55 protein-coding genes (2 of these 55 only partly in view) are annotated in these 56,161 nt (G+C 73.3%); 33 read left to right on the top strand and 22 right to left on the bottom strand.

What is annotated here, in order from left to right; all coding sequences use genetic code 11:
• Positions 1-689 carry the beginning of an LPXTG cell wall anchor domain-containing protein gene (locus tag V6U81_RS09175; protein WP_334486661.1) on the bottom strand. It extends 868 nt beyond the left edge of the window, so only the first 689 of its 1,557 coding nucleotides appear in the window; the start codon lies at positions 687-689; its stop codon lies off the left edge, out of view.
• A 238-nt stretch (positions 690-927) separates the two neighbouring features.
• On the opposite strand from V6U81_RS09175, the gene V6U81_RS09170 reads away from it, so the two are divergent.
• On the top strand, positions 928-1,413 hold the full coding sequence (locus V6U81_RS09170; RefSeq protein ID WP_334486659.1) for a SigE family RNA polymerase sigma factor: 486 nt from the start codon (positions 928-930) through the stop codon (positions 1,411-1,413).
• A complete protein-coding gene (locus V6U81_RS09165) occupies positions 1,410-2,468 on the top strand; it encodes an LCP family protein (protein WP_334486657.1) in 1,059 nt (352 codons plus the stop codon). The genes V6U81_RS09170 and V6U81_RS09165 overlap by 4 nt, the downstream gene beginning before the upstream one ends.
• A 33-nt stretch (positions 2,469-2,501) precedes the next feature.
• Here V6U81_RS09165 and V6U81_RS09160 read toward each other — a convergent pair whose 3' ends face one another.
• Positions 2,502-2,714 (bottom strand): hypothetical protein, encoded by a 213-nt coding sequence (locus V6U81_RS09160; RefSeq protein ID WP_334486654.1) that lies wholly within the window; start codon positions 2,712-2,714, stop codon positions 2,502-2,504.
• Positions 2,715-2,847: 133 nt separating this feature from the next.
• On the opposite strand from V6U81_RS09160, the gene V6U81_RS09155 reads away from it, so the two are divergent.
• Together V6U81_RS09155 and fbaA are read left to right on the top strand one after the other, a co-directional pair.
• Positions 2,848-3,231 (top strand): phage holin family protein, encoded by a 384-nt coding sequence (locus V6U81_RS09155; RefSeq protein WP_334486651.1) that lies wholly within the window; start codon positions 2,848-2,850, stop codon positions 3,229-3,231.
• Between the two features lie 125 nt (positions 3,232-3,356).
• Positions 3,357-4,379, top strand: coding sequence for a class II fructose-bisphosphate aldolase (gene fbaA, locus V6U81_RS09150; protein ID WP_334486648.1), 1,023 nt, complete (start codon positions 3,357-3,359; stop codon positions 4,377-4,379).
• 53 nt (positions 4,380-4,432) lie between these two features.
• On the opposite strand, the gene V6U81_RS09145 is transcribed toward fbaA, so the two are convergent.
• Positions 4,433-5,638, bottom strand: a complete 1,206-nt coding sequence (locus V6U81_RS09145; protein WP_334486645.1) for an SLOG cluster 4 domain-containing protein — start codon at positions 5,636-5,638, stop codon at positions 4,433-4,435.
• 267 nt (positions 5,639-5,905) lie between these two features.
• On the opposite strand from V6U81_RS09145, the gene V6U81_RS09140 reads away from it, so the two are divergent.
• Positions 5,906-6,334, top strand: coding sequence for a DUF3151 domain-containing protein (locus V6U81_RS09140; RefSeq protein WP_334486643.1), 429 nt, complete (start codon positions 5,906-5,908; stop codon positions 6,332-6,334).
• Between the two features lie 52 nt (positions 6,335-6,386).
• Here V6U81_RS09140 and V6U81_RS09135 read toward each other — a convergent pair whose 3' ends face one another.
• Together V6U81_RS09135 and V6U81_RS09130 are read right to left on the bottom strand one after the other, a co-directional pair.
• Complete coding sequence (locus V6U81_RS09135) at positions 6,387-8,363, bottom strand: MinD/ParA family ATP-binding protein (protein ID WP_334486641.1); 1,977 nt, start codon at positions 8,361-8,363, stop codon at positions 6,387-6,389.
• A 74-nt stretch (positions 8,364-8,437) separates the two neighbouring features.
• Complete coding sequence (locus V6U81_RS09130) at positions 8,438-9,436, bottom strand: diacylglycerol kinase family protein (RefSeq protein ID WP_334486639.1); 999 nt, start codon at positions 9,434-9,436, stop codon at positions 8,438-8,440.
• 123 nt (positions 9,437-9,559) lie between these two features.
• On the opposite strand from V6U81_RS09130, the gene V6U81_RS09125 reads away from it, so the two are divergent.
• The 3 genes from V6U81_RS09125 to purD all read left to right on the top strand — a co-directional run bounded on the left by V6U81_RS09125 (position 9,560) and on the right by purD (position 13,293).
• Positions 9,560-10,849, top strand: coding sequence for an adenylosuccinate synthase (locus tag V6U81_RS09125; RefSeq protein WP_334486636.1), 1,290 nt, complete (start codon positions 9,560-9,562; stop codon positions 10,847-10,849).
• Between the two features lie 181 nt (positions 10,850-11,030).
• Complete coding sequence (locus V6U81_RS09120; RefSeq protein ID WP_334486634.1) at positions 11,031-11,954, top strand: hypothetical protein; 924 nt, start codon at positions 11,031-11,033, stop codon at positions 11,952-11,954.
• Positions 11,955-12,045: 91 nt separating this feature from the next.
• Positions 12,046-13,293 (top strand): phosphoribosylamine--glycine ligase, encoded by a 1,248-nt coding sequence (purD, locus tag V6U81_RS09115; RefSeq protein WP_334486631.1) that lies wholly within the window; start codon positions 12,046-12,048, stop codon positions 13,291-13,293.
• 230 nt (positions 13,294-13,523) lie between these two features.
• Here purD and V6U81_RS09110 read toward each other — a convergent pair whose 3' ends face one another.
• From V6U81_RS09110 to V6U81_RS09095, 4 genes are all read right to left on the bottom strand, one after another.
• A complete protein-coding gene (locus tag V6U81_RS09110; RefSeq protein ID WP_334486628.1) occupies positions 13,524-13,931 on the bottom strand; it encodes a YacL family protein in 408 nt (135 codons plus the stop codon).
• Positions 13,932-13,933: 2 nt separating this feature from the next.
• A complete protein-coding gene (locus V6U81_RS09105) occupies positions 13,934-15,499 on the bottom strand; it encodes an AMP-binding protein (RefSeq protein ID WP_334486626.1) in 1,566 nt (521 codons plus the stop codon).
• Positions 15,500-15,668: 169 nt separating this feature from the next.
• Positions 15,669-16,883: an acyl-CoA dehydrogenase family protein gene (locus tag V6U81_RS09100; RefSeq protein ID WP_334486624.1), complete on the bottom strand. Its 1,215-nt coding sequence runs from the start codon at positions 16,881-16,883 to the stop codon at positions 15,669-15,671.
• A gap of 1 nt (position 16,884) precedes the next feature.
• Positions 16,885-17,337 (bottom strand): SCP2 sterol-binding domain-containing protein, encoded by a 453-nt coding sequence (locus V6U81_RS09095; RefSeq protein ID WP_334486621.1) that lies wholly within the window; start codon positions 17,335-17,337, stop codon positions 16,885-16,887.
• A 78-nt stretch (positions 17,338-17,415) separates the two neighbouring features.
• Between V6U81_RS09095 and V6U81_RS09090 the strand changes: the two genes are divergently transcribed.
• Positions 17,416-18,060, top strand: a complete 645-nt coding sequence (locus V6U81_RS09090; RefSeq protein ID WP_334486618.1) for a TetR/AcrR family transcriptional regulator — start codon at positions 17,416-17,418, stop codon at positions 18,058-18,060.
• A gap of 6 nt (positions 18,061-18,066) precedes the next feature.
• On the opposite strand, the gene V6U81_RS09085 is transcribed toward V6U81_RS09090, so the two are convergent.
• From V6U81_RS09085 to V6U81_RS09075, 3 genes are all read right to left on the bottom strand, one after another.
• Complete coding sequence (locus V6U81_RS09085; protein WP_334486615.1) at positions 18,067-18,684, bottom strand: DedA family protein; 618 nt, start codon at positions 18,682-18,684, stop codon at positions 18,067-18,069.
• An 85-nt stretch (positions 18,685-18,769) separates the two neighbouring features.
• Positions 18,770-19,597, bottom strand: coding sequence for a MaoC/PaaZ C-terminal domain-containing protein (locus V6U81_RS09080; RefSeq protein WP_334486795.1), 828 nt, complete (start codon positions 19,595-19,597; stop codon positions 18,770-18,772).
• Positions 19,598-19,824: 227 nt separating this feature from the next.
• Entirely contained in the window at positions 19,825-21,210 is a 1,386-nt protein-coding gene (locus V6U81_RS09075; protein ID WP_334486613.1) for a 3-oxoacyl-ACP reductase, read from the bottom strand.
• A gap of 56 nt (positions 21,211-21,266) precedes the next feature.
• On the opposite strand from V6U81_RS09075, the gene V6U81_RS09070 reads away from it, so the two are divergent.
• The 6 genes from V6U81_RS09070 (at position 21,267) to purB (ending at position 30,378) form a co-directional block, all read left to right on the top strand.
• Positions 21,267-22,559, top strand: coding sequence for an acetyl-CoA C-acetyltransferase (locus V6U81_RS09070; RefSeq protein WP_334486610.1), 1,293 nt, complete (start codon positions 21,267-21,269; stop codon positions 22,557-22,559).
• Positions 22,560-22,718: 159 nt separating this feature from the next.
• Positions 22,719-23,744 (top strand): glycosyltransferase family 2 protein, encoded by a 1,026-nt coding sequence (locus V6U81_RS09065; protein ID WP_334486608.1) that lies wholly within the window; start codon positions 22,719-22,721, stop codon positions 23,742-23,744.
• Between the two features lie 5 nt (positions 23,745-23,749).
• Positions 23,750-26,137, top strand: coding sequence for a hypothetical protein (locus V6U81_RS09060; RefSeq protein WP_334486605.1), 2,388 nt, complete (start codon positions 23,750-23,752; stop codon positions 26,135-26,137).
• Positions 26,134-28,545, top strand: a complete 2,412-nt coding sequence (locus V6U81_RS09055; protein ID WP_334486601.1) for a hypothetical protein — start codon at positions 26,134-26,136, stop codon at positions 28,543-28,545. Before V6U81_RS09060 ends, V6U81_RS09055 begins: the two co-directional genes overlap by 4 nt.
• Positions 28,546-28,649: 104 nt before the next feature.
• Positions 28,650-28,901 (top strand): hypothetical protein, encoded by a 252-nt coding sequence (locus tag V6U81_RS09050; RefSeq protein WP_334486598.1) that lies wholly within the window; start codon positions 28,650-28,652, stop codon positions 28,899-28,901.
• Between the two features lie 52 nt (positions 28,902-28,953).
• Positions 28,954-30,378: an adenylosuccinate lyase gene (gene purB / locus V6U81_RS09045; RefSeq protein WP_334486596.1), complete on the top strand. Its 1,425-nt coding sequence runs from the start codon at positions 28,954-28,956 to the stop codon at positions 30,376-30,378.
• 92 nt (positions 30,379-30,470) lie between these two features.
• On the opposite strand, the gene V6U81_RS09040 is transcribed toward purB, so the two are convergent.
• Positions 30,471-31,025 carry a YbjQ family protein gene (locus V6U81_RS09040; RefSeq protein ID WP_334486593.1) on the bottom strand — a complete coding sequence of 185 codons (555 nt, stop codon included), beginning with the start codon at positions 31,023-31,025 and terminating at the stop codon, positions 30,471-30,473.
• A 328-nt stretch (positions 31,026-31,353) separates the two neighbouring features.
• On the opposite strand from V6U81_RS09040, the gene purS reads away from it, so the two are divergent.
• From purS to V6U81_RS09020, 4 genes are all read left to right on the top strand, one after another.
• Positions 31,354-31,617: a phosphoribosylformylglycinamidine synthase subunit PurS gene (gene purS / locus V6U81_RS09035; protein WP_334486590.1), complete on the top strand. Its 264-nt coding sequence runs from the start codon at positions 31,354-31,356 to the stop codon at positions 31,615-31,617.
• Positions 31,614-32,297 carry a phosphoribosylformylglycinamidine synthase subunit PurQ gene (gene purQ, locus V6U81_RS09030; RefSeq protein WP_334486587.1) on the top strand — a complete coding sequence of 228 codons (684 nt, stop codon included), beginning with the start codon at positions 31,614-31,616 and terminating at the stop codon, positions 32,295-32,297. Before purS ends, purQ begins: the two co-directional genes overlap by 4 nt.
• 70 nt (positions 32,298-32,367) lie before the next feature.
• A complete protein-coding gene (gene purL / locus V6U81_RS09025) occupies positions 32,368-35,187 on the top strand; it encodes a phosphoribosylformylglycinamidine synthase subunit PurL (protein WP_334486585.1) in 2,820 nt (939 codons plus the stop codon).
• 4 nt (positions 35,188-35,191) lie between these two features.
• Positions 35,192-35,947: a 2-phosphosulfolactate phosphatase gene (locus tag V6U81_RS09020; RefSeq protein ID WP_334486583.1), complete on the top strand. Its 756-nt coding sequence runs from the start codon at positions 35,192-35,194 to the stop codon at positions 35,945-35,947.
• 152 nt (positions 35,948-36,099) lie between these two features.
• On the opposite strand, the gene V6U81_RS09015 is transcribed toward V6U81_RS09020, so the two are convergent.
• Positions 36,100-38,031: a carboxypeptidase-like regulatory domain-containing protein gene (locus tag V6U81_RS09015; protein WP_334486580.1), complete on the bottom strand. Its 1,932-nt coding sequence runs from the start codon at positions 38,029-38,031 to the stop codon at positions 36,100-36,102.
• Positions 38,032-38,180: 149 nt separating this feature from the next.
• On the opposite strand from V6U81_RS09015, the gene V6U81_RS09010 reads away from it, so the two are divergent.
• The 5 genes from V6U81_RS09010 to amcA all read left to right on the top strand — a co-directional run bounded on the left by V6U81_RS09010 (position 38,181) and on the right by amcA (position 42,882).
• A complete protein-coding gene (locus tag V6U81_RS09010) occupies positions 38,181-38,561 on the top strand; it encodes a sterol carrier family protein (RefSeq protein WP_334486577.1) in 381 nt (126 codons plus the stop codon).
• Between the two features lie 143 nt (positions 38,562-38,704).
• Positions 38,705-40,231, top strand: a complete 1,527-nt coding sequence (gene purF / locus V6U81_RS09005; RefSeq protein WP_334486574.1) for an amidophosphoribosyltransferase — start codon at positions 38,705-38,707, stop codon at positions 40,229-40,231.
• Positions 40,232-40,291: 60 nt separating this feature from the next.
• Positions 40,292-41,443, top strand: coding sequence for a phosphoribosylformylglycinamidine cyclo-ligase (gene purM / locus V6U81_RS09000; protein WP_334486571.1), 1,152 nt, complete (start codon positions 40,292-40,294; stop codon positions 41,441-41,443).
• A 130-nt stretch (positions 41,444-41,573) separates the two neighbouring features.
• Positions 41,574-42,677: a cyclophane-forming radical SAM peptide maturase AmcB gene (amcB, locus tag V6U81_RS08995; protein ID WP_334486792.1), complete on the top strand. Its 1,104-nt coding sequence runs from the start codon at positions 41,574-41,576 to the stop codon at positions 42,675-42,677.
• Positions 42,646-42,882, top strand: a complete 237-nt coding sequence (gene amcA / locus V6U81_RS08990; RefSeq protein ID WP_334486569.1) for a multiple cyclophane-containing RiPP AmcA — start codon at positions 42,646-42,648, stop codon at positions 42,880-42,882. Before amcB ends, amcA begins: the two co-directional genes overlap by 32 nt.
• A gap of 142 nt (positions 42,883-43,024) precedes the next feature.
• Here the strand turns inward: amcA and V6U81_RS08985 are convergent, their stop codons facing one another.
• On the bottom strand, positions 43,025-43,237 hold the full coding sequence (locus V6U81_RS08985) for a DUF3073 domain-containing protein (RefSeq protein ID WP_334486566.1): 213 nt from the start codon (positions 43,235-43,237) through the stop codon (positions 43,025-43,027).
• A 272-nt stretch (positions 43,238-43,509) separates the two neighbouring features.
• The gene (locus tag V6U81_RS08980) at positions 43,510-44,592 is read right to left on the bottom strand and encodes a Glu/Leu/Phe/Val family dehydrogenase (protein ID WP_334486563.1); all 1,083 of its coding nucleotides are present in this window, start codon (positions 44,590-44,592) and stop codon (positions 43,510-43,512) included.
• A 173-nt stretch (positions 44,593-44,765) separates the two neighbouring features.
• Here V6U81_RS08980 and V6U81_RS08975 point away from each other — a divergent pair, with 173 nt between their 5' ends.
• A complete protein-coding gene (locus tag V6U81_RS08975; RefSeq protein ID WP_334486560.1) occupies positions 44,766-45,605 on the top strand; it encodes a DUF8083 family protein in 840 nt (279 codons plus the stop codon).
• A gap of 251 nt (positions 45,606-45,856) precedes the next feature.
• Entirely contained in the window at positions 45,857-46,066 is a 210-nt protein-coding gene (locus V6U81_RS08970) for a BldC family transcriptional regulator (RefSeq protein WP_007073996.1), read from the top strand.
• Between the two features lie 97 nt (positions 46,067-46,163).
• Here the strand turns inward: V6U81_RS08970 and V6U81_RS08965 are convergent, their stop codons facing one another.
• On the bottom strand, positions 46,164-46,544 hold the full coding sequence (locus tag V6U81_RS08965; RefSeq protein ID WP_334486558.1) for a PPOX class F420-dependent oxidoreductase: 381 nt from the start codon (positions 46,542-46,544) through the stop codon (positions 46,164-46,166).
• 53 nt (positions 46,545-46,597) lie between these two features.
• Here V6U81_RS08965 and V6U81_RS08960 point away from each other — a divergent pair, with 53 nt between their 5' ends.
• On the top strand, positions 46,598-47,377 hold the full coding sequence (locus tag V6U81_RS08960) for a class I SAM-dependent methyltransferase (RefSeq protein WP_334486556.1): 780 nt from the start codon (positions 46,598-46,600) through the stop codon (positions 47,375-47,377).
• A 43-nt stretch (positions 47,378-47,420) separates the two neighbouring features.
• On the opposite strand, the gene V6U81_RS08955 is transcribed toward V6U81_RS08960, so the two are convergent.
• Complete coding sequence (locus V6U81_RS08955; RefSeq protein WP_334486554.1) at positions 47,421-47,720, bottom strand: hypothetical protein; 300 nt, start codon at positions 47,718-47,720, stop codon at positions 47,421-47,423.
• Positions 47,721-47,890: 170 nt separating this feature from the next.
• On the opposite strand from V6U81_RS08955, the gene V6U81_RS08950 reads away from it, so the two are divergent.
• Both V6U81_RS08950 and V6U81_RS08945 read left to right on the top strand, forming a co-directional pair.
• Positions 47,891-48,748, top strand: coding sequence for a 3-hydroxyacyl-CoA dehydrogenase family protein (locus V6U81_RS08950; RefSeq protein ID WP_334486552.1), 858 nt, complete (start codon positions 47,891-47,893; stop codon positions 48,746-48,748).
• Positions 48,745-49,488 (top strand): enoyl-CoA hydratase/isomerase family protein, encoded by a 744-nt coding sequence (locus V6U81_RS08945; RefSeq protein ID WP_334486550.1) that lies wholly within the window; start codon positions 48,745-48,747, stop codon positions 49,486-49,488. The genes V6U81_RS08950 and V6U81_RS08945 overlap by 4 nt, the downstream gene beginning before the upstream one ends.
• 60 nt (positions 49,489-49,548) lie before the next feature.
• Here V6U81_RS08945 and V6U81_RS08940 read toward each other — a convergent pair whose 3' ends face one another.
• Positions 49,549-50,901, bottom strand: a complete 1,353-nt coding sequence (locus V6U81_RS08940) for an ABC transporter substrate-binding protein (protein ID WP_334486548.1) — start codon at positions 50,899-50,901, stop codon at positions 49,549-49,551.
• A 165-nt stretch (positions 50,902-51,066) separates the two neighbouring features.
• On the opposite strand from V6U81_RS08940, the gene V6U81_RS08935 reads away from it, so the two are divergent.
• The gene (locus tag V6U81_RS08935) at positions 51,067-51,456 is read left to right on the top strand and encodes a hypothetical protein (protein WP_334486545.1); all 390 of its coding nucleotides are present in this window, start codon (positions 51,067-51,069) and stop codon (positions 51,454-51,456) included.
• 48 nt (positions 51,457-51,504) lie between these two features.
• Here V6U81_RS08935 and V6U81_RS08930 read toward each other — a convergent pair whose 3' ends face one another.
• Positions 51,505-51,942 carry a hypothetical protein gene (locus V6U81_RS08930; RefSeq protein WP_334486542.1) on the bottom strand — a complete coding sequence of 146 codons (438 nt, stop codon included), beginning with the start codon at positions 51,940-51,942 and terminating at the stop codon, positions 51,505-51,507.
• Between the two features lie 127 nt (positions 51,943-52,069).
• On the opposite strand from V6U81_RS08930, the gene V6U81_RS08925 reads away from it, so the two are divergent.
• A complete protein-coding gene (locus V6U81_RS08925; protein WP_334486540.1) occupies positions 52,070-52,777 on the top strand; it encodes a DUF2786 domain-containing protein in 708 nt (235 codons plus the stop codon).
• Positions 52,778-52,781: 4 nt separating this feature from the next.
• On the opposite strand, the gene V6U81_RS08920 is transcribed toward V6U81_RS08925, so the two are convergent.
• On the bottom strand, positions 52,782-53,294 hold the full coding sequence (locus V6U81_RS08920; RefSeq protein WP_334486538.1) for an SRPBCC family protein: 513 nt from the start codon (positions 53,292-53,294) through the stop codon (positions 52,782-52,784).
• Between the two features lie 185 nt (positions 53,295-53,479).
• Between V6U81_RS08920 and V6U81_RS08915 the strand changes: the two genes are divergently transcribed.
• On the top strand, positions 53,480-54,634 hold the full coding sequence (locus V6U81_RS08915) for a hypothetical protein (RefSeq protein ID WP_334486535.1): 1,155 nt from the start codon (positions 53,480-53,482) through the stop codon (positions 54,632-54,634).
• Between the two features lie 67 nt (positions 54,635-54,701).
• Here V6U81_RS08915 and V6U81_RS08910 read toward each other — a convergent pair whose 3' ends face one another.
• Positions 54,702-55,487 (bottom strand): hypothetical protein, encoded by a 786-nt coding sequence (locus V6U81_RS08910; protein ID WP_334486532.1) that lies wholly within the window; start codon positions 55,485-55,487, stop codon positions 54,702-54,704.
• 234 nt (positions 55,488-55,721) lie between these two features.
• Here V6U81_RS08910 and V6U81_RS08905 point away from each other — a divergent pair, with 234 nt between their 5' ends.
• Positions 55,722-56,161, top strand: partial view of a class I SAM-dependent methyltransferase gene (locus tag V6U81_RS08905; protein WP_334486530.1) — the 5' portion only. The gene runs 196 nt beyond the window's last position; the window shows 440 of its 636 coding nt (coding positions 1-440); the start codon lies at positions 55,722-55,724; its stop codon lies off the right edge, out of view.

Below are 56,161 nucleotides of genomic sequence, written 5' to 3'. Positions count from 1 at the left end.
CCGGCGGGAATCTCGTCGTCGAAGCGGCACCGGGTCAGCGTCGAGCCGAAGTCCCCCACGTAGGCGCAGTTGCCGTAGCGCTGCGCCGGGGCGAGGGTGGGCATGGCGGCGAACAACAGCACCGCCCCGTGGGCGGTCGTGTCGCCGATGTTGGCCAGGCCGATCGGAGCCTTCAGCGTGGCGCCGGGCGCGCCGGTGAGGGAGAGCTGCTCCTGCGCCTGGAGGTCGACGCCCTCGCCGATCTCCACGGTGGAACGGGTGGTGGCCTTCGCTCCGCCCTTCACGGCCAGACCGAGGACCAGGTCACCCTTGGCGCCCTCCGTGGCCGTGTCCTTGGCGGTGACCGTCAGGTCGAGCACGAAGTCGACGATGTCGGGACCGTTGAAGTTGCAGGTGATGAGCGCAGCGGTCTCCGTGCAACCCTTGACGTCGCCGGCGAGGGCGACCGAGGCGAAGTCGACGACCGCGGTGCGGTCCACGGTGACGGTGACGTCCTCGGCAAGGGCGTCGCTGAAGGCGTACAGGGTGACGGACTTCGCCTCGCCGCCGGGCGCGAGCAGCACGTCGTTGGCGTAGAGCAGCACGTCGTCCGAGGACGGCCCGGCGACGGCGGGGATGGCGGAGGCGGCGACGAGCGCGCCTGCGACGCCCATCCCGGCGAGCCAGCGCCGGGTGGAGTGGGTGAGCATTCTGGTGGGTCCTCCCGTGGGGGTGTCCAGGTGGAGCCTGCGGATCTTAAGTGCTTCTTAAGTCCGCCCGTTGTCCCCGGCGGGCTGAACGAGCCGAACGGCTGACCAGGACCGTCGCAACGGATCCGCGGACGTCGACGCCTTGTGACGGCCGCCCCGACCCGCCGTGACGCCGGGGTCGGACCGCAACGTTCCGGCCGCCCGCTCCCGTCATCATGTCGGGACACCGGGAGGTGCAGTGACGTACGAGGAGTTCGCCGACTCGCGGCTGGCCGCGCTGCTGCGGTACGCGGTCATGCTGACCGGTGATCCGCACCAGGCGCAGGACCTGGTGCAGGACACCATGGTGCGGGTCCAGCTGAACTGGCGCCGGGTCGCCCGGGCCGATTCGCCGGAGCGCTACGTCCGCCGGATGCTGACCAACCAGTACGTCGACTGGCGGCGGGGGTCCTGGGTACGTCGGGTGCTGCTGCGCGGCGAGCCGGAGGAGACCGTGCCGGTGCGCGCCGACCACGCCCAGGACGCCGTGGAGCGGGACCAGATCTGGTCCTGGCTGGCCCGGCTGCCCCGCCGGCAACGCGCCAGCCTGGTGCTCCGCTACTACGAGGACCTGCCGGACGCGGAGATCGCCGAGATCCTCGGCTGCGCCGTAGGGACCGTCCGTTCGTCCATTTCCCGGGCGCTGGCCACCCTGCGCGCCGAACACATGGAGGTCTGCTCATGACCGTCGAGGAGGAGCTGCGGGCCGCCTTCGCCCGGCACGAGCCGCTCACCCCGCCCACCGGGCCGCTGCGCGCGGCGATCGACCGGATGGTCGTCGGGCGGCGACGGCGTCGCCGCCGGCTGGAGGCGGGGGCCGCCGCGCTGGCCGTGTTCGGCCTGATGGGTGTCGCGATCCCGCAGTTCACCCCGGATCGACCCGGCGGGGAAGCGGTGCTGCTGGGGCAGCCCAGCCCGCCCCCGCCGGCGCCGGCCGGGGCGGTGAACGTGCTGCTGCTCGGCCTCGACGGATCGGCCCCACTGGCGGACTCGGTGCTGATCATCCACATTCCCGCCGACCGCGGCCGGCCCTATCTGGTCTCGCTCCCCCGGGACATGGAGGTGCCCATCCCCGGGCACGGGACCGGCAAGCTGAACAGCGCGTTCCTGAAGGGCGCGGGCGAGGGGCGACCGGACCTGAAGGACGGCTACGAGCTGACCCGGCGCACGGTGTCCGACCTGACCGGCGTACGGGTCGACGCGGGGGCGGTGCTGACGTACCCGGTGCTGCGCACGGTCACCGACGAGTTGGGCGGGGTCGAGGTCTGCCTGCCCCGCGGGGTGCGTTCCACGCACACCGGCCGGCTCTTCCCGGCCGGCTGTCAGCGGCTCGACGGCGCGGCGTCGGTGGACCTGCTTCGCCAGCGCAAGGGGCTGCCGGACGGGTCGCTCGACCTGGACCGGAACGCCCAGCTCTTCGCCGCCGGGCTGGTGCGCGGGGCCACCGACGAAGGGCTGGTCACCAACCCGGCGCGGTTGTCCCGGCTGCTGGCCGCGGTGGGCTCGGACGTGACGGTGTCCAGTGCCGACGGCTCCCTGCTGGAGCTGTTCCGGGTCGTTCCGGAGTTGAGGTCGGTCGAGCCGGTGGGGCTGAGCGTGCCGGTCGGGCCCCCGCCGGGGCAGAGCTGGCGACTGCGGCCCGACCCGCAGGAGGCGCCGGCGTTCCTCGCGGCGCTGCGCGGCGACCGGTTGGCCGGGTGGGCCGCGGCGCACCCGGACCGGATAAGCCGGTTGCGGTGACCGGGACGGTTCACCCGGCTGGGGTGCGCGCCGTCAGCGGTAGTCGTCCTCGTCCCCGGTGACCACCCGGGCCTGCTCCATCGCGTCCCAGTCGCCGACCTCCAGGCCGCGGTGCGGCTCGGCGTCGATGTCGCCCGGGTCGATCGAGGCGGCCTGCTCGACCGCGTCGGCGGGCTCGGCCTCCGGGTCCCGCTCCTCCGGGCTGAGGTGGTCGCTCGGGGCGAAGTCCTCGTCGGGCTGACCCATCGTCGTCCCTCCCTGGTTCCGGCGGAATACACCCACACCGTACGGGTTGTGCGGGGTCGTCGCGCGGTTGGCGCGGCAAGCGGACTCGGTGGATCGTCCCTCCGGGGGTGCCGGCCGGTGTCAGGATGGAGGCGTGGGTTTCCTGATCCGACTGGTGATCACCGCGGTCGCGCTCTGGGTCACCACGCTGATCGTGCCCGGGGTCGACGTCACCGGCCGCAACAGCGCCACCTCGGCGCTCACCCTGCTGGTGGTGGCGCTGATCTTCGGGGTGGTCAACGCGGTGCTCAAGCCGGTCATCAAGGTGGTCGGCTGCGTGTTCTACCTGCTCACCCTCGGGCTGTTCGCGCTGGTGGTGAACGCGCTGCTCTTTCTGCTCACCGACGCGATCGCCGACGGGCTGGACCTGCCGTTCCGGGTGGACGGTTTCTGGGCCGCCTTCTGGGGCGCCATCGTGATGGCGGTGGTGAGCTGGCTGATCAGCGTCGCCGTACCGGACAGGCTGGAGGGTCGGTGAGGGAGCCGGTTGTGCCCGGCGCCACCTTCTACGGGATACTTCCCGCGGTGGACAGCGCGGTCCGGCGCCAGCTAAGGAAGACAGCGGCCAGACCGGCCGACAGCGGTAAGTAAGGAGCGTTCGACATGCCCATCGCTTCCCCCGAGGCCTACGCGGAGATGCTGGACCGGGCCAAGGCCGGCCGGTACGCGTACCCCGCGATCAACGTGACGTCCTCGCAGACCTTGAACGCGGCGCTGAAGGGCTTCGCCGACGCGGAGAGTGACGGCATCATCCAGGTCTCGACCGGTGGCGCGGAGTACCTCTCCGGCCCGTCGGTCAAGGACATGGTGACCGGCGCGGTGGCGTTCGCCGCGTACGCGCACGAGGTGGCCAAGAAGTACCCGGTCAACATCGCGCTGCACACCGACCACTGCCCGCAGGAGAAGCTGGACAAGTTCGTCCGGCCGCTGATGGGGATCAGCCAGGAGCGGGTGAAGCGCGGCGAGGAGCCGCTGTTCCAGTCGCACATGTGGGACGGCTCGGCCGTGCCGGTGGCGGAGAACCTGGAGATCGCCGCCCAGCTTCTCGACGAGGCCGCCAAGGGCAAGATCGTCCTCGAGATCGAGGTCGGCGTGGTCGGTGGCGAGGAGGACGGCGTCGAGAACGCCATCAACGAGAAGCTCTACACCACCGTCGAGGACGGCCTGGCCATGGTCGACGCGCTCGGCCTGGGCGAGAAGGGCCGCTACATGGCGGCGCTGACCTTCGGCAACGTGCACGGCGTCTACAAGCCGGGCAACGTCAAGCTCCGCCCCGAGATCCTCAACCAGATCCAGGAGGCGGTGGGCGCCAAGTACGGCAAGGACAAGCCGCTCAGCCTGGTCTTCCACGGCGGTTCCGGCTCCCTGCTGTCGGAGATCCGCGAGGCGCTGGACTACGGCGTGGTGAAGATGAACATCGACACCGACACCCAGTACGCCTTCACCCGCCCCGTCGCGGACCACATGCTGCGCAACTACGACGGCGTGCTGAAGATCGACGGCGAGGTCGGAAACAAGAAGCAGTACGACCCGCGGACCTGGGGCAAGGCGGCCGAGGCCGGTCTCGCCGCCCGCGTCGTCGAGGCCTGCGAGCACCTGCGCTCCACCGGCACCACGATGAAGTAACCAGCTCCACTTCCACGGCCGGCGCCCCGCTCGGGGCGCCGGCCGTCGGCGTCTCAGGCCGTGAGCACCGTGACGGCCTCCCGGACGTCGTCGGTGAGGTGCACGGTCGACGACAGGTCCCCGAACGGGGACGCGGCGAGCAGCGGCCGCAACAGCGCCTCGATCGGCAGTTCCGTCGTCCAGTACGCCCGGTCCAGGAAGACGTACGCCCCGCTCGCCCCGTCGGTGCCGTAGTACGTCTTCGTCGCCGCCTGGAACACCTCCTGCACCGTCCCGGCCCGGCCGGGCGCGAAGACGATCCCGCCCCGGGCCAGCCGCAGGATGGTGTCCTCCCGGATGGCGTTGGAGAAGTACTTGGCGATCCGCCCGGCGAAGAGGTTCGCCGGCTCGTGCCCGTACAGCCAGGTGGGGATGGCCAGCCCGCCGGAGCGGGCCCAGCCCAGGCCGGGGGAGCGCTGCTGCGGGACCGCCGGCGGGGTCGCGTACCGCGCGCGGACGGCCAGCGCCGCCGCGGTGTAGCGGTCGTGGTCGATGAAATCGGGCGCCGCCGCGAGCAGGTCGATCGCCGCGGTCAGCTCGTCGGCCGGCCAGGCCGCGAGGAACGCGCCGAGGTTCGCCGCCTCCATCACCCCGGGGCCGCCGCCGGTCACCACGAGCCGGTCGGCCCGGGCCAGCTCCCAGCCCAGCACCGCCGCCATCCGGTACGGCACGCTGCCGCGCGGCACGGCGTGCCCGCCCATCACCCCGACCACCGACTGCGGACCGTGCGCGGCCAGCCAGGCGCGGGTGGCGTCGCCCAGGGCGTTGTCCACCCCGTGGTCGTGCAGCCGCTGGCCGAGCGCCTCCCGGACGTCCGGCAGCGCCCCGCCGTGCGCCCGGAAATGGTCGTACACCCGGGTGTCGTACATTCCGGCGAACCCGCCCTCGGCGAAGCCGGCGGCCAGGTCGTCGGGGGTGTAGAGGTGCGTCGGCTGGGTCGGGTACGGCAGGCCGGAGAACGGGGGCACCACGTTCGCCCCGCGCCGGACCAGGTCGGCGCCCACCTCCCGGGAGGCGAACCGGCAGCCCACGAAGAGGGTGCCGGCGACGTCGGTGCCGGTCAGGTCGGGCACGGGGTCGAGGTCGAGGCGGAGCCCCTGCACGGTCAGGCCGGCCAGGCTGCCGGTCGTCCGGCGTCGGTCGAACTCCTCCCGGGTCTCGATCTCGTCATGGTGGCTTTCGTGCGGCGCGAGGACGTCCGCGGGAGGTGGGGTCGGCACCACGCCATCCTGCCCCGGCCCGGCAACCCGCCAAACCAGGGCCGCCGGATACGACAGGAGCCCGGTGACCGAGGCCACCGGGCTCCTGCGTAACCGGTTCCTGGGGAGGCTCCGGACCAATAGTTGTAGTGGAAAACATCTCGCGGCGGCATGGGCCGCAGGGCCGGGGGGCGGAAGCCGCAGGCGTGACGAACGCCTCCACCGTTCAGCCAGCGCATCGCCCGGACCCCCTCGCGCGGTGGGGGGCGAAGCGGGTTGAATGGGGCGATGCAGAACCTGTTGCCGGAGCCCCCGGCCACCCTCCTGCCCGTGCACGACGAGGCCGACGCCGCCCTGGCCGACGCCGGGCAGGCGGGCACCGACGAGGCGTACGCCGAGGTCGCGGCCCGCTTCCCGACCCACAGCGCGGCCTGGGCGGCGCTGGCGACCCGGTCGTTCAACGCCGGGCAGACCATCGCGGCGTACGCCTACGCCCGGACCGGCTACCACCGCGGCCTGGACCAGTTGCGCCGCAACGGTTGGAAGGGCCACGGCCCGGTGCCCTGGTCGCACGCGCCCAACCAGGGCTTCCTCCGCTGCCTGTACGTGCTCTCCCGGGCCGCCGGCGAGATCGGCGAGGCGGACGAGGCGGCCCGCTGCGCCCAGTTCCTGCGCGACTGCGACCCAGCCGCCGGGGATGCCCTGGCCGGCGCCTGACCCCGGTACGACGGCCGGCGCGGTGCGGAGCCGGGCCGGCCGTCGTACCAGCTCAGAGGCCCTCGGCCACCGCCGCGGCGATCTTCAGCCAGGCGTCCCGGGTGGCCGAGGAGAGTCCGCCGTACCGGATCGGCTCGCCGGTGTCGATCAACCGCTCGTACGGCGCCAGCAGCACCGCCCGGGTCCGGGCGGCGAAGTGCTCCTGGATCGCCGGCAGGTCGATCTCCTTGCGGGACGGTGGCATCGAGACGACGGTCACCGCCTGCCGGACCAGCCGCTGCCGGCCGCTCTGCTCGAGGTGGTCGAGCATCCGCGCGGCGGTCTCCGCCGAGTCGTTCCGCGCCGACATGGTGACCACCAGCTGGTCGGTGGCGTCCATCGCGGCCTGCCAGTTCTGCGCCCGGACGTTGTTCCCGGTGTCCACGAAGATCAGCTTGTAGAAGCGGCTGACCACCTCGCGGATCTCGGCGAACGCCGCCGCGGTGAGCATCTCGCCGCCGGTGGCCGACTCGTCCGAGGCGAGCACGTCGAACATCCCCTCGCCCTGCGAGCGGACGTACTGCGACAGGTCGCCGATCCGGCCGTGCGCGCCCTGGAACTGCCCGAGGTCACGCAGCATGTCCCGGACCGTACGGGAGTGGAAGTCCTGCTGGGCGCGCATGCCCAGGGTGCCCTGGGTCTCGTTGTTGTCCCAGGCCAGCACGTACCCGCCGCGCTTCTGCCCGAAGGTCATCGCGAGCAGCAGGATGGCCACCGTCTTGCCGGCGCCGCCCTTCGGGTTGACCACGGTCACCTGGCGCAGCCCACCGAAGTTGCGGCGGACCATCTCGATGTCCTGGCGCAGCTCCTGCTCGTGCCGCCCGGGCGGAAGCTTCACCAGCCCCATCCGGTTCACCACCGCCCGTACGCCCATGGTGGCGACCGGGTCGGCCGGGCGGATCTGCCGGCGACGGGCGAAGTCCTCCGCGGTCGGCGCGACGCCACCCTCCGGCGTCCAGGCCGGTTCCGGGAAGGCGGCCGGCGCCGGCTCCGGCTGCTGGGGGTACCGCTGCTGCGGCGCACCGGCCGGCGGCCAAGGGGTACCCGGCCAGCCGGCGGAGGGCTGCGGCGGTCCGGTGACGGATGCCGGCGGCATGGGCTGGCCGTTGTGCGTCGCCGGGCCGGCGTGCTGGGTCGGGCCGGCGTGCCCCGCCGGGCCGGTGTGCGTGTTCGGGCCGGTGTGCGCCGCCGGGCCGCTGTGCGCCGCCGGGCCGGGTTGCGGGGCGGGTATCGACAGCGTCGGGCCGGGTGGGTACTCCGTCGGCGGGTGTGGCCCGGGCGGGTTCAGCGGCGTGCCGGGCGACGGTGGGAACGGGCCGAGCCTCGGCGGCGTCGGGGTGGGGGTGCCGGTGCCCGGGACGGCGGCGCTGCCGACCGCCTCCTCCGTGCCGGCGGAGGTCCGCTGGGGAGGCTGGGCCCACGGCGACTCGCCCCGCCCGCCGGCCACCACCGGGGTGCCCGGCGCGGCCGACTGCGGTGCGTCCTGCTCGGCGGTCCCGGGCGGCGGTCCCGGCGCGGCCGACTGCGGCGTGCCGTGCCCGACGGTCCCGGGCGGCGACACCAGCGCCGGCGGATCCACCGGCGGCGGCGCGCCGATCGCCTGGTCCAGGGTGAACGGCAGGTCGAGGTTCACCGGAGCCGGCTGACCGACCCGGAGCGCCGGCACGAGGCCCGGCGCGGGCTCGCCGCCCTGTCCCGGTGCGGTTCCGGGCTGGCCGCCCAGGTCCGGTGCGCTTTCGGGCTGGCCGCCCGGCCTCGGCGCGGTATCGGGCTGGCCGCCCAGGTCCGGTGCGGGCGGTGACCAGCCGTCGGCCTCGGGCGTGGGGTCGACCCCGGCCGTCAGCGAGGGGTAGGCCGCGGACTGGTGGGCGGCCCAGACCGGGCCCGTCGGGCCGGGGTCGGTCGGGTCGGGCCAGAGCGGTTCGATGTCCCGCTCCGGCACCGGTTGCTGGCCGGGCAGCCTCGCCCGGTCGGCGTTCTCGTCCACCACGATTCCTCCCCATTCCTCCTGCCGAGGATAGGCCGTCCCCTTCCGGTTACGGAACGTAGTGGAACCCGGCGAGGTCAGCCGGTGAAGACCGCCCAGGCGCCCGGCTCGATCCACCAGGAGCGCTTGCGGCTCAGCTCGCCCTCGACCCCGTCGTCGAGGAACGGCACCTTCTCGTCCCGGGGTACGACGGACACCGCGCGGCCCCGGGCGCGGCGGACCTCGAAGCGGATCCGCTTCCTGCCCAACGCCGACCGGGTCACCACGGGAACGGCCACGGCCACCTCCACCAGCCCGTCCGTCGGGTCGGGGGCGGTGAGCAGCGGCAGCTGGTCCAGGGTCGCGTACCCGCCGGCGTTGCCCACCGCGCAGGCCAGGATCGGGTCCTCGCCGTCGGAGAGCACCGCGTCGTCCACCTCGACCCGGCCGCGCCAGTGCAGCGGACGGCCGGCCTCGTCGGCGGCGCCGAGCAGCGCGCCGTCCAGGGTCACCGAGCCGGCGTCGTTGCGCAGCAGATCGAGCCGGCGTACGCCGCCGTCGAGCACCGCGGCGGCCACCACGGCGGGGTCGCGCGGCAGGCCGAGCTGCGCGGCCAGGTCCCGGTGCGCGCCACCCCGGGCCGGATCGAGCGGCAGTACGCCGATCGGCGGCAGGTCGGGCACCGTACGGTTGCCGGCCAGGTCGTCCGGGCGGCGGCTGGGCGGTGGGGCGTACCGGCGGACCAGTCGGCGCACGACGGCGCGCAACTGGGCGTCGCTCGCGGTGGCGACGACCAGCCGGGTCTTCGAGTCGGGATCGGGCCAGGTCAGGCCGTCGGGGCGGGGCGGGCCGTCGAGCCGGGCCAGCACCTCGTCGACCTCGGCGTCCGAACGGGCGGTGACGGTCTCCACCCGGGCACCCCGGGCGGTGAGCGCGTCCGCGCAGGCCAGCACCGGTACGCGCGGCGTCTCGCAGCGCTCGTCGGGCTTGTCCCCGGCCGCCTCGGAGGCGCCGCCGCAGCAGGCGCCGCCGCTGCCGCAGCCTCCACCGGGAGCGTCCCGCTCCGAGCCGAGGGTGAGCAGCACCACGTCGTACACGAAGGAGCCTCCTGCCTCTCGACGCGACCCCTGCCGGGCACGCCGTCACTACTTGTTAGCCTGACACCCCGGGCTCGCCAACCGGTCGCCACCTGGCACCCGAGCCTTCTGGAGGCGGAAGAGATGCCAGCGATCGTGCTCCTAGGCGCTCAGTGGGGCGACGAGGGCAAGGGCAAGGTTACCGACCTGCTGGGTGAGCGGGTCGACTACGTCGTGCGCTACTCCGGCGGCAACAACGCCGGCCACACGGTGATCACGCCGGACGGGCAGAAGTACGCGCTGCACCTGATGCCGTCGGGCGCGCTCTCCCCGAGCGCGATGATCGTCATCGGTAACGGCGTGGTGGTCGACCCGAAGGTGCTGCTCGCCGAGATCGACGGCCTCGCCGAGCGCGGGGTGGACGTCTCCCGGCTGCGCATCTCCGGCGACGCGCACCTGATCATGCCGCACCACCGGGCGCTGGACCGGGTGGTCGAGCGCTACCTCGGCACCCGCCGGATCGGCACCACCGGCCGCGGCATCGGCCCGGCGTACGGCGACAAGGTCGCCCGGATGGGCATCCGCCTGCAGGACCTGCTCGACCCGGGCATCCTGCGCAAGAAGCTGGAACTCGCGCTGCGCGAGAAGAACCAGCTCCTGTTCAAGATCTACAACCGCAAGGCGATCGACCTCGACGCGACGATCGAGGAGTACCTGGAGTACGCGGAGCGGCTCAAGCCGTACATCGCCGAGACCCGGGTGATGCTCTGGGACGCGCTGGACCGCGGCGAGACGGTGCTGCTGGAGGGTGCCCAGGCGACCATGCTCGACATGGACCACGGCACGTACCCCTTCGTGACCTCGTCGAACCCGACGGCCGGTGGGGCGTGCGTGGGCGCCGGCATCCCGCCGACGGCGATCACCAAGGTGATCGCGGTGAGCAAGGCGTACACCACCCGGGTGGGTGCCGGCCCGTTCCCGACCGAGCTCTTCGACGACAACGGCCAGCACCTGCGCAAGATCGGCCACGAGTACGGCACGACGACCGGCCGGGAGCGGCGCTGCGGTTGGTTCGACGCCGTCGTCGCCCGGTACGCCTGCCGCCTCAACGGCGTCACCGACCTGGTGGTCACCAAGCTGGACGTGCTCACCGGCATGTCGAAGGTGCCGATCTGCGTCGGCTACGAGATCAACGGCGAGCGGTTCGACGACATGCCGATGACCCAGACCGACTTCCACCACGCCACGCCGATCTACGAAGAGCTCGACGGCTGGTGGGAGGACATCACCAAGGCCCGGACCGAGGAAGACCTCCCCGAGAACGCCAGGCGCTACATCGCGAGGATCGAAGAACTCTGCGGCACCCGCGTAAGCGTCGTCGGCGTAGGCCCCGGCCGCGAAGAAAACGTAGTCCGCCACCCCCTCCTCCCCTAACCCCACCCCACCCCACCCCCCGCCAAATCGCGTTGATCATGAGGTTGACGGCGAAGTTGATCGCCTGAACTGCCGCTAACCTCATGATCAACGAACGGGGTCAGCGTGTGTTGTCCACAGGGTGGGCGGGGTTTTCCACAGGGGGTATGGGGCGAGGCGGGCGTCCTGCATCGTGTGAGCGATGGAACGGGGGACGCTTCTCGGGCGTATCGCCAGGGCTCAGGACGGGGTGGTGACCCGGGCTCAGGCGCTCCAGCTCGGGTTCGGCCGGCATGAGATCGACAACCTGGTCACCTTCGGTCGCTGGCGGCCCCTCGCCCGGGCGGTGTACCTCATCGATTCCCGGGCTCCCGTGGCCCGCCGTAGCCGTATCCGTGCTGCCGTCCTGTCCCTGGGGTCCTCGGCTCGCGCCGTCCTGGGCACCGCCGCGGAACTGCACGGCATTGCGGGTCTCCCGCGGACGGAGGAGATTCACATAGCGCTGCCCGGACGGGCGGCGAGGGCGACGCGGGTGCAGGATCCGGCCATCGTGCTGCATCAGCTCGACCGGCCCGCCGGCTCGGTGGTGCCGGTGCGGGGGATAGCGGCAACCTCCCCGCTGCGGACGGTCGTCGACATCATCCTGAGGGCGCCGCGCTATCCGGCGGTCTCCGTGCTCGACTCCGCGCTGAACCGTCGCCTCCTCACCGAGGACGACCTGTCGTTGGTCCCCGCACTCGTCCGGAGGCGGCGCGGTGCGGTGGCGGCCCGCGGCTATCTGACCGAGGCGGACGGCCGGGCTCAGTCGCCACTGGAGACCCGCACCAGACTGCGTTGCGTCGACGGCAGGATTCCGCCCGACGTCCTGCAACTCGAGGTGCGCGACGCCGACGGCTATCTGCTCGGCATCGGGGATCTCGGCTGGCGTGGCCCCAAGATCATCGCCGAAGCCGACGGCCGGGCCGCCCACGACACCCCGGACGCGGTCTTCGCCGACCGTCGCAGACAGAACCGCCTGGCCAACGCAGGCTGGGCCATCCTCCGCTTCACCTGGCAGGACACCCTGGACCCCCACTACATCCCCTGGACCGTCCGCCAGGCGATAACGGCCGCCACCACACGTTGATCATGAGGTTGACGGCGAAGTCGATCTCAGATGCTGCCGCTAACCTCATGATCAACGGGGGTGGAGGATGGGGTCGGTAGGATCCGGGGTCGTGCGGGTTCTTCTTGTGGGTGGTGGTGGGCGGGAGCATGCGCTCGCGCTGGGACTTGCCGGTGATCCCTCGGTGGAGGCGTTGGTGGCGGCGCCGGGGAATCCCGGTATCGCTTCGCTCGCCGAGCTGCGGGGGGTCGCTCCCGCCGATCCGTCGGCGGTGGCGGCGCTGGCCGTGGAGGTGGGCGCCGACCTGGTGGTGATCGGGCCGGAGGCGCCGCTGGTCGCGGGCGTGGCGGACGCGGTCCGTGCCAAGGGCATCCCGGCCTTCGGGCCGTCCGCCGAGGCGGCCCGCCTGGAGGGCTCCAAGGCCTTCGCCAAGGAGATCATGACCGCTGCCGGCGTACCGACCGCGCGGGCTTTCACCTGCACCGATTCGGAGAGCGCCGGCCGGGCCCTGGACGAGTTCGGCCCCCCGTTCGTGGTGAAGAACGACGGGCTGGCCGCCGGCAAGGGCGTGGTGGTCGCCGACGACCGGCAGATCGCCCTGGAGCACGCGCGCGAGTGCGGCCGGGTGGTGATCGAGGAGTACCTCGCCGGCCCGGAGGTCTCCCTGTTCGTGGTGACCGACGGCGAGGCGGCGGTGCCGCTGCTGCCCGCGCAGGACTTCAAGCGGGCCGGCGACGGCGACTCCGGCCCGAACACCGGCGGCATGGGGGCGTACGCGCCACTGCCCTGGGCCCCGCCGGATCTGATCGACGAGGTGATGCGCGACGTCGTGCACCCGACGCTGGCCGAGATGCGCCGTCGGGGCACCCCGTTCGCCGGCCTGCTCTACGTCGGCCTGGCGCTCACCGTCGCCGGCCCCCGGGTGATCGAGTTCAACGCCCGCTTCGGCGACCCGGAGACGCAGGTCGTCCTCGCCCTGCTGGAGACCCCGCTGGCCGGTCTGCTGCACGCCGCGGCGACCGGCACGCTGGCCGCGCACCCGCCACTGCGCTGGCACGACGGCGCGGCCGTGACGGTGGTGGTGGCCGCCGAGGGCTACCCGGCGTCGCCGCATACCGGTGACGTGATCACCGGCGCGGACCGCGCGGGGATCATCCACGCCGGCACCGCCCGCCGGGCCGACGGCACCCTGCTCTCCGCCGGGGGCCGGGTCGTCTGCGGTACGGCCACCGGCCCGGATCTCGCCGCCGCGCGGGACGCCGCCTACGCTCTGGTACGCGGCGTCGAGCTGGCCGGCTCGCACCACCGCACCGACATCGCCGCCGCGGCGGTCGAGGGCCGGATCGCCCTTCCGGACTGACCGGCAACCTCCGACGCCATCGCCTCCGTTTCAGCGGTGAGGGCGAGGATGTGGCGGGATCGCCTGCCGCCTCGAGGGCTCCCGCGAATACGTCGTGGCGCGGCTGGAACCGCTGCGCCGGAGGGGGTACCTGCTCTGCGGCGACTGGCACATGGCCGACGACCTGACGTCGACGGCCCTGGTCAAGCTGTTGCGGCACGGCCGGCGGGAGCTTGCCCCGCCCACCGCGGTCAAACCGCTGGGAAGAGCCGGCCCCGGCAGGGATGCGTCCGGGACCAGGTGCGCTCCCAGTCGGCGAGGTCGAAGGCCAGTCGGGGTCGGGGCTGGTCGGAGAGATACTCCCAGTACTCCTCCGCCAGCCTCCGCACCTCGGTCAGTTCGTACCTGCCGTGCTGGTCGGGGAGGATGGTGTTGCGCACCGTCACGCCGGGCCGGGTGACGGTCACCAGGAACGCCTCGCCGTCCCACTCGCGCTCGTCGGCCCGGCCGGCGGCCACGTCGTCCAGGATCGCGAGCAGGTCCAGGCACTGGTACGGCGAGTTCCGCAGCTCCATCTGGAACCAGACGCCGAGCGCCGTGTGGCGTGGCTCGTCGGACTCGTAACCGGGGAACCCGTGCCGGTCGGTGAAGAAGCGCATGGTCAACCGTAGTACCGGCGCAGTTCCCGGCTGAGCACCTTGCCGGTGGCGTTTCGCGGCAGGTACTTCACGAAGATCACGTCGCGGGGCACCGAGAAGCGGGCCAGGTAGTGCCGGACGTACTCGCGGACCGCCTCCGGGTCGAGGGTCTCGTTGGGGTGCAGGCCGAGGAAGGCGGCGAGCCGCTGGCCGTACTCGGGGTCGGGCACCCCGATGACGGCGGCCTCGCGGACCTGGGGGAGGCGGGAGAGCAGATCCTCCACCTCGGACGGAAATACGTTCTCGCCCCCGGAGACGATCATGTCGTCGGCCCGGCCGTCGACGAAGAGCAGCCCGTCGGCGTTGATCCGGCCGAGGTCGCCGGTGTCGAGCAGCCCGTCGTGGGTCTCCCGCCGGGCACCGGAGGTGTAGCCCTCGAAGAGCATCTCGTTGCCGACGAGGATCCGGCCGACCCGGCCGTCGGGCACCGGCTGGCCGTCGGCGTCGAGGATCTCCAGCCGGGTGCCGTGCGGCGGCCGGCCGGCGGTGGTGGGCGCCTCGCGCAGGTCGGCCGGGGTGGCGATGGACGCCCAGGAGACCTCCGTCGAGCCGTACAGGTTGTAGACCACGTCGCCGTAGACGTCCATGAAGCGGGGCGCGAGCCCGCCGGGCAGCGCCGAGCCGCTCACCGCGACGACCTTCAGCGGGGGCAGCGGGTCGGGCGGCGGCACGTCGAGCAGCCGCTGCAGCATCACCGGTACGGCGAAGAGCGCCTGGCACTGGTGGGTCACGAGCGCGGCCAGCGTGGCCGCCGGGTCGAAGCGGTGGTGCAGCACGATGGTGGCGCGCAGCGCGAAGGCGACCTGGAGGGCGGCGTACCCCCAGGTGTGGAAGAGCGGCGCGGCGATCAGCACCGTGTCCCGGGTGTGCAGCGGGATCCGGTCGATGATGGACACCAGCGGGCCGAAGCCGTTCGGGGTGGGGCGGCGGGCGCCCTTCGGGGTGCCGGTGGTGCCGGAGGTGAGCACGATGGTCCGGCCGTCGCGCTCGGGTGGTTGCAGTTCCTCGCCGGGGAGCGCCCCCGCGATCAGCTCCTCGTGGCCGCGCTCGTCCACCCGCTGCACGTCGGCGGGGAGGCCGAGGATCCGCTCGGCGAACTCGGCGTCGTGCACCAGCACCCGCAGCCGTTGCTCCTCGGCGACGGTGGTGAGCTGGGCGGCGGAGAGGCCGGTGTTGACCAGCACCGCGTCCGCGCCGAGGACGGTGGCGGCGACGACCGCCTCGATCAGTCCACGGTGGTTGCGGCAGAGCACCCCGATCCGGTCGCCGGGCTGTACGCCGAGGGCCGTACGCATGGCCCGGGCCAGCCGTTCGGCGCGGTCGAGCAGTTCCTGGTAGCTCGTCTCCGCGCCCTGGTCGTCGACGACTGCGACCCGGCCGGGGTCGCGGGCGGCGGCCTGGCGCAGCTCGCCGGCGAGGCTCCAGCCCCACTTGCGCAGCGCCCCGAGCTGGGAGGCGACCCGGATCGGTCGGCCCGGGGTGAGCAACCCGCGTCGGGTCAGCGTGGCCACGACGAACGGCAGGTCCATGCGGCGGGCCTCCTTCTGGGGGGTGCGGTGAAGGGGCCCCCACCGGGGCCCCTTCACCGGGGCGTCACCTTTCGATCATGCACCGGATGCCTGCCTGAGCCCAGCCGGTGTCTGCCGGGCCACCCCGTCCGGCACCCGGGGTGGAGGGTGCCGGCACCGAGGGTGACGGTCAGCGGATCTGCATCCCGGAGATGGCCCGGGAGATGACCAGCCGCTGGATCTCGGAGGTGCCCTCGAAGATGGTGTAGATCTTCGCGTCCCGGTACCAGCGCTCGACCGGATGGTCGCGCAGGAAGCCGGCCCCGCCGAGCAGCTGGACGGCCTTCTCGGTGACCGAGACGGCCACCTCGCCCGCCTTGAGCTTGGACATCGAGCCCTCCCCGGCGGTGAAGGGCCGGTTGTTGCGGCCCATCCAGGAGGCCCGCCAGACCAGCAGCCGGGCGGCGTCGATCTCGGTCCGCATGTCGGCGAGCGCGAACGCCACCGCCTGGTTCTCGATGATCGGCCGTCCGAACTGGACCCGGTCCTTGGCGTAGTCCAGGGCGTACTCGTAGGCGGCGCGGGCCACGCCGAGCGCCTGCGCGCCGACGGTGGGGCGGGAGAGCTCGAAGGTGCGCATCGCGGCCTGCCCGGAGGCGCGCCGGCCGGAGCGGGCCCGGTCGAGGCGTTCCAGGAGGGCGTCCCGGCCGCCGAGCAGGCAGCGCCCGGGCACCCGGACGTCGTCGAGGAAGACGTCGGCGGTGTGCGACGCGCGCAGCCCGAGCTTGCGCAGTTTGCGGGTGGCGGTGAGCCCCGCGGTCCCCGGCGGTACGACGAAAGCGGCCTGCCCCCGGGACCCGAGCGACGGCTCGACGGAGGCGGTGACCACGTGCACCCCGGCGATCCCGCCGTTGGTGGCGTACGCCTTCTGCCCGCGCAGCACCCACTCGTCGGTGGCCTCGTCGTAGACGGCCCGGGTACGCATCGCGCCGACGTCGGAGCCGGCCTCCGGCTCGCTGGTGCAGAAGGCGGCGACGGCGGGCTGGTCGACGTCGCCGAAGCACTGCGGCACCCATTCGACCATCTGGTCGGGGGTGCCCGCGCCGTAGATGGCGGCTACCGCGAGGGAGGTGCCGAAGATGCCCAGACCGATGCCGGCGTCACCCCAGAAGAGTTCCTCGCTGGCGATCGGCAGGGAGAGGCCGGTGGGGTCGGCCCAGCAGGTGGCGAGGAACTCGAAGCCGTAGAGGCCGACCTTCGCCGCTTCCTGGATGACCGGCCACGGGGTTTCCTCCCGGGCGTCCCACTCGGCCGCGGCCGGGCGCACGACCTCGGCTGCGAAGCCGTGCACCCAGTCGCGTAGATCCCGCTGTTCCTCGTTCAGGTCGAGCGAGAACTCGGCCACGTCAGGCCTTGGGGATGTCGAACAGGTTGGCGATGTTGGCGGCCAGGCCCAGGTCGCCCTTGGCCTTCAGCTTGCCGGTCATGAACATCATCACCGGGTTACCGCCACCGGAGACGATCTTCAGGAATTCGACCGGGCCCATGGTGAGGCTGAGCTTCGGGTCGTGCTGCGGAGTCTCGTTGACGACGCACTTGCCGTCGGCGATGGCGATCTCGTAGGTGTCGGTGCCACCGTCGGGGCGACCGGTGATGTTCCAGTGGATCACCGCGTTGGTCGAGCCGGCCCGGTCGGGGCGGAACAGCTCCGGCATCCGGCCGAAGACCGTGCTCAGGATCTTGCCGCGCAGGTCGCCGGACATGACCTCGGCGATCTTGTCGTCGGGGGTGGACTTGACCAGCTGGGCGAATTCCTTGGGGCCGACGTTGCCGAAGTTGGCCGGGTCGAAGTCAGTCATTGGGGGATGCACCTCTCGGGCGGGCCGACTTTGGTTACTCGGGCGTAACCTTACGCACGAGTAGGTATGCTCGCAAGAGTGTCCAGCACACCGACCTTCAAGCGCCTGCCCCGGGCCGTACGCGAGCAGCAGATGCTCGACGCGGCCGTCAAGGTCTTCTCCCGACGCGGCTTCCACGCCGCGAGCATGGACGAGATCGCCGAGGACGCCGGCATCTCCAAGCCGATGGTCTACGCGTACCTCGGCACGAAGGAGGAGCTCTTCGTCGCCTGCCTGCACCGTGAGGGCACCCGGATGATGGAGGCCATCGCCGGGGCCGCCGCCCCGGACCTGCCCGCGGACGAACGGCTCTGGCGCGGGCTGCGCGCCTTCTTCGGCTTCGTCGGCGCTCACCGGGACGGCTGGGCGGTGCTCTACCGGCAGGCCCGCGGCTCCCAGCCGTTCGCCGGCGAGCTGGCCGCGATGCGCGCCCGGCTGGTCGAGGTGGTGGCCGGGATGCTGGACCACGCGCTGCGCGCCGAGGGGCGCGAGGTGGGCGAGACCGAGCTGGAGGTCGTCGCGTACGCCCTGGTCGGGGCGACCGAGTCCCTCGCGGACTGGCTCGCCGACCATCCGGAGGCCGACCCGGAGAAGACCGCCACCCGGATGATGAACGCGGCCTGGCTCGGCGCCGGCCAACTGCTGCGCGGCGCCACCTGGCGCCCGCCCACCCCGCCGGCCTGATCAGCTTCAGCGGCGGGCGGCGGCCCGCCGGTGCGCCCGGCGACGCAGCCACCGGCCCAGCTCCAGCAGGCCGGTGACGGCGAGGGAGAGCCCGACGCCGACCAGCAGCGCGCGGCCCGGATCGTGCTCGAAGGCCAGGCCGCCGAAGTAGCCGAGCAGCCCGCAGTAGATCGCCCAGCTGCCGGTGGCCACCGCGTCGAAGAAGAGGAAGCGGGACAGCGGGTACCGGACGGCACCCATGGTCAGGGTGACCGCGGTGCGGCCACCCGGCACGTACCGCGACGTGGTGAGGATCGAGCCGCCCCGCCGGTCCACCGCCCGCCGGGCCCAGTCCGACCCGGTTCGGCGGCGGCTCTCCGCCGGCAGCCGGGCCAGCCGGTGCGCGCCGCCGCCCCGGCCGATGCCGTACGAGACGTGGTCGCCGGCGAGCGCGCCGACCGCGGCCACCACGATCACCGCGACCAGGTTCGGCTCGCCGGCCGCGGCGAACACCCCGGCGGTGATCACCACCGTCTCGCCCGGCACCACCGGGAAGAAGGCGTCGACCGCGGTCACCACGAAGATCACCAGGTACACCCACGGCGAGGTGACGGTGTGGTGAAGCAGGTCGAGCACCGACTGCATGCCCTCATGCTCCGGTGACCGACCCTCGGCGGGAGGCGCATCCGGGCAGAACGGGTGCCGGGGACGCCGCCCCGGCACCCCGCCGTCAGCGGATCGTGCCGACCAGGTGCGGCCGGCCGGTCCGGGCGTCGTGCAGCGCGAAGTCCCAGCCCGGGGTGGCGCTGAAGGCGACCGTGGTGGGCAGCGGCACCGGCAGCTTGAACGCCACGTCGACGGTGTAGGCGTCCGGCAGCCGGCTCTCCAGCGCGGCCAGGCAGCGGGCCTTGCTCCACATCCCGTGCGCGATCGGGCGGGGGAAGCCGAGCAGCCGGGCCCCGAGCTTCGAGGTGTGGATCGGGTTGTGGTCGCCGGAGACCCGGGCGTAGTCCGTACCCACCCGGGGCTCGACCCGCCACCGGGCGGAGGCGGCCGGCGGCGCGGGCCGGTCACCCGGGTCGCGCCGGGCGCCGCCGCCGGGCGTGCGCTCCTTCCCGAGGTACGTCGAGACGCCGCGCCAGACCTCCTCACCGTCGACCGACCCGACCAGGACGACGTCGATCTGCCGCCCACGCTCGTGCGGGCGCAGGTGCTCCGCGTAGGTGACGAAGTCCAGCGCCTCGTCGGCCTCGATCGGGCGGTGCACGGTGATCCGGTTGCCCACGTGCACCACCCCGGTCAGCGGGATGGGGAACTCCGGCGTGGTCATCAGCCGCAGCGCCAGTGGGAAGCCCATGACGTGCGGATACGTGGCGGGCAGCCGGTCGGCGAGCCGGAAGCCGCAGACCCGGTCGTAGTCGGCCAGGTGCGCCCGGTCGACGGTGGCCCCGGCGACCGCCAGCTCGACCTGCGGCGGCGCGTCCGGGCGGCGGGACCGGCCGATCACCGGCACCGCGTCGCGCAGCGCCCGCCGGTAGAGCGCCCCCTGCGCCGGCATCCGGGACAGCTCCAGCCGGGCCCGTCTCCCCGGGGCGGCCGGCTCGTCCGTGGCGTACCGCGACAGGTCGTGGGTGGCCTCGGTGCTCGCGTCGTACCCCGACGGGCCGGTCGCGCGGACGGCGGCCAGCTGCGCCGGCGAGATGACCTCCGTCGGCCCGTCGATCAGCTCGTGGACGGAGAGGTCCTCGGTCGAGGCGTCCTCCGGTCGTTCCTTCCGCCGCGCCATCACGCCCCCAGCAGGCTCTGGCCGCAGACCCGGACCACGTTGCCGCTGACCGCGCCGCTGGCCGGCCAGGCCAGCCAGCCGATGGTCTCGGCCACGTCCACCGGCAGCCCGCCCTGCGACATGCTGTTCATCCGGCGGCCCGCCTCGCGCAGCGCCAGCGGGATCCGTGCGGTCAGCCGGGTCTCGATGAACCCGGGCGCGACGGCGTTGACGCTGATCCCGCGCCCACGCAGCGCCGGGGCGAGCGAGTCGACCAGCCCGATCACGCCGGCCTTGCTGGTGGCGTAGTTGGTCTGCCCGCGGTTGCCGGCGATCCCGGCGATGGACGAGACCGAGACGATCCGGCCGCCGGCCGGGATCAGGTCGCGCTCCAGCAGTACGTCGTTGATCCGTTCCTGGCTGGAGAGGTTGACGTCGATCACCTGGTCCCAGCGGTCGGCATCCATCCGGCCGAGGGTCTTGTCCCGGGTGATGCCGGCGTTGTGCACCACCACGTCGACCCGGCCGTGCCGGGCGGCGAGGTGCTCGGCGAGCCGGGTCGGGGCGTCCGGGGTGGTCAGGTCGAGCTGCACGGCGCTGCCGCCGATCTCGTTGACCACCGTGGCCAGCTCGTCGCCGGCCGCCGGGATGTCCAGGGCGACGACCTGGGCGCCGTCGCGGGCCAGCACCCGGGCCAGCGCGGCGCCGATGCCCCGGGCCGCCCCGGTGACCAGCACGACCTGGCCGTCCAGCGGCCGGTCCCAGTCCGCCGGCGCCGCCGCGTGACCGGCGCCCACCCGGACCACCTGCCCGGAGACGTACGCGGAGCGGCCCGAGAGAAGAAAACGGAGGGTCGATTCGAGGCTGGTGAGGGTGCCGGCTGAGAGGTCCGGGCCGTCCGAGGCGTTACCGGCCTCCTTCGTGACGTACACCAGCTGGGCGGTGACGCCCCGGCCGAACTCCTTGCCGATGCTGCGGGTCAGCCCCTCCAGAGCCCGCTGTGCGGTGGCCTCCCGGGGGGAGCCGCACTCCGCCGGCGGGGTGCCGAGTACGACCACCCGGCCGCTGGGCAGGACCGTGCGGGCGTACGGGTGGAAGAAGTCGTAGAGCTGGCGCAGGCCGGTGGAGTCGGTGACGCCGGTGGCGTCGTACACCAGGGCGCCGAACCGGGCGGTGGGGTCGATGTCGGCGGCGGGGTCGCGCAGCTCGACCCCGGCGGCGGTCAGGATCTTGCCGACCGGCTCGGCGAGCCGGCCCCCGGTCGCCGCTCCCAGCAGGACCGGCCCGGGCAGCAGCGGGTCGCCGGGGGTGTGCCGGCGCAGTCGCGGCGGGTCGGGTAGCCCGAGGCGCTTGACCAGCGCGCGGCCGGCCCCCGATTGGACGAAGCTCGCGTACCTGTCGGTCATAGGCGTAGCCTACTGGCCAGTAGGTTGTGGGCAAGCCCTGAAACGGAGGCGGGATCGTGCAGAGCATCCGGCGGGTCGCGGTCATCGGCGGCAACCGCATCCCCTTCGCCCGGTCCAACTCGCGGTACGCCAGCGCGTCCAACGCCGACCTGCTCGGCGCGGCCCTGGACGGGCTGATCGCCCGGTTCGGGCTGGCCGGCCAGCGGGTCGGCGAGGTGGTGGCCGGCGCGGTGCTCAAGCACTCCAAGGACTTCAACCTGGCCCGCGAGGTGGTGCTCGGCTCCCGGCTCGACCCGCACACCCCGGCGTACGACATCCAGCAGGCCTGCGGCACCGGCCTCGAGGCGGCCATCCTGGTCGCCAACAAGATCGCCCTCGGGCAGCTCGACGTGGGCATCGCCGCCGGCGTCGACAGCACCTCCGACGCCCCCCTCGCGGTCAACGAGGAGATGCGCCGCACCCTGCTGAAGCTCAACTCCGCCCGCACCCTCGGCGAGCGGCTGAAGGTCGCGGCCAAGCTGCGCCCGCTCCAGCCGTTCCAGCCGGAGATCCCGCGCAACGCCGAACCGCGCACCGGGCTCTCCATGGGCGAGCACGCCGCCCGCACCGCCGTGCGCTGGAACGTCGACCGGGCCGCCCAGGACGACCTGGCGCTGCGCTCGCACCAGCGGCTCGCCGCCGCGTACGACCGGGGCTTCTTCGACGACCTGATGACGCCGTACCTCGGGCTGACCCGGGACCAGAACCTCCGGCCGGACACCAGCCCGGAGAAGCTCGCCTCGCTCAAGCCGGTCTTCGGCACGAAGGGCCCGGACGCCGAGCGGGCCACCATGACCGCCGGCAACTCCTCCCCGCTCACCGACGGCGCCTCGACCGTGCTGCTGGCCAGCGAGGAGTGGGCGCGCGAGCACCACCTGCCCGTGCTGGCCTGGTTCTCCTGGTCCGAGACGGCCGCCGTCGACTTCGTGCACGGCGACGAGGGTCTGCTGATGGCGCCCGCGTACGCGGTGCCCCGGATGCTGGCCCGGGCCGGGCTGACCCTTCAGGACTTCGACTACTACGAGATCCACGAGGCGTTCGCCTCCCAGGTGCTGGCCACCCTCGCCGCCTGGGAGTCGCCGGAGTTCTGCAAGGAGCGGCTCGGCCTGGACGCCCCGCTCGGGTCGATCGACCGGGAGAAGCTGAACGTCAACGGTTCCTCACTCGCCGCCGGCCACCCGTTCGCCGCCACCGGTGGGCGGATCGTGGCCACGCTGGCCAAGCTGCTCGCCGAGTCCGGTGGCGGTCGGGGCCTGATCTCGATCTGCGCGGCCGGCGGCCAAGGGGTGACCGCGATCCTGGAGCGCTGAACCGTCAACCGATAGTTCACCCGCGGCTGACCGGTCGGAGACCTCGGCACGGAAGTGTGGTCCCTCGCGTCGGGCGTCGGTCCCGTGTAGCGTTTCTCAGTCGAACAGCGTTACAGATTCTCTGCGTCCGGGACGGGGCCGGCAACGATGGGATCAACCATGTCCGGACCGATCACGCTCTCCGTGGTCGTTCCCATGTACAACGAGACGGCGGTCATCGGAGCCCTCGTCGCCCGGCTGCGGCCGGTACTCGACGCCCTCGACGTCGAGTACGAGGTGGTGGCCGTCGACGACGGCAGCCGGGACGGCACGGCCGGCCTGGTCAGTGCCCACGCGCGCCAGTGGCCGCAGCTGCGCCTGATCCAGTTGCGCCGCAACAGCGGGCACCAGGCGGCGCTGACCGCCGGCCTGCACCGGTCCCGCGGCCGCTGGGTGGTCAGCATCGACGCGGACCTCCAGGACCCGCCGGAGACCATCGCCGAGATGCTCCGGGTGGCCCGGGTGGACGGCGTCGACGTGGTCTACGGCGTCCGCTCCGACCGCAGCACCGACACCGTCTTCAAGCGGAACACCGCCCGCGGCTACTACTGGCTGATGCGCCGGCTGGTCGGCGGGGACATGCCCGCCCAGGCCGGCGACTTCCGGCTGCTCAGCAGGGACGTCGTCGAGGTGCTGCGCCGGCTGCCCGAGCGCGCGCCGGTCTACCGGCTGCTGATCCCCTCGCTGGGCTTCCCCAGCGCCGAGGTCAGCTACGTCCGGGAGGCACGCGCCGCCGGCGACACGAAGTACCCGCTGCGCAAGATGGTGGCCCTGGCCTGGGACAGCACCGCCAACTTCTCGGCCGCCCCGCTGCGGGTCGCCACCTGGCTCGGGGTGACCAGCTTCGTGGCCTGCCTGGCGCTGATCGCCTTCGGCATGACCGCGTACGCCACCGGCACCGCGATCCCCGGCTGGACCTCGATGTTCGTGGCGGTGCTCCTGCTCAGCGGGGTGCAGCTGATCTGCCTCGGCCTGCTCGGGGAGTACGTCGGACGGATCTACGCGACCGTGCAGAACCGGCCGACCTTCCACATCGGCTTCGACTCCGTGGAGTCGCCCGGTGAGCTGGCGGAGCCACTGGTGGTGGCCGATTCGGCGGACCCGGCGGTCTCCGCCGACCGGCCGGGCGTTCCCGTCAGCGGCTGAGCCGGATGCTGGAGCTGCACAACGCGGTGGACGCGGCACCGTCCACCATGGACAGCGATGGAACTTCCGACCTTGCGGACGGCGTCCCGGCCGCCCCTGACGGTGCTGCCGCGCCCGAACCGACCACGCCGCCGCGCCGACGGCGATTCCCCCGGATCGGCGGCTGGCTGCCGACCGCCCTGGTGCTCGCCGCCACCGCGGTCGTCCTGAACTGGTACGGCGTCTCCGGCAAGGACATCGCCCTCTTCGCCGGCTACACCGTCGGCTGCGTGGCCCTGCCCGGCACCCTGCTGTGGCGCGCCCTGCACGGGCGCTCCGGCACCCTCGCCGTCGACGTGGCGGCGGGCTTCGCCCTGGGGCTCGCCGTCGAGCTGGCGGTATACATCCCGGCCCGCGCCGTCGACGTGCCGCTGGCCGTGCTGGGCTGGCCGGCGCTCACGGTCGTCGCGTTCCTCGCCGTGCCCCGGCTGCGCCGGCACTGGCGGGGCGGACCCGAGCGGCTCCCCCTCGGGGTCAGCTGGGCGCTCGCCGGCTTCGCCCTGTTCATGCTGGCCCGCTCGGCGTTGTTCTTCCGGACCGAGGCGCTGACCGGCCCGGCCTCCCTCACCCCCAACGTCGACCTGCCGTTCCAGATCGCGCTGGTCGGCGAGTTCAGGCACCACATGCGACCCACCGCGCCGTACGTGGCGACCGAGGCGCTCCAGTACCACTGGTACGCACACGCGCACGCCGCCGCGTCGAGCTGGATCACCGGCATCGAACCGCAGGTGCTGATCCTGCGGCTCCTGGTACTGCCGATCGTCGCCGCGTTCCTGGTGCTGGTGGTGGGCGTGCTGCGGGCGATCAGCGGGCGGTGGTGGCCCGGCCCGGTGGCGCTGCTCCTGCTCTACCTCGGCACCGCGACCGTCCCGTACGCCTGGACCTCCGCGCCGGTCTTCGACGCCACGCTGCTCGACACGTTCTGGCTCAGCCCGACCCAGACCATGGCCGCGACGCTGGCCCTGGCCGTCCTGCTGGTGCTGGCCCGGCTGCTCCGCGAGGCCGCCGCCCCGGTCGGCGGCTGGGCCGCCCTGGTGCTGCTGGTCGGTGCCGTCGCCGGGGCCAAGGCCACCTTCGTGCCCGCCCTGGCCTGCGGGCTGCTCCTCGCGTTGGTCGGGCAACTGGTCACCCGCCGGCGGCGGCTGCGCACCCTGTCCGCGCTCGCGATCGTGCTGGCCTGGTTCGCCTTCGCCCAGTACGTGCTCTTCAACGGCGGCAGCTACGGCACCGAGGTCGCCCCGCTCTCGGTGGTCAGGTGGAGCATGGTGGGAGGGCTCGTCCTCGGCGCGCCGATGCCGACCGAGCCCTGGTCCGCACTCGGGACGCTCGCCCTGATCTCCCTGCTGGCCTGCGCCTTCGGCCTGGTCGGCATCGTCGGGGTGCTGCGCCGGCGTTGGCTCTCCGATCCGGCCGTGCTGTTCATGGCCGGCTTCGCCGCGGCGGGGATCGGCGCGATGTACACGTTCGGCCATCCCGGGCTGAGCGAGATCTACTTCGGTCGGACGGCCCGCCCGTACCTCGCGATGCTGGCCGCACTGGGGCTGGCCAGCCTGCTGCCCCGCGCGGCGGAGCTGCGCCGCGGCGCCCGGGTCGCCCTCGTCGGGCTGCTGGCGCTGGCCGCCGCGCTCGGGGTGTCGGCCGTGTTCGTGGTCCGGAACGGGGCGGGCCGGTACCGCCCGGCCGGCCTGCACCTGCTGGAGGGGGTGGTCGAGCCGTACCTCGCCCTGGTGGCGGTGCTGGTGGCGCTCGGGGTGGTGCTGCTCGTCCTCGCCCGGCTGGTTCGGCTCGCGCCGTCGGCCGGGGTGGCCGCGGTGGTGGTGCTCTTCGCCGCGACCTCCGCCGTCAGCGACTCGGGTCAGTTGCGGTACATGACGGAGCTGGTCTCCTCGGGTGCGCCGCTGCGGGACCTGACCGTGTCCGAGCCCAGCATCCCGGTGGGCGGCATCGAGGCGGCCCGCTGGCTACGGGAGCATTCCGACCCGGGCGACCTGGTCGCCACCAACCGCCACTGCCGGTTCCCCGCCCGTCCGCTCTGCGACAACCGCGACTTCTGGCTGGCTGCGTACTCGGAGCGGCGGGTGCTGGTCGAGGGCTGGGCGTACGTCGAGCAGGCGCTGACCGACCGCACCATCTACGACCACCTCGGCGGCAGCCCGTACTGGGACCCGCAGCGGCTGAGCCACAACGACGCGGTCTTCACCGCGCCGACCGAGGTGAACGTCGCCGCGCTGGCCGAGAACCACGGGATCCGTTGGCTGGTCGCCGTGGAGCCGGGCGTCAACCCCGACCTGGCCCGGTACGCGACCCCCCGGTTCGTCTCGTACGACGTCACCGTCTTCGAGATCCGCCGGTGACCGCCCCAGGCGCCGCCGTGGAGGACCACGTGTCGGAGCGGCCCGCTCCCAGCCGGGTCGGCGCGCTGCGCCTCGCGGCGTCCGCCCTGCCCTGGGTGATCGTCCTGGTCGCCGTCCTGGTCGCCTGGGACCGCGGTGACGTGCCGGTCGCCGACGCCTGGCGGTTCGCCGCGTACTGGGCGGTGGCGCTGGTGCTGCCCGGCACGCTGGTGCACCGGGCGCTGCGCGGCGGGCGGGGCAACCTGCCCGAGGACCTCGGCTACGGCGCGGCCACCGGCCTGGTGCTGGAGCTCGTCGTCTGGGCCGGCGCCGCCGCCACCGGTCAGCAGTCCCTGCTGCGCTGGTGGCCGGCGCCCGTGCTGCTCGCCTTCCTGGCCGTGCCGGGGCTGCGCCGGCACTGGCGGGTCGGCCCGCGCCGGCCGCTCCCGGTGGCCTGGCACTGGGCGATCTGCGTGGTGCTGCTGCTGGTGCTCGGCTGGGCGATGACGCAGTGGCGGCACGTCCCGCTGCCGCCGGCGACCTCCGCGTACTACCAGGACCTCTTCTACCACCTCGGCCTCGCGCAGGAGCTGACCCGGTCGATGCCGTTCCGGCTGCCGCACGTCGCCGGGGAGGCACTGCGGTACCACTACCTCTCCGACGCCCACGTCGCCACGGGCAGCATGATCACCGGCATTCCGCCCGCCGTGGTGCTGCTGCGGCTCTGGCTGGTGCCGGTGTCCGCCACGGCGGTCCTGCTCCTCGCCGGGCTGGCCCGCGACCTCAGCCGGACCGCCTGGGCCGGTCCGGTGGCGGCCGCCGGCGGCCTGCTCGGGCTGCCGGTGCTCCTCGGTTCACCGGTCAGCACGCCGGGTGGTTCGCCGCTGTCGCTGGTCAGCATCTCGCAGACGTACGTGCTGGTGCCGATGCTGCTGCTCGCCGGCATCTGCCTCGACGTGGTCCGGGACCAGCGTCTCGGGCGGGCCTGGCCGCTGGTGCCGCTCCTCGGGCTGGCCTGTGCCGGGTCGAAGTCCAGCGCGCTGCCACCGGTGATCGCCGGCCTGGGGCTGGCCACGCTGGTCGGCTGGTGGGTGCGGCGCCGGGTGCCGTGGGCGGCGTTCGGGGCGCTGGCCTGCCTCGTGGCGGCGATGGGCGTCGGCTTCGTCCTGTTCGCCGGCGGCGGGGCCTCGTCGCTGCGCCCGCAACTGTTCGGCGTGATCCGCTTCATGCTGCCGTACACCGAGACGCTCGGCGCCGGTGACCGGGCCGCCCCGGGCGGACTGCTGCCACCCGGCCTCGCCGACGCCGGTCGGGTCGGCTGGCTGCTCGGGTTCGCGCTGCTCGGCTGGTGGGTGCTGACCAACGCGCCGCGGTGGGCCGGGTTGTCGCTGCTCGTCACCCGGGAGCACCGCGCGGATCCGGCCGGCTGGCTGCTCGGCGGCGCGGTGCTGGCGGGCGCCGGAGCCACCTGGGTCACCTACCATCCCACCGCCAGCCAGCTCTACTTCTGGCTCGGGGTGGTCCCGTTCGGTGCGCTGCTGGCCGCCGGCTGGTTGGTGGCGGCGCGCCAACCGTGGCCGGTGCCGGTGGTGACCGCCCTGGCCGGCGCGGTGGTGACGCTGGCCGTGCCGTTCCTCGGTCGCCCCGAGCGGCGGCTGGCGGCCTGGAACGAGAAGTTGGCCGACTCGGTGGTCCGCTTCGCGGTGTTCGTGGCGCTGGCGGCGCTGCTCGGGGTCGGGGTCGCCGCCCTGGCCCGCCGGATCCGGCCGGTCGGCGCGCCCCGGATCGGCGAGGAGCCCGTGGCCGCGGAGGCGGCGCCGAGCGGTGCGCCGGCCGGCGAGCGGGCCACCGGTCGCCGGCGGTGGGTGGCGGCCGCGCTGGTGGGCGTGACCGCCGCGCTGCTCGGTGGGAGCGTGGCCACCGGCGTGGACAGCACGGTGACTCTGCTGTCCCGGCCCGCCGGGCCGGTGTATCCCTCGCGGTTCGCCCTCACCGCGGACGAGGCGCGGGCGGCGCTCTGGTTGGACGCACACGCCGGGGCCGACGACGTGGTGGCCACCAACGTGCACTGCCAGCCGGTGGCGACCGTCGCGCACTGCGACGCGCGGGCGTTCTGGGTGACCGGTCTCGGGGGCCGTCGGGCCGTGGTGGAGAGCTGGGGCTACACGGACGCCGCGCTGGCCGCGCAGGGCCGCTACGGGCTCGGGTACGTCCGGCAGGACCCGCCCGACCCCGCGCTGCTCGCGTTCAACGACGGCGTCTTCACCGCACCCACTCCGGCCGACCTGGACCGGATGGTGCGGGAGTACGACGTCCGCTGGCTCTTCGCCGACTCCCGGGCCGGCGCGGTCTCGCCGGAGCTGGCCGGGCTGGCCCGGGTCCGGCTGGTCGCCGGCCCGGTGACGATCTACGAGCTGAACCGCCCCTGACCGGTCAGGTCCACCTTCGGTGGGCAAGAGGCACAAAAGCTCACATTCACGTTCCGACCTCCCGACGATGAAGGCACTGATCGTCCTTCGTCGGGAGGTGGGGAGTGGACCGGCACCAGGTGCGCAACGCCCTGCTGACGACGGGACTGTCGCCGGACGCCTTCGAGATCGAGGGCGTGCACGAGCACGTGCCGGTCCCTGCCGACTTCTGGTTCCTTCGGGGGTCGGCGGGGGGACGGTGGGAGATCGGCGCCTACGAGCGCGGCACGTACGACGTGCGGCAGGTCTTCGACACCGAGGAGGAGGCGTGCGCCGGGCTGTGGCGCGCGCTCACCGGGCGTCCCGCGCCCGCCTGACCGGCGGCGGGCGGGTCCAGGCCGGCCCGGGCCGTAGGAGAGAATGAGGTACGTGACGACGATCCCGAACGTGCTCGCCAACCGTTACGCCTCGCCCGAGCTGGTCGCCCTCTGGTCACCGGAGGAGAAGGTACGGATGGAGCGGCGGCTCTGGCTCGCCGTCCTGAAGGCCCAGCGCGACCTGGGCGTGGCCGTTCCCGACGGGGTGGTCGAGGCGTACGAGCGGGTGGTCGACGACGTCGACCTGGCCTCGATCGCGGAGCGCGAGCGGGTCACCCGGCACGACGTGAAGGCCCGGATCGAGGAGTTCAGCGCGCTCGCCGGGCATGAGCACGTGCACAAGGGGATGACCTCCCGGGACCTCACCGAGAACGTCGAGCAGCTCCAGGTGCGCGCCTCGCTGGAGCTGATCCGGGACCGGGTGGTGGCCACCCTGGCCCGGCTCGCCCGGCACGCCCACGAGTACTCCGGCCTGGTGATGACCGGCCGGTCGCACAACGTCGCCGCGCAGGCGACCACGCTGGGCAAGCGCTTCGCGTCTGCGGCCGAGGAGCTGCTGATCGCGTACGAGCGGCTGGACGACCTGATCGGCCGGTACCCGCTGCGCGGCATCAAGGGGCCGGTGGGTACCGCCGCCGACCAGCTCGACCTCTTCGACGGCGACGCCGACAAGGTGGCCGAGCTGGAGCGCCGGGTGGCCGGGCACCTCGGCTTCGCCCGGGTGCTGGACAGCGTCGGGCAGGTCTACCCGCGGTCGCTCGACTTCGACGTGCTCTCCGCGCTGGCCCAGGTGGCCGCGGGGCCGTCCTCGCTGGCCACCACGATCCGGCTGATGGTCGGCCAGGAGCTGGTGACTGAGGGCTTCAAGCCGGGGCAGGTCGGTTCCAGCGCCATGCCGCACAAGATGAACACCCGTTCCAGCGAGCGGGTGAACGGCTTCGCGGTGATCATCCGCGGTTACCTGTCGATGGTCGGCGAGCTGGCCGGTGACCAGTGGAACGAGGGGGACGTCTCCTGCTCGGTGGTCCGCCGGGTGGCGCTGCCGGACGCGTTCTTCGCCGCCGACGGGCTCTTCCAGACCTTCCTCACCGTGCTGGACGAGTTCGGGCCGTACCCGGCGGTGATCAACCGGGAGCTGGAGCGCTTCCTGCCGTTCCTGGCCACCACGAAGATCCTGGTCGCGGCGGTCCGCCGGGGGGTGGGCCGGGAGGTCGCGCACGAGGTGATCAAGGAGCACGCGGTCGCGGTGGCGCTCGCCATGCGCGAGAAGGGCGCTCCCGAGAACGACCTCTTCGACCGCCTGGCGGCGGACGACCGGCTCGGCCTGTCCCGCGCCGAGATCGACGCCCTGGTCGCCGACCGCGCCGCCTTCACCGGCGCCGCCACCACCCAGATCGACCGCATCACCACCCGCATCGCCGACATCCTGGCCGCCCACCCCCAGGCCACCACCTACACCCCACCCCCCATCCTCTGACCCCGGCCCTCTCGCCGTTGATCAAGAAGTTTGCGCACGCGGGAACGCTCCACGAGGGCGCAAACTTCTTGATCAACAAGGTCCGGGCCGGGTCAGGAGTCGCGGGTGGGGGTGTCGGCGGACGAGGAGAGGTTCGGGGCGCTCGCCGGCTCGGCGATGCCGCCGGGGGCCTCGGTGAAGCCGGGCTCGTGGGCCGTTTCCGCAGCGACCAGGGGTTGGTCGTGGGGCATCACGTCGGGGGTCTTCTGCACCACGATCACCGCAGTCCCGTAGGCGCAGATCTCCATCCACATCTCGCCGCAGTCGCGGCTGTCGAACCGCATCCCCACCACGGCGTTCGCACCGAGCCGCAGCGCCTCCTCACCCAGGCGGGCCACCGAGTCGGTACGCCAGCGGGTCAGGTTGTCCGGCGCCATCGGGTCGTACGCGCCGCCGCGCAGGTTCTTGACCCCCTCGCGGTAGGGGTTCCGCGTCCGCGCCATCGACGACACCACTTCGCCGAGGATCTGGCGGATCTCGTAGCCAGGCAGTTGATCCGTCGTCACGACCAGCACGGTTCCGATGCTGTCAGTAGCCGGGCGGCTCGTTCGCGAGCCGTGTTCACCTGATCGGATGCTGCAAAACGGCGCGGCGCGGACGGGCGGCACGGGAACGGGCCGATCGGCCCGGGTCGCGCCGTACTGTCGGACACCGGCCAGCAGGGTTGACCGAACCGTTATGAGGCCACAACACCCCGGACGTCGCCGAGCCGCCGCGAGGTAACAATTTGATAGCCATCGTCGGCGGGAAAATGCCTGCTCAGGGCCGGTTTGGTCGCGCCGGGAGCGGGCGCGGCGACGGACGGCAGCCGGTTATGTCGATCACTGCCTGGACTGCCCCCGACCGGTGCGTCCGGAGCGGAATCTGCCAGGTACGCTGGCTGCGCTCGCCCGTAGTGGGCCGGCACCCAACTGCGTACACAGTCAGGAGTGCCCAGTGCCTCGCGTCGTCGTCGACGTCATGCTCAAGCCCGAGATCCTCGATCCTCAGGGCCAGGCCGTCGCAAACGCGCTGCCGCGGCTCGGCGTCAGTGACGTCGCCTCCGTCCGGATCGGCAGGCGGATCGAGATCGAGTTCACCGGCGAACCGGACCTGGACCGGGCCCGGGACATCGCCGACAAGCTGCTCGCCAACCCGGTCATCGAGGACTTCACCGTCCGGGTCGTCGAGGCCGACGAGACCGTGGACGCGCACCCGTGACCGCGCGCGTCGGTGTGGTGACCTTTCCCGGCTCGCTCGACGACGGCGACGCGGCCCGCGCCGTCCGGATCGCCGGCGCCGACCCGGTCCGGCTCTGGCACGGTGACCCGGAGCTGCACGGGGTGGACGCCGTCGTCCTCCCCGGCGGCTTCTCCTACGGCGACTACCTGCGCTGCGGCGCCATCGCCCGGTTCGCGCCGGTGATGGAGACGATCGTGGACGCGGCGCGCGGCGGCCTGCCGGTGCTCGGCATCTGCAACGGCTTCCAGATCCTCTGCGAGGCGCACCTGCTCCCCGGCGCGCTCACCCGCAACCAGCACCTGCACTTCCGCAACCGGGACCAGGTCCTGCGCGTCGAGTCCGTCGGCACCGCCTGGACGAACGCGTTCCAGGCCGGGCAGGAGATCCTCATCCCGGTGAAGAACGGTGAGGGCTGCTACGTCGCGGACACCGCGACCCTGGACGAGCTGGAGGCCGAGGGGCGGGTCGTGGCCCGCTACGTCGGCGGCAACCCCAACGGCTCGCAGCGTGACATCGCCGCGATCACCAACTCCGCCGGCAACGTGGTCGGCATCATGCCCCACCCCGAGCACGCGGTCGAGGCGCTCACCGGCCCCTCCCTGGACGGTCTCGGCTTCTTCACCTCGGTGCTCAAGCACCTGGTGGGGACGCCGGCGTGACGGTGCGCGGCGGGAACATCGGTCTGCTCCACCGCCCGGCGGGCGGCGACGAGCGCAGCGAGGAGAGGTCATGACCACCCATCAGGACCCGGCCGTACGGGAGACACCGGGCCCCTACCCGGGCGCCCCGGCCGCCGTGGCACCGCAGGGCGGCCCGGCCGACGCGGGCCGGCACGCGGGCCTGGCGCCGGCTGCCGACTGGACCGCCGGTGTGGACACCGTGCAGCGGGCCGTCGACAGCCCGGAGGAGCTCCAGCCGTACGCGGAGCTGGGCCTCCGTGACGACGAGTACGACCGGATCCGGCACATCCTCGGCCGCCGCCCCACCCAGGCCGAGTTGGCCATGTACTCGATCATGTGGAGCGAGCACTGCTCCTACAAGTCGAGCAAGGTGCACCTGCGCCAGTTCGGCGAGAAGGCCCCGCCGAGCGACCGGCTGCTCGCCGGCATCGGGGAGAACGCCGGCGTGGTCCGCGTCTCCGACGAGCTGGCGGTGACCTTCAAGGTCGAGTCGCACAACCACCCGAGCTTCGTCGAGCCGTACCAGGGCGCGGCGACCGGCGTCGGCGGCATCGTCCGGGACATCCTCGCCATGGGCGCCCGCCCGATCGCGGTGATGGACCCGCTGCGCTTCGGCGCCGCCGACCACCCCGACACCGCCCGGGTGCTGCCCGGCGTGGTCGCCGGCGTCGGCGGCTACGGCAACTGCCTCGGCCTGCCCAACATCGGTGGCGAGCTGGTCTTCGACCCCTGCTACCAGGGCAATCCGCTGCTCAACGCGCTCTGCCTCGGCGTACTCCCGGTCGACCGGCTGCAGAAGAAGGACGCCACCGGCCCCGGCAACATCGTGGTGCTGCTCGGCGCGAAGACCGGCCGGGACGGTATCGGCGGCGTGTCGGTGCTGGCCAGCGCCACCTTCGACGAGGGCAGCGAGCAGCGCCGCCCGTCGGTGCAGGTGGGCGACCCGTTCACCGAGAAGCTGCTGATCGAGGCCTGCCTCGAGCTGTACGACGCCCAGCTGGTCGTCGGCATCCAGGACCTCGGCGGCGCGGGCCTGACCTGCGCGCTCACCGAGACCGCCGCGTCCGCGGGCACCGGCATGCGGGTCTGGCTGGAGCGGGTTCCGCTGCGCGAGCCCTCGATGGAGCCGCACGAGATCCTGGCCAGCGAGTCCCAGGAGCGGATGCTGCTGGTCGTCACGCCGGAGAAGCTGGACGCGGTGCTCAAGACCGCCGAGAAGTGGGGCGTGCTCGCCACCGCGATCGGCGAGGTCACCGCGCCGTCGGCCGACGGCCAGCCGGGCCGGCTGCTGGTGACCTGGCGCGACCACGTGGTGGTCGACGTGCCGCCGGGCTCGCTGGTCGACGACGGCCCGGTCTACGCCCGCCCGATGCGCGAGCCGGCCGACCTGATCCTGCTCCAGGCCGACCGGGCCGAGACGCTGCCCCGGCCGACCAACCCGGAGGCGCTGCGGGAGACCGTGCTCCGCATGATCGCGTCGCCGAACCTGGCCGACAAGACCTGGGTCACCGAGCAGTACGACCGGTACGTGCTGGGCAACACCGTGCTGGCCCAGCCGGAGGACTCCGGCGTGATCCGGATCGACGAGCGGACCGGCCTGGGCGTCGCCCTCTCCGTCGACGGCAACGGCCGGTACGCCCGCCTCGACCCGTACAACGGGACGAAGCTGGCGCTGGCCGAGGCGTACCGGAACGTGGCGGTGACCGGCGCCAAGCCGATCGCCGTGACCAACTGCCTCAACTTCGGCTCGCCGGAGGACCCGGGCGTGATGTGGCAGTTCGCCGAGGCCGTGCGCGGTCTGGCGGACGGCTGCCTGGAGCTGGGCATCCCGGTCACCGGCGGCAACGTCAGCTTCTACAACCAGACCGGCGCCGCGGCGATCCACCCCACCCCGGTGGTGGGTGTGCTGGGCGTGCTGGACGACGTGGCCGACCGGGTCCCGATGGGCTTCGTGCCGCGCGGCGGCGGCGAGCACGACCAGATCTTCCTGCTGGGCGACACGCACGTGGAGCTCTCCGGCTCCGAGTGGGCGTGGGTCGCCCACGAGCACCTCGGCGGCATGCCGCCGCAGGTCGACCTGGGCCGGGAGCGGCAGCTGGCCGAGCTGATGGCCGAGGCGGCCCGGGTCGGCCACCTGAGTTCCGCGCACGACCTCTCCGACGGTGGTCTCGCCCAGAGCCTGATCGAGTCCTGCCTGCGGCGCCGGGTCGGCGCCCGGATCGGGGTGCCGGAGCGGTTCGCCGACGGCTCGTTGCCGTTCGTCTTCCTGTTCAGCGAGTCGGCCGGCCGGGTGCTGGTGTCGGTGCAGCGCGGGCACGAGAAGGCGTTCACCGCCCTCTGCGCCGAGCGGGGCGTGCCGTGGGAGCTGATCGGCATGACCGATCCGGCCAGTGCCGCGCTGGAGGTGCACGGCCAGTTCCGGATCGGGCTGGACGAGCTGCACGCCGCGCACAGCGCGACCCTGCCCCGACTCTTCGGTGGCCCCGAGGCCGCCAGGGTCGAGGTCGAGGCGACCCGGACCGGTACCACCACCGTCGCGCCGGCCACCGCCGCGCGTCCGGTGGACGTGCCGACCACCGGGCCGGCCGAGGCCGCCGACGCGCCGGTCGCCGAGGCGGTCGCGGTCGTGCCGCCCGCCGCGGGCGTACCGGTCGAGGAGACTGACCCGACCACGACCGAACCGGCGGCGGAGACCGCGACGGACGCCGTGCCGGCGGCCGACGAGGCCACCGGTGCCGCAGCCGGGGTGCCGGCCACCGAGCAGGAGCCGACCACGGAGGCCAGTGCCGATGTTACGGCTTCCGATGCGCCGGCGGCCGAGACCGTTCCCGGCGACGACGAGCAGTCCTCCGCGCCCGATAAGCGCTGAGGCGTTGGCCGCGGCCGTTCACGCCCAACCCGGCTCCGGCGCCCGGTTCGACTGGGGGCTGACCGGGGCGGCCGAGCTCGGCCGGGTCTGCGCCGTGCTGGTGGTGGTGGACGTGCTCTCGTTCACCACCGCCGTGGAGGTCGCGGTCGGCCGCGGCATGCGGGTCCACCCGTTCCCCTGGGGCGAGCAGGCGGCCGAGTACGCCGTCCGGGTCGGCGCGGTCGCCGCGGTGGGCCGCCGGCAGGTGACGCCGGACCATCCGTGGTCGCTCTCACCGGCGGCGCTGACCACCGCGCCGGTCGTCGCGGACCTCGTGCTGCCGTCGCCGAACGGCTCGGCCATCAGCGCCGCGGCCAGCGCCACCGGCCTGCCGGTGGTCGCGGCCTGCCTGCGCAACGCCCGCGCCGTCGGGCGCTGGCTGCGCCGCCAGGGGTACGGCACCAGGGACGCCCCGGTGGGCGTGGTCGCCGCCGGTGAACGCTGGCCGGACGGCACCCTGCGCCCGTCGGTGGAGGACCAGCTCGGCGCGGCCAGCGTGCTGGACGCCATCTCCGGGGTGCCCGGTGGGCTCTCGGTGGAGGCGGCGATGGCCCTCGCCGCGTTGGCGAGCACCCCGGACGTGCCGGCGGCGGTACGGGGCTGCGTCTCCGGCCGCGAGCTGATCGAGGGCGGCTTCGCCGGGGATGTCGAGGTCGCCGTCCGGATCGGCGTCTCCGACGTGGTGCCCGTCCTGCGGCAGGGTGTCTTCTCCGCCGCCTGACCGTTCCCGCGCCACCGCCCCGCGGCGCGCTGCCGCGTCGCCCCGCCCCCACGGAAGCCGGTCGGGCGTCACCGTCACACGATGAAGGGCCGCCCGGATGTCCGGGCGGCCCTTCATCGTCGCGTTGCCGTCGGGGCGCGGCCACGGGTGGATCAGTCGTCCAGCCAGTCCAACCGGCGACCGCCGCGCTCCTGCGGGGTGGCGTCGGGCCGGGTCCGCCCCGTCGGGGCCTGGTCGCCGTAGTAGCCGCCACCCTGCTGCTGGTCGTAGCTGTGGTTGTCGTAGCCGCCGCTGCGTGGCTGCGGCGGCTCCTGACCGTAGCCGGCCGGCTGGTCGTACCCGGCCTGCTGGCCGTAGCCGCCGGACTGGTCGTACCCGCCCGGCTGGCCGCCGTAGCCGCCGCCGCGCTGGTCGTACCCACCGTCGTAGCCCTGCTGCGGGCCGGCGTCGTAGCCACCCTGGCCGGCGCCGTAGCCGTTGCCGCCGGTGTAGCCACCGGTCGGCTCCGGGGACCGGCCGTAGCCGCCCTGCTCCGGCTGGCCGTAACCGTTCGCCGGCTCCGGCTGGTAGGTGCTGGTCGGGTACGGGTCGGCCGGCGCGGTGTACGACTGCGCCGCGTCGCCGGTGTACCGGCCGGTCGGCTCGTCGTACCGCTGCTCGCCGTAGCCGCCGCCCTGGTCCTGCTGGGGGTAGCCGCCCTGGCCGGCGCCGTAGCCGCCGCCGGAGGCAGGGGCGCCGCCGTAGCCGCCGGCCGCACCCGCCGCGCCGTAGCCGCCGCCCGAGGAGGGCGCGTTGCCGTAGCCGGCCTGCTGGCCGTAGCCGCCCTGGGCGGGCGGCTCGTCGCCGTACCCGTTGCCGGCCCAGCCGCCCGCGGCCGCGCCCGCGCCGTACGCCTGGGGCGGAGCCGCGTACGGGTCCGGCGGGACGTCGTCGACGATCGGACGGTGCATCATGGTCGGCGCGTCGCTCAGCGCGGCGCCGCCGACCATCGTCGGGTCTGCTCCGGCGCCGGCCCGGTTGACGACCCGGGTGTGGTCGTCGGCGCCGCGGTACGCACCCCGGGCGCCGGGCACCGCCGACGCTGCGGCGGCACCGGCCGGGCCGTCCGCGTCGTCGTCATCGGCGTTGCGACGGCGCATCCAGAGCAGCACGATGGTGCCCACTCCGGCGGCCACCAGCAGGCCGCCGAGCAGGATGACCAGGAACGAGCCGACACCGCCGCCCTCGTCGTTCGAGGCGGCATCCCCGGGGGCCGGGGCCGCCTCGGTGGCCTGGTCGTCGGTGGCCTCCTCGGTCGCCTCCCCGGCGGGTGCGGTGGCCTCCTCGGTGGCCTGCGGCGTCGCGGTCGGGCTGACCTCCACCTTGATCGCCAGGCTGATCCGCTGGCCGGTCAGGCTCTGCCCGGCGTTCGCGCTGATCGACTTGGTGGCGACGACGGCGTCCTTGCTGGCACCCAGGGAGAGCCGGCCCGGCGTGATCGGCTTGTCGGTGGAGCCGGTGAAGCGGAAGTTGCCGTTGTCGTCGCTGGTCGTCTGGAACTGGTGCTGCGCCGAGTCGACCAGCATCACCACGGCGTTGGGGACGGCGTCGCCGTTGGCCGCGATGGTCACCTTGCCGGAGACCGACTTGACCGTCTGGACCTGCGGCGGCTGCGTCGTCGGCGGCGGCGGCTTGGGCTTCACGGCGACCTGGAAGTTGGCCGTGGCGGGGTCGGACTGGTCCGGCTTGACCTGGACGGTCACGGAGGCGTTGGCCTCCCCCGCGTTGTCGTTGGCCTTGAGCGTGAGCAGGACGGTCTTCGGCGAACCGGGCGGGCCGTTGAACTGGAAGCTCCCGCAGCCGTTCGCGCAGGACACGCCGGACGGGAGGCCGGTCAGGCCGAGCTCGCCGCTCTTGTCCTCCGGGCTGGGCAGGATGGTCACGCTGACGGTGGCGTCACTGCCGGCGTTGACCGTCACCGAGCCGGGCTGCACGGTCGCGGTGGCCGCGAGGGCCGGTGCCGCGGGGGCGGTGAGCAGGCCGCCGGCAGCCAGCGCTACGACCACACCTGCCCGCTGCTTCCAGGCATGTCGGTGCGTTGACACGTCCACCGCCTTCCGGTCTGACCTCCCCGGCCAGGGCCGGGGATCATCACGGTACGAATACGCCGTCGGCAACTATGCCTTGTCTGACCGGATCAGCGCGACCCAGGGCCAGCGTGGCAGCCGCCGCGGGCGAGTCGTATCGTCCCGTCGTGTCCTCTCCGTACATTAAGTCCGCCGCGGTCGCGGCGGCGCTCACGGCGCTCGACGAGGGGCGTACGCCCGATCGGCCGGTGTACCGGGAGGCGGTCCGTACCCTTCTGACCGCCCTCGCGGAGCGCGCCCCCGGCCGATCGGTGGAGGTGCGTGTCCCACCTTACGGTGCAGTTCAGTGCGTTCCGGGTCCCCGACACACCCGCGGCACCCCGCCGAACGTGGTGGAGATGGCGCCGGCGGTCTGGCTCGCCCTGGCCACCGGACGGCTCTCCTGGGCGGATGCGGTGACGGACGGTCGCGTACGGGTGAGTGGAAACCGGGCGGACCTCTCCGAGCACCTCCCCCTTGAGCTGGAACGGGACGACCGCGCTCCGTGACGCCATGGAGCCGAATCGTGACTATCTGTATCGACGTCGATTCGCGTACACTGTCAGGCGACGACAGTGGTCTCGGCCGAGGAGTGCGGATCAGTGCCTGCTGACCCGCCCGGCCAGTCCAGACCAGCATGAGGGAGCGGCAGGTGCCCCGAGGCGACGGCCGGCTGAGCCACGACCTTGATCCCCAGCGACCCGGCCCCCAGGACGCTTGTGGCGTCTTCGGTGTCTGGGCCCCCGGCGAAGAGGTCGCGAACCTCACCTACTTCGGCCTCTACGCCCTGCAGCACCGGGGTCAGGAGGCGGCCGGCATCGCGGTGAGCGACGGTTCGGGCGTGGTGGTCTACAAGGATCTCGGCCTCGTGGCCCAGGTCTTCGACGAGCCGACCCTGGCGAGCCTGCGTGGCCACCTGGCCATCGGGCACGCGCGCTACTCCACCACCGGCGGCTCGACCTGGGAGAACGCCCAGCCGACCATCCGTTCCACCAGCTCCGGCACCACCATCGCGCTGGCCCACAACGGCAACCTGGTCAACACGGCCGAGCTCCAGAAGGAGGTCGCCGAGCGGGGGCTGATCGCCGACGGCGCCACCAACGACACCTCGCTGGTGACGATGCTGCTGGCCAGCCGCCCCGACCTGTCCGTGGAGGCCGCCGCGCTGGAGGTGCTGCCGCAGCTGCGCGGCGCGTTCAGCTTCGTCTTCATGGACGAGTCGACCCTCTACGCCGCCCGTGACCCGCACGGCGTCCGCCCGCTGGTCCTCGGTCGCCTCGAGCGGGGCTGGGTGGTGGCCAGCGAGACGGCCGCCCTGGACATCGTCGGCGCCAGCGTGGTCCGCGAGGTCGAGCCGGGCGAGCTGATCGCGATCGACGAGGACGGCCTGCGCTCCAGCCGGTTCGCCGCGCCGGAGCCGAAGGGCTGCCTCTTCGAGTACGTCTACATCGCCCGCCCGGACGCCACCATCGCCGGCCGCAACGTGCACGCGGCGCGGGTGCAGATCGGCCGCCAGCTGGCCAAGGAGCACCCGGTCGAGGCGGATCTGGTGATCCCGGTGCCGGAGTCCGGCACCCCGGCGGCGATCGGCTACGCGGAGGCCTCCGGCATCACGTACGGCGCCGGGCTGATGAAGAACCCGTACGTCGGGCGCACCTTCATCCAGCCCTCGCAGACGCTGCGTCAGCTCGGCATCCGGCTCAAGCTCAACCCGCTGCGGGAGAACGTGCGGGGCAAGCGGCTGGTCGTGGTGGACGACTCGATCGTGCGCGGCAACACCCAGCGGGCCATCGTGCGGATGCTCCGCGAGGCCGGCGCGCTGGAGGTGCACGTCCGGATCTCCTCGCCGCCGGTCAACTGGCCGTGCTTCTACGGCATCGACTTCGCCACCCGGGCCGAGCTGCTTGCCAACGGGTTGGACAACGAGGGGATCCGGCGGTCGATCGGCGCCGACACCCTCGGCTACGTGTCGCTGCCCGGCCTCATCGCCGCGACCGAGCAGCCCAAGACGCGGCTCTGCCGGGCCTGCTTCGACGGGGAGTACCCGATCGAGCTGCCGGCCGGGAACCTGATCGGCAAGCACGTGCTCGAAGGAGTGGGGCGGCGCGTCGCCGGCACCTCGGAGCACACCGCCCCACCGCTCGTCGCCGCTCCGGGCGGCGCGACCGTCCACCCGTAGCACCACCGGGGTCGTCCGGGCACCACCGGCACGGCACCGAGAACCACAAAGGGGAGAACCGTGACGCACGTGTCCGAGCGCAGCGGCGCAGGAAGCAGCTCGACCGGCGCTGGTGGCGACCGCCAGCCCTGGACGGCCGGCGGCCGCGCGACGCGCAAACGCTCGGTCTCGTACGCCGACGCCGGGGTGTCGATCGAGGCGGGCGACCGCGCGGTCGAGCTGCTGAAGTCGAAGGTGAAGCAGACCCGGCGCCCCGAGGTCATGGGTGACCTGGGTGGCTTCGCCGGCCTGTTCCGGCTGGACACGAAGAAGTACAAGAACCCGATCCTCGCCTCCTCCACCGACGGCGTGGGCACCAAGCTGGTGATCGCCCAGCAGATGGACATCCACGACACGGTCGGCATCGACCTGGTCGCGATGGTCGTCGACGACCTGGTGGCCTGCGGCGCCGAGCCGCTCTTCCTGCTCGACTACATCGCCACCGGCGAGGTCGTGCCGGACAAGGTCGCCGAGATCGGCGCGGGTATCGCCGACGGCTGCCGGTACGCCGGCTGCGCGCTGCTCGGTGGCGAGACCGCCGAGCACCCGGGCGTGCTGCGCCCGGACGAGTACGACATCTCCGCCACCGGCGTCGGCGTGGTCGAGGAGAGCGACATCCTCAACCCGGAGCGGGTCGAGGTGGGCGACGTGGTGATCGCCATGCGCTCGTCCGGCCTGCACTCCAACGGCTACTCCCTGGTCCGGCACGTGCTGCTGGGCGCCGGTCGGATGCGGCTGGACGTGGTGATCGAGGACTTCGGCCGGCAGCGCACCCTCGGCGAGGAGCTGCTCACCCCGACCAAGATCTACGCGCAGGACTGCCTCAAGCTGATCGCCGAGGCGGAGGTGCGCTCGATCGCCCACGTCACCGGCGGCGGCATCCCCGGCAACCTGGTCCGGGTGCTCCCCGAGCACGTCGACGCGGTGGTCAACCGGTCCACCTGGAAGCCGCAGCCGATCTTCGACCTGATCCAGTCCAAGGGACGGATCGAGGACCCGGAGATGGAGGCGACCTTCAACATGGGCGTCGGCATGTTCGCCATCGTCTCGGCCGAGGACGCCGACCGCGCGCTGGCCACCCTGGCCGGCCGGGGCGTCGACGCCTGGCAGGCCGGCGAGATCATCGAGGGCACCGGCAACGTGCAGATGATCGGTCAGCACACCCGGGGATGATCACTCTCCGCTGATCAGCCGGGCACCTGATCGGGGGTTCACCCGAGTGGCCATCGCCACCTAGCCTGAAGGGCAATTCAGGCATGGGGGAGGAGGGCCGATGGCTGCTCGGGCACCGGGCGTGACCGGGATGCGGGGCATCGGCACGCTCCCGTCGTACGTGGTGATGCAGCCGACGACCCTTTGCAACCTGGACTGCGCGTACTGCTATCTCCCGCATCGGGCCCTCGACCGGCGGATGCCGGTGGCGGTGGCCGAGGCGGTCGCCGCCGCGGTGAACCCGTGGGCGGATCGGTCGCGCTTCTCCGTGGTGTGGCACGGCGGGGAGCCGCTCGCGGCCGGCCGGGAGCACCTGGCCGCGCTGATCGCCCCGTTCGGGCCGGCGGTGGAGCACCACGTGCAGACCAACGCCACGCTGATCGACGACGCCTGGTGCGCGTTCTTCACCGAGCACCAGGTGCGGGTGAGCGTGAGCGTGGACGGCCCGCGGGAGCGCAACGGCGAGCGGGTGACCCGGGCCGGCCGGCCGGCTTACGACCGGATCCTGCGCGGCGTCGCGGCGCTGCGCCGGCACGGGCTGCCCTTCTCCGCCCTGGCTGTGGTGAGCCGTCCGGGGCCGGGGCTCGCCACCGAGCTGTACGACTACTTCCTCGACCTCGGCTGCGACGTGCTGGGCGTCAACGTCGAGGAGACCGAGGGGGTGAACACCCGGGGCAACGCGCACGACGCGGCGGTCGTTACCGCGTTCTGGGCGGAGCTGGTCGGAGCCTGGCGGAAGGCGCCCCGGATCCACCTGCGCGAGGTGGAGTGGTCGCTGCGCTACGCGGCGGCGGTGCTGGACGGTACGACGGACGACCTGCTGCCCCGGCGGCTCGACCCGATCCCCACCGTCGCCCAGGACGGCTCGGTGGTGGTGCTCTCCCCGGAGCTGGCCGGCTTCACCGACCCCCGGTACGGCGACTTCAGCAGCGGCAACGTGCTGTCGACCCCGTTGGGGGAGATCCTGGCCGGCGCGCCGGACACGCCCTGGGTGGCGGAGTTCCTCACCGGGGTCGAGGCGTGCCGGTCGTCCTGTCCCTACTTCGGCTTCTGCGGTGGCGGCCACGCGGCGAACCGCTACTTCGAGCTGGGGCGGTTCGACGGTACGGAGACCGACCACTGCCGCAACAGCAAGATCCGCCTATTGGAGGGAGTGTTGGAGCATGCCCGAGACCACCAGTCACCGGCAGCCTGAGCGGGTTGGGGGAGGTGTCGTGGAACCGGTCGCCGATCGGGTCCGGGACGCCGCCGCAGGGCTCACCGCATTGCTCCACGAGGCCGAGGCGGCGCGCCGGTCCCGGGCGGAGGTGTCGGGTTCCGACGGCGCCAGCGCGGTCTGCGCCTGGAACCACTTCGAGAACATCCCGACGTTCTACAACTGGAACAACCGCCCGCGCTGACACACCGAGATCAGGGACCCTGCCGGTCGGCCGGAGCGTATCCGGCACGGTGGGTCCCTGATCGTCGGTCTGTGGCGCCGCTCAGGTTGGGCACATGCGTGAGCACGCGGAGAGTTGCCGCGTGCTCAGATGCGACCGGAGGTCAGCGGGTCGGAGGAGCCCAGGGATCCGGCTCGTCGTCCGCGTGATCCTCATCATCGTCGTCGACCTCTTTGTAGTCGTCGTCGAAGTGCTGCTCAGACTTACCAGCACCCGCCAGTTCGCGCTGCAAGGCGGTGAGGTCGGTGTTCGGGGAGTGGTACTTCAACTCCCGCGCCACCTTCGTCTGCTTGGCCTTAGCACGGCCGCGCCCCATGGCTCGACCCCCTCGCACAGAATGCGGGGCAGCCCGAAGGCGGGCCCCGATGACGTCAGGCATCTCTCGTGGCTCTTACGGTACATGGGGATGCCGTCGTTCGGCACCTCGGGTTACCGTAAGCCGGCCCTGCGCGTCGCAGTCATCCGGTCGTCACCGAGTGTACCCGGTAAGGGGCGGGTGGCGGAGCGGCCGTGACACCAGACAAACCCCCCGAGAGGGGACGAACGGCGACCCCGGGGCGCGGGCGGACCCACGCCCCGAGGCGCGGGTCACCGCAGGTGGATCGTGCGCAGCCGGCCGACGTCGGCCATCCGCCGCTCGGCCAGCCGGTCGGCCGCCACCGCCGGCGGCACGCCCTCGTCGTCGGCGAGCCGGAGGATCTCCCGGGTGGTGTCGTAGATCTTCGTGGCGCGCAGCTTCGCCCGGTCGAAGTTGAAGCCCTCGATCTCGTCCGCGACCTGGATCACGCCGCCGGCGTTCACCACGTAGTCGGGGGCGTAGAGGACGCCCCGGTCGGCCAGGAGCTTCTCGATGCCCGGGTGGGCGAGCTGGTTGTTGGCCGCGCCGGCGACCACCTTGGCGCGCAGCGCCGGCACCGTGTCGTCGTTGAGCGCGCCGCCCAGCGCGCACGGGGCGTACACGTCGATGTCGGCGGCGACCAGCGCGGAGGCGTCGTCGACCAGGTCGACCTGCGGGTGGTTGGCGCGCACCCACTCCAGGGCCTTCGGGTTGACGTCGGTCGCCACCACCTCGGCGCCGTCCTCGAGCAGGTGCGCGGTCAGGTGCTTGCCGACCTTGCCCAGGCCGGCCACGCCGACCCGCCGGCCGCTCAGCGTCGGCGCGCCCCAGACGTGCTCGGCCGCGGCCCGCATGCCCTGGTAGACGCCCCACGCGGTGAGGACGGAGGAATCGCCGGCGCCGCCGTGCTCCACGCTGCGGCCGGTGACGTAGCGGGTCTCCCGGGCGATCACGTCCATGTCGGCGACGTAGGTGCCGACGTCGCAGGCGGTGTAGTAGCGCCCGGCCAGCGACTCCACGAAGCGGCCGTACGCGCGCAGCAGCGCCTCGCTCTTGACCTGCTCCGGGTCACCCCAGATGACCGCCTTGCCGCCGCCCAGGTCCAGCCCCGCCAGGGCGTTCTTGTACGCCATGCCGCGGGACAGGTCGAGCACGTCCGCCAGTGCCGCCTCCTCGCTGGCGTACGGGTAGAACCGGGTGCCGCCGAGCGCGGGGCCCAGCGCCGTCGAGTAGATGCCGATGATCGCCTTCAGGCCGGACTGCTTGTCCTGGCAGAAGACGACCTGCTCGTGACCGGTGGATCCCGGGTCGTCGGTGGTCGCGAATACGCCCATGGCTTGCTCCTGTGTCGGTGTGCGCCCTTGTGGGACGCGGACCTCGTGGACGCCGGCGGGATGCTGCCGGTCCTGCTGAGCCTAATATCGGGCGGCGCCGCACTGTCGCCGACGTCACGCGTGACCGCCGGCGGTGTGGGCGTGCCGCCCCGGTTTCATGGGAGGATCGCGCGGTGCCGTCGCTCTTCGCTTCTTACCTGCGCGTGTACGAGCCGCTGACCGCCTTCGACCGGGAGCGCCAGTCGTACTGGCGGCGGTATGTCCGTGAGGGGCGGGCGGTCGCCCCGTTGGAGGGGCCCGGCCGGCAGCGGACCGCGGTGATCGAGGCGCTGGGCGCCGGCTGGACCCGGCTGCCCGACCTGCCGGACGAGGCGTACGTCCTGGAGGCCGACGACACGCTGCTGGTCTGCCCGTGGAACCTGCGGATCCGGGTCGCCGAGGCGGCGCTGAGCGCGCGCGACGGGGTGCCGTCGGTGCTGGCCGACGCGTTCGTCCCGCCGATCCTGGCCGGGCAGGCCAAGGCGGTGGTGGAGGACTGGCGCAGCGGCGCCCGGGTGCTGGAGCACGGGGTGCCGCGCCTGCACGAGCAGATCGCCACCTGGGGCGTGCCGCTGCGCTGGTTCGTGCTCTTCGAGTCGGGCGAGCGCGAGCTGGTCACCGACCCGGCACGGCGGGCGCTGCGCTACCGCACCGAGATCTCCAAGGCCCGCCGGCGTGCCTCCCGCGCGCTGTCGGTGCTGCGCAAGTCCGTCGGTGAGGCGCCGATCACCGAGGCGGTGGAGGAGGCCGCCCGCTGGTTGGAGGAGTTCCACCCGCGCTCGGTGGTGGAACTCGACTACGGCGGCCTGGTGCAGCTCCTCGCCGACGAGACCCTCGCGGCGGACGACTCGACGGAGCTGGTGGCGACCGGCCTGGCCGGGCTCTCCCGGGGCGAGGCGGAGGAGGCGTCGGCGGCGTACGACCGGCTGGTGGCCCGGTGGCGCGCGGTGCAGCTGCTGGAGCGGTGCAACTGACTACGAACCGCCCATTTACGGTGTCGGATATGAGGCAGCCTCGTGGTTGGCGCATCACGAAGCGCGATCATGAGTCCGAATAAGGTACTTTCTGGCGTGTGAAAGTCAGATAAATCGGGCATGGTTCATCCGTCCGTCTAGGGACCTTCGGCCGTTCGGCCCATGTCGGACATCGGGGACTAGCCGGACCATGGGAGACGCGTCGGCCGGCGGGACCCCGGCCGATGTCTATACATGTGGAGGAGTGACCGATGGCATCGCGAACGCACGAACCGGAGCCGCTACTCACGCCGGCCGAGGTGGCGTCGATGTTCCGTGTCGACCCGAAGACGGTGACCCGGTGGGCCAAGGCGGGGAAGCTCAGCGCGATCCGGACCCTGGGTGGCCACCGTCGGTACCGCGAGTCGGAGGTACGGGCACTGCTCCAGGGGCAGATCCCGCAGCAGCGCCAGGGGGACTGACCTCCCGGCAACACCAGGACGTTCCGGTCTCAGGGGCGGGCGGACGGCGCGACAGCGCCGATCCACCGCCCCTGAACCATGTCCGGGGTCGGGCGGCTCACTCCTGAAGGCTCACCCGGATCCCGATCGTGCCCCGCTCGCCCCGGCGCAGCCGGCTGCCGAGCAGGCTGAGCCGGCCCAGCAGCCGGTACTTCCGCTTGATCAGGTCGCGGACCCGGCGGCTCTCCTCCGGGCCGGTGAGCACCGCGTGCCCCGGCACCGCCCCGCCGTGCGGGCGCCCCCGCACGTCGCACGGCGCCACCGTCACCGCGCCGTCGCGCCGGATCCGCTTGACCTTCCCGGAGTCGGCGGCAGTCCAGACCGCCAGCGTGTCGCCGTCGCGGACCGCCCAGACCGGGGTGGGCACCGCGCGACCGTCCTTGCGGAACGTCGTCAGCAGGACGTACTTCTCCGCCGCCAGGCGGTCCAGCTCCGTCACGCCGCCAGGATACGGCCGCGACAGCCCAGTTGGCCGGCAAGTAGCGTGGCGTGGTGACCGGGGAACCCAGGATCGGCGACGTCTTCGGCGAGATGCTGCGCGACGCGTACGCGGTGCACACCGGGATCGGTCCCCGGCCGCTGGTCGGCGGACGGCTGCCCCGGCCGGTCATCGAGATCATCGAGCGCGACGACGGGCTGATCAACGGCGCTCCCGCCGCGCACTACCTGGACGGGCCGCAGGACTGGCAGCCGTACGACCACCGGGCCGTCGACCGGGCCCGCGGCGAGACGCTCGACATCGGCGTCGGCGGCGGGCGGATCGCGCTGGTGCTCCAGGAACGCGGGGTCCCGGCCACCGGGCTGGACACCTCGCTCGGCGCGCTGCGGGTCTGCCGGCACCGGGGCGTCCGGCAGCTCGTCCACGCCACGGTCGACGAGCACGTCGCCGCCGGCCGCCGGTACGACACGTTCCTGCTGCTCGGCAACAACCTCGGGCTGATCGAGGGGCGGGAACGGGCACCGGCGTTCCTCGCCGCGCTGGCTGCGATGGCCCGCCCCGGCGCGCAGGTCATCGCCCACGGCACGGACCCGTACGGCACGACGGACCCGGTGCACACCGGCTACCACGAGCTGAACCGGCGGCGTGGCCGGTTCGGCGGCCAGCTCCGGCTCCGGCTGCGCTACCGGGAGCTGGGCACCGACTGGTTCGACTACCTGGTCTGCTCGGCCGAGGAACTGGCCGAACTGGTCCCGGGCACCGGCTGGCGACTGACCGACGTGGACGACCGCGACGCCCCGTACTATCTGGCCACCCTGCGACTGGCGGGCTGAGCCGCCGGTGGGGCCCCCGGCCAGCCGGAGGCCCCGGCGCGGCCTAGACCTGGACGGTCGGGGGGAGCTGCTCCGGCGGCAGGCCACCGTCACCGTCGACCACCTCGTCCGGGGTGCCGTCCTCGTCGATGTCGACCATGGTGATGTCCACCTTGCCGTCACCGTCGGTGTCGAACTGGAACAGGTCGGCCTTGCCGTCGCCGTCAGTGTCCACCACCCACACGTCGGTCTTCCCGTCGTTGTTGGTGTCCGCGCGGAGCAGGTCGACGCGTTCGTCGCCCCGCGTCTCCACGGTCTCGCCGGCCGTCCCCGTGCTTTCGACGCTCTCCGGTGCCTGGCTCATGTCGACTGGTTCCTTCCCTCGGTGTTGACCGCCGTCTGTACCCGACCGGGCGCTCCCCCACGCATGCCGCCCGGCGAGGTGCTGCATAGGGTCGCACCCATGAGCGAGCGAAGCGAGCGGTGCGACGCGACGGAGACCCCGTGCGCAGCCGCGCGCAGCGAGGGAGCGTCATGAGTGGTCGTTTTGTCGTCGTCGGGGCCGGCACGATGGGCCTCGGCATCGCCTACGTGGCGGCCGGCGCGGGCCATGCCGTCGATCTGGTCGAGGTGGACCCGGGCCGGGCGCAGGCCGCCGCCACCCGCCTCGGGGAGCTGTGGGACCGGGCGGTGGCGCGCGGGAAGCTCGACGCCGCGCAGGCGGACGCGAGCCGGGCCCGGCTGACCCTGCGGGGGGCCCTGGACGAGGTCGCCCCGGAGCCGGACGTGGTGGTCGAGGCCGTGCCCGAGCGACCCGACCTGAAGCGGACGGTGCTGCGCGCCGCCGAGCGGCTGCGGCCGGCCCTGCTGGGCAGCAACACCTCCAGCATCCCGATCGCCGAGCTGGCCGACGGGCTCGACCGGCCGGACCGCTTCCTCGGGCTGCACTTCTTCAACCCGGTCTGGGCGATGGCCCTGCTGGAGGTCGTGGTCGGCCCGGCCACCGCGGCGGAGACCACCGCAGCGGCCGTCGCGCTCGCCGGCCGGCTGGGCAAGGACCCCGTCGTCGTACGCGACATGCCCGGCTTCGCCACCTCCCGGCTCGGCGTCACCCTCGGCCTGGAGGCGATCCGGATGGTCGCCGACGGGGTGGCCAGCGCGGGCGACATCGACAAGGCGATGGTGCTCGGCTACCGGCACCCGATCGGCCCGCTGGAGCTCACCGACCTGGTCGGCCTGGACGTCCGGCTCGACATCGCCCGGACCCTGCAGGCCGCGTACGGGGACCGCTTCGCGCCGCCACCGCTGCTCGAGGAGATGGTCGCCGCCGGGAAGCTGGGCAAGAAGTCCGGCCAGGGCTTCTACCGGTGGGAAGGCGGTGAGAAGCGATGAGCGGGCTACGGATCGAGGAACTGCCGGACCGGCTGGTGGTGACGCTGGACCGACCGGAGAAGCGCAACGCCATCGACGCCGACCTGATCGGCGAGCTGCACGCCGTCTGCGCCGACCTCGAGGCACGTCCCCGGCTGCTGCTGCTCACCGGCGGCGCCGAGGGCATCTTCGCCGGCGGCGCCGACATCGCCCAGCTACGCGAACGCGGTCGGCTGGACGCCCTCGCCGCGATCAACCAGGCGGCCTTCGCCCGGATCCGGGCGCTGCCCATGCCGACCGTCGCCGCCGTCGACGGCCCCGCGCTCGGCGGCGGCGCCGAGCTGGCGTACGCCTGCGACCTGCGGGTCTGCACCGCCCGGGCGGTCTTCGGCCAGCCCGAGGTGCGACTGGGCATCCTGGCCGGCGCGGGCGCGACGTACCGGCTGCCGGCGTTGATCGGTGAGGCCCGGGCCAAGGAGCTGCTCTTCACCGGCCGCCGGGTCGACGCCGACGAGGCGCTGCGGATCGGCCTGGTCAACCGGGTGGTGGACGAGCCGGCCGAGCTGCTGCCCACCGCGCACGGCCTGCTCGACGAGATGGCCAAGGGCTCGGCGCTGGCGCTGCGACTGACCAAGCTGGCGGTGGACGCGCCGGCCGCCGCCCACCCGCACCTCGACCTGGTCAGCCAGGCGGTGCTCTTCGAGGACGAGGAGAAGCGCCGGCGGATGACCGACTTCCTGGAGCGGCGGCGCCCGCGCTGAACCGCCCCGCGACGCGCGACGGCCGCACCGGTCCACCGGTGCGGCCGTCGTCCTCCGTGGTCAGTGCCGGATCGACACATCCGCGTCGGCGAGCGCGTTGATCAGCCCCGCGCTCTCGCTGAAGCCGATGATCAGCACGGCCTCCGGGCTGTACGACTTGATGTCCTTCGCCATGCCGGAGAAGTCCACCGGCGGCGCCTTGGCGTCGGCCGGCGGGTCGTAGGTCAGCAGCTTCACCCGGTCGCCGCCGACGCCGGCCCGCTCCAACTCCGCCCGGACCGTCTCCTGGAGGCCCTCACCGTAGGAGTCCTTCCGGGCCACCAGGACGATCTTGTGCGGCCCGTCCCGGAGCATCACGTCGGCCAACGCCCGGCCCTGGAGGCTGTCCGGCGGGGCGGTACGGAAGTAGAGCCCCTTGTCCTCCGCGTTGGTCAACCCCGAGTCGGTGTTGGACGGGGAGAAGAGGATCCGGCCCGCCGCCACCACGTCCGGCAGCACCGAGCTGGAGATGCCGGAAGCGGCGGCACCGATGATGACCTGGACCTTCTTGCGGATGTGGGAGGCCACGGTGGCCTTCGCGACCTCCGGGCTGGTGCCGTCGTCGCCGTCGATCCAGACCACCGGCTCGCCGAGCACGCCACCCGCGGCGTTGATCTCCTTGACCGCCAGCGCCGCGCCCGCCGCCAGCGGCGGGTTGGCCAGGGCCAGATCACCGGTCTTCGGCAGCAGGCCGCCGAGGATCAGCGGCGAACCGTCGCTGCGGTCGGTCCGGCCGCCCCGCTGCTTCCTCGGCTTCGGCGGGCTCTTGGTGCTCGCCCCGGTCTCGTCCCCGGCGCCGACGAACTCGGTCTTCGCGTCGTTGATCTTCTGGTCGTCGAAGTGCAGCGTCGCGTAGCTGGCGGTGGCCGGCTCGCCCGCGTCGGTGAACCCGGCCCGGTTCAGCGACGGGCCGCGGTACTCGATGTCCTGACCGTCGCGGGCCAGCGCCAGGCAGCTCACCGGCTCGGTGCAGCGCTGCCCGTTGTTGGTCACCCCGACGATCTGCTTGGCGATCTCCGACGGCCGGGTGGTGCCGGCCAGCTGCGCCGCCAGCGCGCTGATCATCACGGCGTCGTACGACTCCGCCGCGTAGAGGAAGTCCGTCAACTCCGGGTCGACGGCGCGTAGTCGTTCCTTGAAGTCCTCGGCCAACGGCGTGAGCGGGGTGGTGCCCTTCATGCCGTCGACCAGGTTGGCGTTGTCCTTCAGCTCGGCTGCGAAGGAGTTCAGCATGTTGCCGTCGGTGCCGTACAGGCGAACCTGCGGCGTGGCTGCCTCTTCAGGCTTGTCGGTCGTCCCGCATGCGCTGGTGACGAGCAGGAACGCCGCACTGGCCGCCACGATGGCTGCGCGCGGGCCGCGTGTTACGAGCATTGTCTTCCTTCCTCCGGGGAGGTCCGCTGGGCACGATAGCGTGCCCGTCCGGATCACGGGAGCGTGGAGCCTGCCCGCGTCGGCGGCCCGACACCTGCCCGTACGCTGCGTCACCGCCGCGCTGTGCCGGGTCACCGCTTGACCGGTCGTCCTACTGTTCCGCAGGTGACCGACGTACCCGACCAGACGTTCGACGACGCGACCGCCGTCCTCCGTTCCGCGTTGGCCGGCGACGGTGACGCGGTGGTGGGAACCTTCGACGCTGTGGTGGACCGGGCCGGCCTCGCCGGCGCGTACGGGGTCGCCTGGTGTCTCGCCGCCACCATGGTGGGCGACCCGCCCCCACCGGGCGCCTGCGCGCTCGACTTTCCCGGCATCGACGAGGCCGGCTACGACGCCCGCTGGGTGGCCCGCTTCGTCAGCGCGTACGCCAACCACGACGCGGACACCGGTGAGGCGCTCTTCGGGGCGGCCGTCGCCGACGGCCAGCTGCCCGACTGCCTGCTGACCCTGGCCGGCTCGACCGTGGCCACCCTGCGCGACCGGGCCGGGTGACGGCGCGGCGCCCGGCCGGAGGGGCCCGGGGCGCCGCGCCGGCGCCGGTCAGAACGCGTGGTAGGCGATCAGCGGATCGTACTGGTAGCGCAGGTTGGAGAAGCGGACCCGGAAGTTGACCCCGTCGCGCACGTTGGTGGCCACCGCCGTCCAGCTCGACCCCGGCTTCAGGTAGGTCAGGTAGTTGCAGCTCTCGGTCTTGTCGACGAAGACCACGCAGGCTTCGGTGCCGAACGCGCTGGCGTTGCGGACGTTGATGTCGCGGCAGCGACTGGTGGTCCGGTAGGTGCCGGCCTCGCCGCCCCACGAGCCGGTCTGGAAGTACGAGCGGACCGCGCCGCCGTAGCAGGTGGCCAGGGGTGCGGCCAGGTTGGTCGTCGGGCTGGCCGTCGCGTCGGCCTCGGGGGCGGCCTGCGCGGGTGCGCCGAGGGCGAGCAGCGACAGCGCCGCCGTGCCTGCCGTCAGGCGGGCGACCGGTGATGCCATGTGGTGCCTCCAGGGATGGGGGTGGACCCTGTGTTGCGGACAGGGAGCTGAGCGTGGCGATGGTACCGGTCGATGTCCGGGCCGGCGGTGGCGAACCCGTGAAACTTCTGTGATAGCTCTGGTAGCCATGTCCGAGGCGATGCTCAGCAAGGTCCGCAAGCTGCTGGCCAAGGCGGAGGACCCGGCCTGCACGGCCGCCGAGTCCGCCGCCTTCACCGCCAAGGCCACCGAGCTGATCGCCCGTTACGGCGTCGACCGGGCGCTGCTGGCCGCCCGCGACCCGGCCGGTGATCCGGTCGGCGACCGGGTGGTCGACGTGCCCGCCCCGTACGCCCGGGACAAGGCAGCGCTGCTCGCCGCGGTCGCCGACCCGCTGCGCTGCCGGTGCGTACGCCGCCGGGAGGGCAGCGGCTTCGCCCTGCACCTCTTCGGCTTCGCCAGCGACCTGGAACGCGTCGACCTGCTCTTCACCTCGCTGCTGGTCCAGGCCGCGCACGGGCTGGCCGCGGCGGTCGTACCGGCCGGCGAGCAGCCCGCCGCCTTCCGCCGCTCCTGGCTGGCCGGCTTCGCCGGGGTGGTCGGGGAGCGGCTGCGGGCGGCCGAGGCGGGCGCGGTGGCCGAGCGCGGCGAGCCCTCGGTCGCGCTGGTCCTCGCGGACCGCTCCGACCGGGTGGCCCGCCGGGTGACCGAGGTCTACCCGCGGCTGCGGAGCGCGCCGCGCCGTCGACTGGCCGGCAGCGGGTTCGGCCCGGGGGCCGCGGCGGGACGCCGGGCGAAGCTGGGCGGCGCGGGGGTGGTCGACGGCTCCGACGCGCCGCCGGGGATCGGGCGGTGAGCGGTCAGCTCCGCCGGGAGACCACCGCGAGGTACCTGCTGAGCAGCTCGTGCCAGCCGGCGGTGAGCGCCTTCCGGTAGCCCTCGGCGGCCTCGCCGTGCCGGTCGAAGTGCCGGTGCTCCACCTCGACCCGGGTCTGCCCCGAGTCGTCGGGCAGGAACAGCACCTCGACCTCGCTGGCCCGCGCCGGGTCCGGCACCGGCACCCGGTCCGGGCCGAGCTGCCAGGTGAAGACGAGCCGGCGGGGCGGATCCCAGGTGAGCACCCGGCCCCAGTCGCCGCGGAAGCCGTACGGGCCGATCTCGTAGAGCATCCCGCCGGCCCGGGGTTCCATCCCCAACTCGGCCAGGGCCGCCGGTCCGGACCAGGTGTATTCCCGGACCCACCAGTCGGTCAGCGCTCCGGTGAAGACGGCGAACGCCTGCTCGGCGGTGGCGGGGACGAGAAGACTGCTGCGGAGCCAGTACCGTTCGACGTTCTGACGGACGTGGTCCGGATCCGCCATCTCCTGTCCCATAGGCCCGGACCATACCGGCTGATGCCTCGCTGTGCAGCTTCGCGTCTCTGCCTCCTTCCGGACAGTGACATCGGGTTCCGCGGCGAGCCGGAGCGTGCCTCCGGGGCCACGGATGGCGCTCCGCAAACCGGGTAACCGCGGCTGACGTGGCCCGGCGCCGGGGCCGCCCGACGGGGAGCGGAAGCATGAGCCAGATCGGGGCACGGCCACCCGAGCCGGAGCGGACCGGGGACCGGCGGGACGTCGAGCCGGACGTCCTGCTCGACATCCCGAACGTGTCGGTCGACGCGATCCGGTTGGCGGTGAACGAGCTCGACGCCGACGTGTCGCTGCGCGTCCGGCTGGCCAACCTCCTTCAGCTGGACGCCGGGGTGCGGGTGCACCTGGCGGGCGTGGAGCTGGACATCGAGGGCGTCCAGGCCGAGGCCCTGCTGAAGGTCCGGCTGGAGCGGCTGGTGGAGATCCTGGACCGCGCGCTGACCACCCTCGACCGCAACCCGGAGATCATCCAGGCGTTGGCCCGTAGCGCCGACGTGGCGCTGACCGACGTCAACCGTTTCGCCAACCGGGTCACCGAGGCGACGGCGCCGGTCATCGGCGAGGCCGGCCGGGAGGTCGGGCAGCCGGTGACCTCGATCGGCGCCGTGGCCGACCGGGCCGGCACGGTGGTCCCCGACGACCTGCGAGCCGAGGCGTCGCCGGGCGCTCGCCGGCCCCCCGCGTCACCCGGCCACCCGCAGGGCGTCAACACCCCCCGGCCGGCCCGACCCGAGGTTCCCAGGGCCGTCCGGCCGGAACGGACCGTCGGGCCCCGGCCGGAGTCGCCGGCCGGCCCGGCGCCGGTGGGTTCGCCGCCGGAGCCCCCACTCGGCCCGACCGCGCCGTCCACGCCCGCTCCCCCCGGGGGTACGGGCGCCACGGGTGGCGCCGCCGGTGCAGGCCCGACCGGTGCTGCCGGGGCCGGCGGTGCCGGTGCGGAGCGCGGCGGCCCCGAGGGTACCCGGCCTGGCGCTGCCGCGGCAGGCGGTGCGGGTGTGGAGCGGGGCGCTGCCGAGGGCGCCCGGCCCGGCGCTCGGGGCGGTGCCGAAGGTGCCCGGCCGGGTGCGGAAGCCGGGCAGGAGGGCGGCCAACGTCCGTCCGGCGCTGCGGAGGGCGGTGTCGGAGCCGGCCGGGAGGGCGGCGAACGCCCGCAGAGTGTCGGGGAACGCGCGCAGGAGGCTGCGGCTCAGGCGTCCCAGCTCGCCGGGCAGGCGGGGGAGACCCTGCGGCAGGCCGGCCGGAGCGTCTGGGAGGCGATCCAGGGCGGGATGGCCCAGCGGCGCCAACGCCCCGACCGCTGACCTCGGCCAGCGAGCTCGAGGTCGGCCCCGGTCGGCGTGGGCGGCGGTGTGCCGCAACCGGGGGCGTTCAGTGCTGGCGGCGCCACCGGGCCGGGCCGGTGACGAGGGGGAGCGCGGCCAGCGGCGCGACCGTGACGGCCAGGGCCAGGGAGCTGGTCAGGTCGCGGGGCAACCAGAGCAGATTGTCGCCGATGCCCATGGCGTGCGCGGTCAGCGAGAACCCGACGAACAGGGCGACCGCCGCACCGACGACGACCAGCCGGGGTACGCGGGCGACCGGAGCACGCCCCACCGGCGCGGCGACCGCCCGGACGGGCGCCGGCTCGACGGACGCCCGCCCGGTGGGGGCGGGCCGCACGGGCGTCGACCGGACGGGCGTCGGTCGAGCCGTGCCGGCGCGGGTGGCCGTGACACCGGTGAGTCGGTGTTGCAGGCTGGTGAGCCCTCGGACGGCCCACGCCACGACCGGAACGACGAGCGTCAGCACCAGACCGGCGTGGACGGCCCAGGCGCCGGCGAGGGTGGGCCCGCCCCAGGAGTCCTGGTACCCGCCGTCGGTCGGACCGGGCAGGCCCAGGAGGCTGCGGAACGGATAGGCCAGCACGTTGATCAGGACCAGGAACGCGAGGGTGGCGGTCAGCACCGTCGAGGCGAGGGCGATCGGCAGGGTCAGCAGGGCGCGGGCCAGCACCCGGAGGCGTCCCGTGCCGGCCGCTCGGGCCGCCTGCCGCAGGGCCAGTGGTACCGCGCGGAGCGAGAAGCCGAAGGCCCGGCGGCCCTGCGCGCCGTACGCCGCCCGCCACGAGGTGGCGAGCCGACCGATCACGTGGCGGAGGTTTCTTCCCACTGTCATGTGGCCAGTCTCGATCCGTTCCGCCCGGCCCACCATCAGGACCTTCCCCGCCGAGGCCCTTAGGGGAGGGTCGACGGGGACAAGGTCGTACGTCCGGCAGGGCTCCACCTTGTCCCCGTCCGGGAAGGTTGGAAGGTCTAGCCCTGCCCGACGAGGAGACCCGATAGGCCGCACCAGCCGCCACGCGTCGGGGCCGTCGCGGCGGGACATCGTGACCGTCCCGGCCCGTCGATAATGGTCGACATGACGGTCCGATACGACGAGGTGCTCAGCCCGCTGCGTGAGGCGTACGACTCGCACGCGGCGTGGCGTGACGCGCTCACCAAGGAGCCGTGGAAGCTGGCGGAACGGCAGGCGTTCCGTGACCGGCTGGCGCCGGGCGCGCGGCTGCTGGAGATCGGCGCCGGCACCGGACAGGACAGCGCCTACTTCCAGCAGGAGGGCTTTGCCGTCGTCGCGTCCGACCTCTCGCCGGTGATGGTCGAGCGCTGTCGGGCCAAGGGCATCGAGGCCCATGTCATGGACTTCTTGCACCTGGGTTTCCCGGCCGGCTCGTTCGACGCGGTGTTCGCGATGAACTGCCTGCTGCACGTGCCCAACCACGACCTGCCCGCGGTCCTCGCGGCGATCCAGGCGATCCTGCGCCCCGGCGGGCTGTTCTTCGTCGGCGTGTA

The organism is Micromonospora lacuserhaii, from assembly GCF_036902735.1.
Lineage (GTDB): Bacteria > Actinomycetota > Actinomycetes > Mycobacteriales > Micromonosporaceae > Micromonospora.
Note: the sequence above shows the minus strand (reverse complement) of the source record. Positions and strands in the feature narration are given on the sequence as shown.

Coding starts and splice junctions, on each gene's coding strand:
- V6U81_RS08985 (WP_334486566.1), bottom strand. CDS start 43,237: ATGGGGCGCGGCCGTGCTAAGGCCAAGCAGACGAAGGTGGCGCGGGAG.
- V6U81_RS08925 (WP_334486540.1), top strand. CDS start 52,070: ATGTCCGAGGCGATGCTCAGCAAGGTCCGCAAGCTGCTGGCCAAGGCG.
- purL (WP_334486585.1), top strand. CDS start 32,368: ATGACCACCCATCAGGACCCGGCCGTACGGGAGACACCGGGCCCCTAC.
- amcB (WP_334486792.1), top strand. CDS start 41,574: ATGCGGGGCATCGGCACGCTCCCGTCGTACGTGGTGATGCAGCCGACG.
- V6U81_RS08915 (WP_334486535.1), top strand. CDS start 53,480: ATGAGCCAGATCGGGGCACGGCCACCCGAGCCGGAGCGGACCGGGGAC.
- V6U81_RS09065 (WP_334486608.1), top strand. CDS start 22,719: ATGTCCGGACCGATCACGCTCTCCGTGGTCGTTCCCATGTACAACGAG.
- V6U81_RS08940 (WP_334486548.1), bottom strand. CDS start 50,901: ATGCTCGTAACACGCGGCCCGCGCGCAGCCATCGTGGCGGCCAGTGCG.
- V6U81_RS08910 (WP_334486532.1), bottom strand. CDS start 55,487: ATGACAGTGGGAAGAAACCTCCGCCACGTGATCGGTCGGCTCGCCACC.
- amcA (WP_334486569.1), top strand. CDS start 42,646: ATGCCCGAGACCACCAGTCACCGGCAGCCTGAGCGGGTTGGGGGAGGT.
- V6U81_RS08970 (WP_007073996.1), top strand. CDS start 45,857: ATGGCATCGCGAACGCACGAACCGGAGCCGCTACTCACGCCGGCCGAG.
- V6U81_RS09140 (WP_334486643.1), top strand. CDS start 5,906: ATGCAGAACCTGTTGCCGGAGCCCCCGGCCACCCTCCTGCCCGTGCAC.
- V6U81_RS08945 (WP_334486550.1), top strand. CDS start 48,745: ATGAGCGGGCTACGGATCGAGGAACTGCCGGACCGGCTGGTGGTGACG.
- V6U81_RS09060 (WP_334486605.1), top strand. CDS start 23,750: ATGCTGGAGCTGCACAACGCGGTGGACGCGGCACCGTCCACCATGGAC.
- V6U81_RS09125 (WP_334486636.1), top strand. CDS start 9,560: ATGCCAGCGATCGTGCTCCTAGGCGCTCAGTGGGGCGACGAGGGCAAG.
- V6U81_RS09095 (WP_334486621.1), bottom strand. CDS start 17,337: ATGACTGACTTCGACCCGGCCAACTTCGGCAACGTCGGCCCCAAGGAA.
- fbaA (WP_334486648.1), top strand. CDS start 3,357: ATGCCCATCGCTTCCCCCGAGGCCTACGCGGAGATGCTGGACCGGGCC.
- V6U81_RS08980 (WP_334486563.1), bottom strand. CDS start 44,592: ATGGGCGTATTCGCGACCACCGACGACCCGGGATCCACCGGTCACGAG.
- V6U81_RS08950 (WP_334486552.1), top strand. CDS start 47,891: ATGAGTGGTCGTTTTGTCGTCGTCGGGGCCGGCACGATGGGCCTCGGC.
- V6U81_RS09160 (WP_334486654.1), bottom strand. CDS start 2,714: ATGGGTCAGCCCGACGAGGACTTCGCCCCGAGCGACCACCTCAGCCCG.
- V6U81_RS09085 (WP_334486615.1), bottom strand. CDS start 18,684: ATGCAGTCGGTGCTCGACCTGCTTCACCACACCGTCACCTCGCCGTGG.
- V6U81_RS09165 (WP_334486657.1), top strand. CDS start 1,410: ATGACCGTCGAGGAGGAGCTGCGGGCCGCCTTCGCCCGGCACGAGCCG.
- V6U81_RS08955 (WP_334486554.1), bottom strand. CDS start 47,720: ATGAGCCAGGCACCGGAGAGCGTCGAAAGCACGGGGACGGCCGGCGAG.
- V6U81_RS08920 (WP_334486538.1), bottom strand. CDS start 53,294: ATGGGACAGGAGATGGCGGATCCGGACCACGTCCGTCAGAACGTCGAA.
- V6U81_RS09110 (WP_334486628.1), bottom strand. CDS start 13,931: ATGCGCTTCTTCACCGACCGGCACGGGTTCCCCGGTTACGAGTCCGAC.
- V6U81_RS08930 (WP_334486542.1), bottom strand. CDS start 51,942: ATGGCATCACCGGTCGCCCGCCTGACGGCAGGCACGGCGGCGCTGTCG.
- V6U81_RS09105 (WP_334486626.1), bottom strand. CDS start 15,499: ATGGACCTGCCGTTCGTCGTGGCCACGCTGACCCGACGCGGGTTGCTC.
- V6U81_RS09120 (WP_334486634.1), top strand. CDS start 11,031: ATGGAACGGGGGACGCTTCTCGGGCGTATCGCCAGGGCTCAGGACGGG.
- V6U81_RS09075 (WP_334486613.1), bottom strand. CDS start 21,210: ATGACCGACAGGTACGCGAGCTTCGTCCAATCGGGGGCCGGCCGCGCG.
- V6U81_RS09080 (WP_334486795.1), bottom strand. CDS start 19,597: ATGCCGGCGCAGGGGGCGCTCTACCGGCGGGCGCTGCGCGACGCGGTG.